Source organism: Haemophilus parainfluenzae T3T1 (assembly GCF_000210895.1).
Taxonomy (GTDB): Bacteria; Pseudomonadota; Gammaproteobacteria; order Enterobacterales; family Pasteurellaceae; genus Haemophilus_D; species Haemophilus_D parainfluenzae_A.
The window spans coordinates 885172-941650 of sequence record NC_015964.1; the positions used below are offsets into that span (position 1 = coordinate 885172).

The 56479-nt window shown below is 39.4% G+C and carries 60 protein-coding genes and 5 tRNA genes (2 of these 65 running past the window's edge); 39 read left to right on the forward strand and 26 right to left on the reverse strand.

The annotated features are described in order from the left end of the window. From menB to fis, 12 genes are all read left to right on the forward strand, one after another. Positions 1–57 carry the final stretch of a 1,4-dihydroxy-2-naphthoyl-CoA synthase gene (gene menB / locus PARA_RS04455; protein WP_014064726.1) on the forward strand. 801 nt of this gene lie to the left of the window's left edge, so the window shows 57 of its 858 coding nt (coding positions 802–858); its start codon lies beyond the left edge, outside the window; the stop codon is at positions 55–57. 69 nt (positions 58–126) lie between these two features. Continuing rightward, a complete protein-coding gene (menC, locus tag PARA_RS04460) occupies positions 127–1116 on the forward strand; it encodes an o-succinylbenzoate synthase (protein ID WP_014064727.1) in 990 nt (329 codons plus the stop codon). A 60-nt stretch (positions 1117–1176) separates the two neighbouring features. Next, positions 1177–1629: a type II 3-dehydroquinate dehydratase gene (gene aroQ, locus PARA_RS04465; RefSeq protein WP_014064728.1), complete on the forward strand. Its 453-nt coding sequence runs from the start codon at positions 1177–1179 to the stop codon at positions 1627–1629. 159 nt (positions 1630–1788) lie between these two features. After that, positions 1789–2247, forward strand: coding sequence for an acetyl-CoA carboxylase biotin carboxyl carrier protein (gene accB, locus PARA_RS04470; protein WP_014064729.1), 459 nt, complete (start codon positions 1789–1791; stop codon positions 2245–2247). A gap of 60 nt (positions 2248–2307) precedes the next feature. Then, positions 2308–3654, forward strand: a complete 1347-nt coding sequence (gene accC, locus PARA_RS04475; protein ID WP_014064730.1) for an acetyl-CoA carboxylase biotin carboxylase subunit — start codon at positions 2308–2310, stop codon at positions 3652–3654. 124 nt (positions 3655–3778) lie between these two features. Further along, a complete protein-coding gene (locus tag PARA_RS10490; protein WP_014064731.1) occupies positions 3779–4771 on the forward strand; it encodes a transferrin-binding protein-like solute binding protein in 993 nt (330 codons plus the stop codon). 116 nt (positions 4772–4887) lie between these two features. Beyond that, a complete protein-coding gene (locus PARA_RS04485) occupies positions 4888–5142 on the forward strand; it encodes a YhdT family protein (RefSeq protein ID WP_014064732.1) in 255 nt (84 codons plus the stop codon). Continuing rightward, positions 5142–6566, forward strand: a complete 1425-nt coding sequence (gene panF / locus PARA_RS04490; RefSeq protein WP_014064733.1) for a sodium/pantothenate symporter — start codon at positions 5142–5144, stop codon at positions 6564–6566. The genes PARA_RS04485 and panF overlap by 1 nt, the downstream gene beginning before the upstream one ends. Before the next feature lie 16 nt (positions 6567–6582). After that, a complete protein-coding gene (locus PARA_RS04495) occupies positions 6583–7458 on the forward strand; it encodes a DMT family transporter (RefSeq protein WP_014064734.1) in 876 nt (291 codons plus the stop codon). 12 nt (positions 7459–7470) lie between these two features. Beyond that, positions 7471–8358, forward strand: a complete 888-nt coding sequence (gene prmA / locus PARA_RS04500; protein WP_014064735.1) for a 50S ribosomal protein L11 methyltransferase — start codon at positions 7471–7473, stop codon at positions 8356–8358. 147 nt (positions 8359–8505) lie between these two features. Further along, entirely contained in the window at positions 8506–9486 is a 981-nt protein-coding gene (gene dusB / locus PARA_RS04505) for a tRNA dihydrouridine synthase DusB (protein WP_014064736.1), read from the forward strand. Beyond that, the gene (fis, locus tag PARA_RS04510; protein ID WP_005696908.1) at positions 9480–9779 is read left to right on the forward strand and encodes a DNA-binding transcriptional regulator Fis; all 300 of its coding nucleotides are present in this window, start codon (positions 9480–9482) and stop codon (positions 9777–9779) included. The genes dusB and fis overlap by 7 nt, the downstream gene beginning before the upstream one ends. Before the next feature lie 46 nt (positions 9780–9825). On the opposite strand, the gene PARA_RS04515 is transcribed toward fis, so the two are convergent. The 4 genes from PARA_RS04515 to bcp all read right to left on the reverse strand — a co-directional run bounded on the left by PARA_RS04515 (position 9826) and on the right by bcp (position 12197). Beyond that, positions 9826–10626 carry an energy transducer TonB family protein gene (locus PARA_RS04515; protein ID WP_014064737.1) on the reverse strand — a complete coding sequence of 267 codons (801 nt, stop codon included), beginning with the start codon at positions 10624–10626 and terminating at the stop codon, positions 9826–9828. Beyond that, positions 10623–11099, reverse strand: a complete 477-nt coding sequence (gene exbD / locus PARA_RS04520; RefSeq protein ID WP_014064738.1) for a TonB system transport protein ExbD — start codon at positions 11097–11099, stop codon at positions 10623–10625. The genes PARA_RS04515 and exbD overlap by 4 nt, the downstream gene beginning before the upstream one ends. A 2-nt stretch (positions 11100–11101) precedes the next feature. Next, a complete protein-coding gene (exbB, locus tag PARA_RS04525; RefSeq protein WP_014064739.1) occupies positions 11102–11554 on the reverse strand; it encodes a TonB-system energizer ExbB in 453 nt (150 codons plus the stop codon). 175 nt (positions 11555–11729) lie between these two features. Next, entirely contained in the window at positions 11730–12197 is a 468-nt protein-coding gene (gene bcp / locus PARA_RS04530) for a thioredoxin-dependent thiol peroxidase (protein WP_014064740.1), read from the reverse strand. A 117-nt stretch (positions 12198–12314) separates the two neighbouring features. On the opposite strand from bcp, the gene dapA reads away from it, so the two are divergent. Next, positions 12315–13211, forward strand: coding sequence for a 4-hydroxy-tetrahydrodipicolinate synthase (dapA, locus tag PARA_RS04535; protein ID WP_014064741.1), 897 nt, complete (start codon positions 12315–12317; stop codon positions 13209–13211). A gap of 100 nt (positions 13212–13311) precedes the next feature. Continuing rightward, positions 13312–14313 carry an outer membrane protein assembly factor BamC gene (bamC, locus tag PARA_RS04540; protein ID WP_014064742.1) on the forward strand — a complete coding sequence of 334 codons (1002 nt, stop codon included), beginning with the start codon at positions 13312–13314 and terminating at the stop codon, positions 14311–14313. Between the two features lie 65 nt (positions 14314–14378). Here bamC and PARA_RS04545 read toward each other — a convergent pair whose 3' ends face one another. The 3 genes from PARA_RS04545 to arsC all read right to left on the reverse strand — a co-directional run bounded on the left by PARA_RS04545 (position 14379) and on the right by arsC (position 15371). Further along, positions 14379–14675, reverse strand: coding sequence for a DUF5377 family protein (locus PARA_RS04545; RefSeq protein WP_014064743.1), 297 nt, complete (start codon positions 14673–14675; stop codon positions 14379–14381). A 25-nt stretch (positions 14676–14700) separates the two neighbouring features. Next, the gene (locus PARA_RS04550; protein ID WP_014064744.1) at positions 14701–14955 is read right to left on the reverse strand and encodes an alternative ribosome-rescue factor A; all 255 of its coding nucleotides are present in this window, start codon (positions 14953–14955) and stop codon (positions 14701–14703) included. Positions 14956–15020: 65 nt separating this feature from the next. After that, the gene (gene arsC, locus PARA_RS04555) at positions 15021–15371 is read right to left on the reverse strand and encodes an arsenate reductase (glutaredoxin) (protein ID WP_014064745.1); all 351 of its coding nucleotides are present in this window, start codon (positions 15369–15371) and stop codon (positions 15021–15023) included. A 94-nt stretch (positions 15372–15465) separates the two neighbouring features. Here arsC and PARA_RS04560 point away from each other — a divergent pair, with 94 nt between their 5' ends. Continuing rightward, positions 15466–16512 (forward strand): AI-2E family transporter, encoded by a 1047-nt coding sequence (locus tag PARA_RS04560; RefSeq protein WP_014064746.1) that lies wholly within the window; start codon positions 15466–15468, stop codon positions 16510–16512. Positions 16513–16548: 36 nt separating this feature from the next. Here PARA_RS04560 and tsaA read toward each other — a convergent pair whose 3' ends face one another. After that, entirely contained in the window at positions 16549–17286 is a 738-nt protein-coding gene (tsaA, locus tag PARA_RS04565) for a tRNA (N6-threonylcarbamoyladenosine(37)-N6)-methyltransferase TrmO (RefSeq protein WP_005696892.1), read from the reverse strand. 61 nt (positions 17287–17347) lie between these two features. On the opposite strand from tsaA, the gene PARA_RS04570 reads away from it, so the two are divergent. From PARA_RS04570 to PARA_RS04580, 3 genes are all read left to right on the forward strand, one after another. Next, complete coding sequence (locus tag PARA_RS04570; RefSeq protein WP_014064747.1) at positions 17348–18259, forward strand: 1,4-dihydroxy-2-naphthoate polyprenyltransferase; 912 nt, start codon at positions 17348–17350, stop codon at positions 18257–18259. A 45-nt stretch (positions 18260–18304) separates the two neighbouring features. Then, positions 18305–18805 carry a ribonuclease E activity regulator RraA gene (gene rraA, locus PARA_RS04575; RefSeq protein WP_014064748.1) on the forward strand — a complete coding sequence of 167 codons (501 nt, stop codon included), beginning with the start codon at positions 18305–18307 and terminating at the stop codon, positions 18803–18805. Positions 18806–18968: 163 nt separating this feature from the next. Next, a complete protein-coding gene (locus PARA_RS04580; RefSeq protein WP_014064749.1) occupies positions 18969–20354 on the forward strand; it encodes a DASS family sodium-coupled anion symporter in 1386 nt (461 codons plus the stop codon). 64 nt (positions 20355–20418) lie between these two features. Here the strand turns inward: PARA_RS04580 and PARA_RS04585 are convergent, their stop codons facing one another. Beyond that, positions 20419–21735 (reverse strand): MFS transporter, encoded by a 1317-nt coding sequence (locus PARA_RS04585; RefSeq protein WP_014064750.1) that lies wholly within the window; start codon positions 21733–21735, stop codon positions 20419–20421. 14 nt (positions 21736–21749) lie between these two features. Then, the gene (locus PARA_RS04590) at positions 21750–22457 is read right to left on the reverse strand and encodes a 7-cyano-7-deazaguanine/7-aminomethyl-7-deazaguanine transporter (RefSeq protein ID WP_014064751.1); all 708 of its coding nucleotides are present in this window, start codon (positions 22455–22457) and stop codon (positions 21750–21752) included. A 249-nt stretch (positions 22458–22706) separates the two neighbouring features. On the opposite strand from PARA_RS04590, the gene PARA_RS04595 reads away from it, so the two are divergent. Then, positions 22707–24962, forward strand: coding sequence for a FepA family TonB-dependent siderophore receptor (locus PARA_RS04595; RefSeq protein ID WP_014064752.1), 2256 nt, complete (start codon positions 22707–22709; stop codon positions 24960–24962). Positions 24963–25109: 147 nt separating this feature from the next. Continuing rightward, positions 25110–27068 carry a TonB-dependent receptor domain-containing protein gene (locus tag PARA_RS04600; RefSeq protein ID WP_014064753.1) on the forward strand — a complete coding sequence of 653 codons (1959 nt, stop codon included), beginning with the start codon at positions 25110–25112 and terminating at the stop codon, positions 27066–27068. Between the two features lie 139 nt (positions 27069–27207). On the opposite strand, the gene rpmE is transcribed toward PARA_RS04600, so the two are convergent. Continuing rightward, complete coding sequence (gene rpmE / locus PARA_RS04605; RefSeq protein ID WP_005696847.1) at positions 27208–27420, reverse strand: 50S ribosomal protein L31; 213 nt, start codon at positions 27418–27420, stop codon at positions 27208–27210. 193 nt (positions 27421–27613) lie between these two features. Here rpmE and mutY point away from each other — a divergent pair, with 193 nt between their 5' ends. The 6 genes from mutY to gorA all read left to right on the forward strand — a co-directional run bounded on the left by mutY (position 27614) and on the right by gorA (position 32007). Next, entirely contained in the window at positions 27614–28732 is a 1119-nt protein-coding gene (gene mutY / locus PARA_RS04610) for an A/G-specific adenine glycosylase (RefSeq protein ID WP_014064754.1), read from the forward strand. Next, positions 28725–28997, forward strand: coding sequence for an oxidative damage protection protein (locus PARA_RS04615; RefSeq protein ID WP_014064755.1), 273 nt, complete (start codon positions 28725–28727; stop codon positions 28995–28997). Before mutY ends, PARA_RS04615 begins: the two co-directional genes overlap by 8 nt. 9 nt (positions 28998–29006) lie before the next feature. Beyond that, positions 29007–30086, forward strand: coding sequence for a membrane-bound lytic murein transglycosylase MltC (gene mltC, locus PARA_RS04620; RefSeq protein ID WP_014064756.1), 1080 nt, complete (start codon positions 29007–29009; stop codon positions 30084–30086). 233 nt (positions 30087–30319) lie between these two features. Next, positions 30320–30395 (forward strand) — tRNA-Phe (locus tag PARA_RS04625). Between the two features lie 2 nt (positions 30396–30397). Further along, positions 30398–30473 (forward strand) — tRNA-Asn (locus PARA_RS04630). 163 nt (positions 30474–30636) lie between these two features. Continuing rightward, complete coding sequence (gene gorA / locus PARA_RS04635; protein ID WP_014064758.1) at positions 30637–32007, forward strand: glutathione-disulfide reductase; 1371 nt, start codon at positions 30637–30639, stop codon at positions 32005–32007. Positions 32008–32075: 68 nt separating this feature from the next. On the opposite strand, the gene PARA_RS04640 is transcribed toward gorA, so the two are convergent. After that, positions 32076–32903 (reverse strand): class II glutamine amidotransferase, encoded by an 828-nt coding sequence (locus PARA_RS04640; RefSeq protein WP_014064759.1) that lies wholly within the window; start codon positions 32901–32903, stop codon positions 32076–32078. Positions 32904–33118: 215 nt separating this feature from the next. Continuing rightward, the gene (gene plsB, locus PARA_RS04645) at positions 33119–35575 is read right to left on the reverse strand and encodes a glycerol-3-phosphate 1-O-acyltransferase PlsB (protein WP_014064760.1); all 2457 of its coding nucleotides are present in this window, start codon (positions 35573–35575) and stop codon (positions 33119–33121) included. 217 nt (positions 35576–35792) lie between these two features. Here plsB and lexA point away from each other — a divergent pair, with 217 nt between their 5' ends. Both lexA and dapF read left to right on the forward strand, forming a co-directional pair. Continuing rightward, positions 35793–36419 carry a transcriptional repressor LexA gene (gene lexA / locus PARA_RS04650; protein ID WP_005698192.1) on the forward strand — a complete coding sequence of 209 codons (627 nt, stop codon included), beginning with the start codon at positions 35793–35795 and terminating at the stop codon, positions 36417–36419. A gap of 121 nt (positions 36420–36540) precedes the next feature. Continuing rightward, the gene (dapF, locus tag PARA_RS04655) at positions 36541–37365 is read left to right on the forward strand and encodes a diaminopimelate epimerase (RefSeq protein ID WP_014064761.1); all 825 of its coding nucleotides are present in this window, start codon (positions 36541–36543) and stop codon (positions 37363–37365) included. A gap of 51 nt (positions 37366–37416) precedes the next feature. On the opposite strand, the gene PARA_RS04660 is transcribed toward dapF, so the two are convergent. From PARA_RS04660 to dauA, 6 genes are all read right to left on the reverse strand, one after another. Continuing rightward, positions 37417–38169: a carbonic anhydrase gene (locus PARA_RS04660; protein WP_014064762.1), complete on the reverse strand. Its 753-nt coding sequence runs from the start codon at positions 38167–38169 to the stop codon at positions 37417–37419. Between the two features lie 154 nt (positions 38170–38323). Then, entirely contained in the window at positions 38324–39256 is a 933-nt protein-coding gene (gene dusC / locus PARA_RS04665) for a tRNA dihydrouridine(16) synthase DusC (RefSeq protein WP_041918222.1), read from the reverse strand. After that, positions 39256–40122 carry a co-chaperone DjlA gene (djlA, locus tag PARA_RS04670; protein ID WP_014064764.1) on the reverse strand — a complete coding sequence of 289 codons (867 nt, stop codon included), beginning with the start codon at positions 40120–40122 and terminating at the stop codon, positions 39256–39258. The genes dusC and djlA overlap by 1 nt, the downstream gene beginning before the upstream one ends. 106 nt (positions 40123–40228) lie before the next feature. Next, the gene (gene pyrE, locus PARA_RS04675) at positions 40229–40870 is read right to left on the reverse strand and encodes an orotate phosphoribosyltransferase (RefSeq protein ID WP_014064765.1); all 642 of its coding nucleotides are present in this window, start codon (positions 40868–40870) and stop codon (positions 40229–40231) included. A gap of 9 nt (positions 40871–40879) precedes the next feature. Then, on the reverse strand, positions 40880–41596 hold the full coding sequence (rph, locus tag PARA_RS04680) for a ribonuclease PH (protein WP_014064766.1): 717 nt from the start codon (positions 41594–41596) through the stop codon (positions 40880–40882). A 60-nt stretch (positions 41597–41656) separates the two neighbouring features. Then, positions 41657–43399: a C4-dicarboxylic acid transporter DauA gene (gene dauA, locus PARA_RS04685; protein WP_014064767.1), complete on the reverse strand. Its 1743-nt coding sequence runs from the start codon at positions 43397–43399 to the stop codon at positions 41657–41659. A gap of 125 nt (positions 43400–43524) precedes the next feature. Between dauA and PARA_RS04690 the strand changes: the two genes are divergently transcribed. Continuing rightward, positions 43525–43614: transfer RNA gene (locus tag PARA_RS04690), tRNA-Ser, on the forward strand. Between the two features lie 157 nt (positions 43615–43771). Here the strand turns inward: PARA_RS04690 and PARA_RS04695 are convergent. After that, positions 43772–43848, reverse strand: a tRNA-Arg gene (locus tag PARA_RS04695). A gap of 52 nt (positions 43849–43900) precedes the next feature. Then, positions 43901–43977, reverse strand: a tRNA-Pro gene (locus tag PARA_RS04700). Positions 43978–44155: 178 nt separating this feature from the next. Between PARA_RS04700 and folD the strand changes: the two genes are divergently transcribed. Further along, on the forward strand, positions 44156–45013 hold the full coding sequence (gene folD / locus PARA_RS04705) for a bifunctional methylenetetrahydrofolate dehydrogenase/methenyltetrahydrofolate cyclohydrolase FolD (RefSeq protein ID WP_014064768.1): 858 nt from the start codon (positions 44156–44158) through the stop codon (positions 45011–45013). A 41-nt stretch (positions 45014–45054) separates the two neighbouring features. Here folD and PARA_RS04710 read toward each other — a convergent pair whose 3' ends face one another. The 4 genes from PARA_RS04710 to rsmA all read right to left on the reverse strand — a co-directional run bounded on the left by PARA_RS04710 (position 45055) and on the right by rsmA (position 48826). Then, positions 45055–46389 (reverse strand): NAD(P)/FAD-dependent oxidoreductase, encoded by a 1335-nt coding sequence (locus PARA_RS04710; RefSeq protein ID WP_005698634.1) that lies wholly within the window; start codon positions 46387–46389, stop codon positions 45055–45057. A 99-nt stretch (positions 46390–46488) separates the two neighbouring features. After that, positions 46489–47112 (reverse strand): glucose-6-phosphate 1-dehydrogenase family protein, encoded by a 624-nt coding sequence (locus tag PARA_RS04715; protein WP_014064769.1) that lies wholly within the window; start codon positions 47110–47112, stop codon positions 46489–46491. 9 nt (positions 47113–47121) lie between these two features. After that, a complete protein-coding gene (gene apaH / locus PARA_RS04720) occupies positions 47122–47949 on the reverse strand; it encodes a bis(5'-nucleosyl)-tetraphosphatase (symmetrical) ApaH (RefSeq protein ID WP_014064770.1) in 828 nt (275 codons plus the stop codon). A 13-nt stretch (positions 47950–47962) separates the two neighbouring features. Then, complete coding sequence (gene rsmA / locus PARA_RS04725) at positions 47963–48826, reverse strand: 16S rRNA (adenine(1518)-N(6)/adenine(1519)-N(6))-dimethyltransferase RsmA (RefSeq protein ID WP_014064771.1); 864 nt, start codon at positions 48824–48826, stop codon at positions 47963–47965. 226 nt (positions 48827–49052) lie between these two features. Here rsmA and infA point away from each other — a divergent pair, with 226 nt between their 5' ends. The 5 genes from infA (at position 49053) to rplI (ending at position 50857) form a co-directional block, all read left to right on the forward strand. Beyond that, the gene (gene infA / locus PARA_RS04730; protein WP_005627617.1) at positions 49053–49271 is read left to right on the forward strand and encodes a translation initiation factor IF-1; all 219 of its coding nucleotides are present in this window, start codon (positions 49053–49055) and stop codon (positions 49269–49271) included. A 189-nt stretch (positions 49272–49460) separates the two neighbouring features. Next, positions 49461–49838 (forward strand): 30S ribosomal protein S6, encoded by a 378-nt coding sequence (rpsF, locus tag PARA_RS04735; RefSeq protein WP_005627620.1) that lies wholly within the window; start codon positions 49461–49463, stop codon positions 49836–49838. Next, on the forward strand, positions 49825–50151 hold the full coding sequence (priB, locus tag PARA_RS04740; protein ID WP_041918223.1) for a primosomal replication protein N: 327 nt from the start codon (positions 49825–49827) through the stop codon (positions 50149–50151). The genes rpsF and priB overlap by 14 nt, the downstream gene beginning before the upstream one ends. 11 nt (positions 50152–50162) lie before the next feature. After that, positions 50163–50393, forward strand: coding sequence for a 30S ribosomal protein S18 (gene rpsR, locus PARA_RS04745; protein WP_005696867.1), 231 nt, complete (start codon positions 50163–50165; stop codon positions 50391–50393). Between the two features lie 14 nt (positions 50394–50407). Continuing rightward, a complete protein-coding gene (gene rplI, locus PARA_RS04750; RefSeq protein ID WP_014064775.1) occupies positions 50408–50857 on the forward strand; it encodes a 50S ribosomal protein L9 in 450 nt (149 codons plus the stop codon). A 104-nt stretch (positions 50858–50961) separates the two neighbouring features. Here the strand turns inward: rplI and iolB are convergent, their stop codons facing one another. Continuing rightward, entirely contained in the window at positions 50962–51792 is an 831-nt protein-coding gene (iolB, locus tag PARA_RS04755) for a 5-deoxy-glucuronate isomerase (protein ID WP_014064776.1), read from the reverse strand. Positions 51793–52046: 254 nt separating this feature from the next. On the opposite strand from iolB, the gene PARA_RS04760 reads away from it, so the two are divergent. From PARA_RS04760 to PARA_RS04775, 4 genes are all read left to right on the forward strand, one after another. Further along, positions 52047–53555, forward strand: coding sequence for a CoA-acylating methylmalonate-semialdehyde dehydrogenase (locus PARA_RS04760; protein WP_014064777.1), 1509 nt, complete (start codon positions 52047–52049; stop codon positions 53553–53555). 91 nt (positions 53556–53646) lie between these two features. Then, on the forward strand, positions 53647–54786 hold the full coding sequence (locus PARA_RS04765) for a Gfo/Idh/MocA family protein (protein WP_014064778.1): 1140 nt from the start codon (positions 53647–53649) through the stop codon (positions 54784–54786). Positions 54787–55056: 270 nt separating this feature from the next. Beyond that, entirely contained in the window at positions 55057–55995 is a 939-nt protein-coding gene (locus PARA_RS04770) for a substrate-binding domain-containing protein (RefSeq protein ID WP_014064779.1), read from the forward strand. 78 nt (positions 55996–56073) lie between these two features. Then, a protein-coding gene (locus tag PARA_RS04775; RefSeq protein WP_014064780.1) for a sugar ABC transporter substrate-binding protein crosses the window boundary here: on the forward strand, positions 56074–56479 show its beginning. It continues 527 nt past the right edge of the window; only the first 406 of its 933 coding nucleotides appear in the window; its start codon is at positions 56074–56076; its stop codon lies off the right edge, out of view.

The window sequence follows — 56479 nt, forward strand, 5'->3', positions numbered from 1 at the left end:
AACGCGTTCAACGAAAAACGCGCACCAGACTTTAGCAAATTCAGACGTAATCCTTAATTGGGCCATAAAAAGTGCGGTTAAAATCAGTGTGTTTTTAACCGCACTTTTGTTATCAAGGAGAATAAGATGGAAACCAAATCATTTAATCTTTATCGTTATTCTATTCCCGTCGACAGCCAATTGATTTTACGTGGACGTTTTTTAAAACGCCGTGAAGGCTTGATTGTGCGTGTAGCTTGCAGCCGTGATGGCTGGGGAGAAATTGCACCTTTACCTGGGTTTAGTGAAGAAATCATCGAACAAGCGCAAGAGCAAGCCATTGAATGGCTGACGAATTGGTGTCATGCAAGCTGTGAAGCGCCAAGAGTGCCCCTTGACGGTTGCTATCCTTCTGTTGCTTTCGGTATTAGCACAGCGATGGATGAGATGAAGCGTTATTTAAATGAGGAAGGCAACTATCATACTGCACCGTTGTGCTATGGCGATCCTGATGAGTTATATGCAGAACTGAATCAAATGTCAGGTGACAAAGTCGCTAAAATCAAAGTCGGTATGTATGAAGCGAATCGTGATGGTTTGATTACGGATATGTTTCTTGAAGCCATTCCTGATTTGCAATTACGTCTAGATGCGAATCGCCAATGGACCTTGGAAAAGGCGTTAAAATTTGCGGAGAAAGTGAAAACGCAACATCGTTCGCGTATTCAATTTCTGGAAGAACCTTGTAAAACCCGTGAAGAAAGTCGTCAGTTTGCAGCTCAAACGGGCATTAATATTGCTTGGGATGAAAGTTTGCGAGAGCCTGACTTTCTTTTAGAAAAAGAACCGCACTTAAGTGCCATTGTGATTAAACCAACATTGGTTGGTTCGCTACAAGATTGTCAAAAGCTGATTGCTCAAGCGCATAGTTTAGGCATAAAAGCAGTGATTAGCTCGAGTATTGAAAGTAGTCTTGGATTAACGCAACTCGCTCGTATCGCGGCACAATATACACCCAATGTGACGCCAGGATTAGATACGTTGAATTTAATGCGACATCAAGTATTACGTGCGTGGCCGGGCTCAGATTTACCGCTAATTGATTTAAATTCAGAATTTATTACCAAAATTGTCTAGAGATACGACCACCATTACATAAAAAATCGCTATAATTCGCACAAGTTAAAGGATGTGAAAATGTCAAAAAAATTCAATATTTTGCTGTTAAATGGCCCGAACTTAAATATGTTGGGCGCAAGAGAGCCAAAACATTATGGTTCGCTTTCGTTATCTGCCATTGAAGAAAATGTGGCAAAACTTGCGGCGCAGCATGATGTGAATTTGGAGTGCTTTCAAGCAAATAGCGAAGAAAAGTTAATCGATAAGATTCATCAAAGTTTTCAAAAAGTGGATTTTATTTTAATTAACCCGGCAGCTTATACGCATACCAGTGTTGCATTGCGTGATGCGTTGCTTGCGGTGTCAATTCCTTTTGTTGAAATCCATTTGTCTAATGTACATAAGCGCGAGCCATTCCGTCACCATTCTTACTTTAGTGATGTGGCTGAAGGGGTAATTTGTGGCTTAGGTGCGAAAGGTTATGAGTTTGCTCTCCAATTCGCGTTAGATTTTTTAAATAAAAAAGCATAAAATTTCACAAAATTTACAGATTTTCGCAGAAATTTATCGCAAAGTTCATGATTTTGCGGTAATCTTGCCGACACAAAAAACAGGTTTCAAAATGACCGCACTTTGGAGTGAATTTTGAAAGTGCGGTTGAAAATTCATTAATATTTTTAGGAAGAGCGTATGGACATTCGTAAAATCAAAAAACTGATTGAATTAGTAGAAGAATCGGGCATCACTGAATTAGAAGTGCAAGAAGAAGAAGGTACAGTACGTATTAGTCGTGCGGCACCAGCTGTTGCACCTGCTGCAATTCAATATGCAGCGGCGCCTGTAGCACCTGTTGCAGCACCAGCAGCTGCTCCTGTGGCAGCCGCGCCTGCTGAAGCGCCTGCGGCTGAAATTTCTGGCTACCAAGTGCGTTCACCAATGGTAGGTACATTCTACCGTAGCCCAAGCCCAGAAGCGAAAGCTTTCGTTGAAGTGGGACAAACAGTCAAAGTAGGCGATGCACTTTGTATCGTTGAAGCGATGAAAATGATGAACCGTATCGAAGCAGACAAAGCTGGTGTGGTAAAAGCAATCTTAGTCAATGATGGCGAAGCGGTTGAATTTGATCAACCATTGATCGTTATCGAATAATCCCTATCAATCTGAAATGGCGAGCTTTCTCGCCATTTTTTCACACAAGTGGAAATTGTTATGTTAGAAAAAGTTGTGATTGCTAACCGTGGTGAAATTGCACTGCGTATTTTACGTGCCTGTAAAGAATTAGGCATTAAAACTGTGGCGGTTCACTCTACCGCTGATCGTGATTTAAAACACGTATTACTTGCGGATGAAACGATTTGTATCGGGCCAGCACCATCTGTAAAAAGTTATTTGAATATTCCTGCTATTATTGCAGCGGCAGAAGTAACAGGTGCAGATGCTATCCATCCAGGTTATGGTTTCCTTTCTGAGAATGCGGACTTTGCGGAGCAAGTTGAGTGTTCAGGCTTTACTTTTATCGGTCCAACAGCAGATGTCATTCGTTTAATGGGTGATAAAGTTTCTGCGATTAAGGCAATGAAAAAAGCGGGCGTACCTTGTGTTCCAGGTTCTGATGGCCCTGTAGGTAGCGATATCGCGAAAAATAAAGAAATTGCAAAACGTATTGGTTATCCAATTATTATCAAAGCATCTGGCGGCGGTGGTGGTCGTGGTATGCGTGTCGTTCGTAGCGAAGATGCACTTGAAGAATCCATTGCGATGACAAAAGCTGAAGCAAAAGCAGCATTTAATAATGACATGGTTTATATGGAAAAATATTTAGAAAATCCACGCCATGTTGAAATTCAAGTTTTAGCGGATACACACGGTAACGCAATCTACCTTGCAGAGCGTGATTGTTCTATGCAACGTCGTCACCAAAAAGTCGTAGAAGAAGCACCCGCACCAGGTATTACAGAAGAAGTTCGTCGTGACATCGGCACTCGCTGTGCGAATGCTTGTATCGAAATTGGTTATCGCGGTGCAGGTACCTTTGAATTCTTGTATGAGAATGGTGAGTTCTATTTCATCGAAATGAATACCCGTATTCAAGTAGAACATCCAGTAACAGAAATGATTACCGGTGTAGATTTGGTGAAAGAACAATTGCGAATTGCAGCTGGTTTGCCACTTTCTTATAAACAAGAAGATATCAAAGTAAAAGGCCATGCGATGGAATGTCGTATCAATGCAGAAGATCCAAAAACATTCTTACCATCTCCAGGTAAAGTGGCACACTTACACTCACCAGGTGGCTTAGGTGTTCGTTGGGATTCTCATGTATATGCTGGTTATACCGTTCCACCACACTACGATTCTATGATCGCAAAATTAATCACATACGGTGATACTCGTGATGTCGCAATCCGTCGTATGCAAAATGCATTGTCTGAAACGATTATTGACGGTATCAAAACAAATATCCCACTTCATGAACTCATTCTTGAAGATGAAAACTTCCAAAAAGGTGGTGCAAATATCCACTATTTAGAGAAGAAATTAGGGATGTATGATTAAAATGAAACGGCTAACGTAAGTTAGCCATTTTTATATCTTTTTGATAATTAATATATTTTCTTTGAAAAGATATCTTAAATCTCTTTATAATGTGCACCTATTTATTTTTACCTAAGGAAAAACAATGAAATTTAATCTCTCTAAATTAAGTTTAACAATTCTTGCAACTGTAACGTTAGCCGCCTGTGGAAGTAGCGGTGGTAGCAATACTCAACCAGCTGATCAAGCAAAACTAACTGAGCAAGTAAAACCAGCTGAGCCAGTAAAACCAGCTGAGACAGTAAAACCAGCTGAGACAGTAAAACCGGCTGAGCCAGTAAAACCGGCTGAGCCAGTAAAACCGGCTGAGACAGTAAAACCGGCTGAGACAGTAAAACCGGCTGAGACAGTAAAACCAGCTGAACAACCAAAAAATGAAGAACAAATTGTGCTTAGTCGAGTAGGATTTGAGGTTAATAAAGAGACTAGAGTAGTTACTACAATTGAAAGACAAATACATGATGACAATAATGTGAATCTTGTTAATGTTGAAGGTCAAGCAATTGAAATTATTCCATCAGGGTATTACGAACGTCCAGTCATTGGAACTAATGAGAAAGAAGTACTACAGGCAGATTCTCCTGAATTGCGTTCTATTAGTGGCAAAAACTATAAAAATATTCGTTGGGGGAAATTTACGGAGCCTACTTTAGGTTCTGATTATTATGTTGCATTTGGTGTAAATCCAACAACAGAAATGCCACAATCAGGTACTGCAAATTATATTGGAAATGGTATGCATGTAGAGAAGCGTGCTGAACACTTAGACTCTAACTTATCATTCGTAAAACTAACAGCTAATTTCGCAGATAAAACATTAAATGGAACAATTTCTTTAGCAAACACAGGCTATAAGGATGTTCTTGTATCAAATAGGCTTGCTGGAGGCGCGCTTTCTCCAGAGATACACTTCGATGATGTTTCCTTATCTGCCCAAATTCAAGGCAATAAATTTAGTGGAACAAGCGAGAAAGGTGTTCATGCCGAAGGTGGGTTCTATGGAAAAGATGCTGAAGAAGTCGCTGGAACTTACAAAGGAAAAGATGCTATGGGTGTCTTTGGTGCTAGAAAAAATTAGAAATTTTCTGTCAATTTAAAAGCAAGCCTTGAGCTTGCTTTATTTTTATACTTGAGATAGAAATAAATATCTAATTTAGATTTATAATAGATAAAATTTTTTAACAGGAACTCAGAATGGAACTTTCACAACGTTATAAACAAGCAGCCAAGGAGGCTCGCTGGGCATTAGGTTTAGCTATTTTTTATGTAATTGGATGGTGTGTATGTGCTTATTTACCGAAAGACTCGCCTGGGCCGATAGGTTTTCCGTTGTGGTTTGAATTATCCTGTATTTATTTACCCATTTTGTTTGTAGTGATTGGGTATTGGATTGTCAAAATTGTCTTTTTAGATATCCCGCTAGATGTTGAATCAAAGGAGAATAAATAATGAATTTAGGTATTATTCTCCCTTTAGTAATCTACTTAGTCTTTATTTTTGGTGCGGCATTATTTGCTTATGTAAAACGAAGTAAAGGGGATTTCCTAACAGAATATTATGTGGGAAATCGCTCCATGACGGGCTTTGTGCTTGCGATGACAACAGCTTCCACTTATGCCAGTGCAAGTTCTTTTGTTGGTGGACCAGGGGCTGCCTATAAATATGGGCTAGGTTGGGTATTGCTCGCCATGATCCAAGTGCCGGCTGTGTGGTTAGCCTTAGGTGCATTGGGCAAAAAGTTTGCATTACTTTCTCGCGAAACTAATGCGCTTACTATCAATGATTTATTTCTCTATCGTTATAAAAATAAATATCTCGTTTGGATTTCCAGTCTAGCATTGTTGCTTGCCTTCTTTGCCGCTATGGTCGTGCAATTTATTGGTGGCGCAAGATTGCTTGAAACCACGATAGGGATTCCTTACACTCATGCCTTGCTTATTTTCGCCTTAACGGTTGGTATTTATACGTTTATTGGTGGTTTCCGAGCCGTCGTATTAACTGATACGATTCAAGGTACGGTAATGATTTTTGGTACAATCGTGCTATTAGTGGGCGTTATTTACCATCTCGGTGGCGTAGAAAGTGCGGTCAATAAATTAACTGAAATTGATCCGAGTTTAGTAAGTCCTTACGGCCCGAATGAGATGCTTGATTTTCAATTTATGGCATCGTTTTGGATCCTAGTCTGTTTCGGTGTGGTTGGTTTACCACATACAGCCGTCCGTTGTATGGCTTTCAAAGACAGTAAAGCCTTACATCGAGGTATGCTCATTGGGACGATTGTCCTTTCTGTGATTATGTTAGGGATGCATTTGGCGGGTGCTTTAGGACGTGCCGTTGTGCCTGATTTGACCGTATCAGATAAAGTCATTCCAACCTTAATGTTGGAAGTGCTCCCACCTATTGTTGCAGGGATTTTCTTAGCGGCGCCGATGTCTGCGATCATGTCCACAGTTGATGCACAACTCATTCAATCCTCCTCAATTTTTGTGAAAGACTTATATCTTGCAAGCAAACCTGAAGCAGCGAAGAATGAAAAACGAATTAGCCGTATTTCATCAGTCATCACACTGATTTTATCGGCGTTGCTAATTCTCGCGGCACTGAATCCACCAGATATGATTATTTGGTTGAATCTATTTGCTTTCGGGGGATTAGAAGCCGCATTCCTTTGGGTGATTGTATTAGGCATTTATTGGGATAAAGCAAATGCAGCAGGGGCAATAAGTTCAATGGTGGTGGGATTAAGCAGTTATGTGCTTCTGACTCAATTTGGTATCAAACTATTTGGTTTTAATGCGATTGTGCCTGCACTTGTATTTGGTTTGATAGCTTTCATCTTGGGTAACCAATTCGGTACAAAAAAACAGTAAAAACGGACCGCACTTTATGGTTTATCAAATCCTAGCATTGTTTATTTGGAGTAGTGCCTTTGTAGCCGCTAAATACACCTTTACAATGATGGACACCATTTTGATGATCCAAGTTCGTTTATTAATGGCGGCAATTATTGTGATGCCACTCTTTTTTCGTCGTTGGAAAGGAGTGTCTAAACCGATGCGAAAACAGCTTTGGTGGCTAGGTTTTTTTAATTATACCGCAACCTTTTTGCTACAATTTATTGGCTTAAAATATACGAGCGCGGCGAGCGCAACGACCATGATTGGATTAGAGCCATTATGTGTGATTTTTATTGGGCATTTTTTCTTTCAAGATCGTGCGAAATGGTATCACTGGTTGTGTGGCGCTTTTGCCTTTTTAGGCGTGGCCATTTTAATTCTAGGTGGGCAGGGCAATGAAGGCTCAAGTGAAATTAGCTTATTGGGCTGCTCATTAGTGGTTGCGGCAAGTATTGTATTTGCTTGTTGTTTACGTTGGACGAAAAAAGTGGTAGCAACGGTTTCTGCTCAAGCCTATACATCGATTTCTATCGTATTAGCGACCATCACCATGCTGCCATTTACTTTATTACTGACGGAAAGCTGGGATATCCATTTTAACTGGCTTGGTTTCTTCGGTTTGATTTATCTCGGCGTAGCATGCAGTTGGTTTGCCTTTTGGTTGTGGAATAAAGGCTTAAATTCAGTAGATGCAAAAATCTCTGGAATTTTGACCGCACTTGAGCCGATTTTCGGTGTCTTTTTGGCGGTATTATTGCTTAACGAAGAGGTTTCACTTGTTTCAGCACTTGGGATTATCATTATTGTGGCTTCAGCCCTAGGCGTAAGTTTATTACCGAAATGGTTACATAAAGAAATTAATTAAAAGGAAAAGAAGATGGCGTGGATTCAAATTCGCTTAAATAGTACAAATGAAAAAGCTGAGAAAATTAGCGATTTTTTAGAAGAAATTGGCTCAGTTTCGGTCACATTTATGGATAGCCAAGATACGCCGATTTTTGAACCACTTCCAGGCGAAACGCGTCTGTGGGGAAATACCGATGTGATTGCATTGTTTGATGCAGAAACCGATATGAATGAGATTGTGAGTTTGCTTAAACAAGCGCATCATTTAGATGAAAATACCGCTTACAAAATCGAGCAAATCGAGGATAAAGACTGGGAACGTGAATGGATGGATAACTTCCACCCAATGCAATTTGGCAAACGCTTATGGATTTGCCCAAGCTGGCGTGAAGTGCCAGATCAAAATGCGGTTAATGTAATGCTTGATCCAGGTTTAGCTTTCGGGACAGGTACCCACCCGACAACTGCACTTTGTTTAGAGTGGTTAGATGGTTTGGATTTAACAGGCAAAACCGTCATCGATTTTGGTTGTGGCTCAGGCATTCTTGCCATTGCTGCCCTTAAATTAGGTGCGAAAAATGCGATCGGTATTGATATCGATCCACAAGCGATTCTTGCCAGTCGTAATAATGCAGAACAGAATGAGGTGGCGGATCGTCTGCAACTTTTCTTATCAGATGATAAGCCTGCAGATTTAAAAGCAGATGTCGTTGTCGCGAATATTCTTGCGGGTCCATTAAAAGAACTTTACCCGATTATCTCCCAATTAGTAAAAGAGGGGGGCGATCTTGGATTATCGGGTATTTTAGAAACACAAGCACAATCGGTATGTGATGCTTATACACAATCCTTTGATTTAGATCCTGTTGCAGTGAAAGAGGAATGGTGCCGTATTACAGGTAAATTAAAATCGGCTTAATTTCTTTTTGTCAATTAAAAAAAGTGCATTTTTTGAACAAATTTCCCTTTGCAAAAAAAAGAAAAATGCGTAATATAGACCCTTTGTCGGTGACTGCTGTTGCCTGACTTACTAGAGATTAGGACTTGTAATTGGGGATAACATAAAATGCGAATTGGTTCTTATGAATTAAAAAATCGTATTTTATTGGCGCCCATGGCAGGTATTACGGATCAACCTTTTCGACGTTTATGTGCTCATTACGGCGCGGGATTAACGTTTTCAGAGATGATGTCCACTAATCCACAAGTTTGGCATACAGAGAAATCGAAACTTCGTTTAGCACACAGTGAAGAGCTAGGATTAAATGCGGTGCAAATCGCAGGTTCTGATCCTTTGGAAATGGCCCAAGCTGCAGCAATTAATGTAGCCTATGGTGCTGAAATTATCGACATCAATATGGGCTGTCCCGCAAAGAAAGTAAATCGAAAGCTGGCGGGCTCTGCACTGCTTCAATTTCCCGATTTAGTGGAAAAAATTTTAAAAGAAGTCGTGAATGCCGTTGATGTACCTGTGACGTTAAAAATTCGCACAGGTTGGGATAAAGCAAATCGAAACTGTGTGCAAATCGGCAAAATTGCAGAACAATCTGGTATTCAAGCTTTAACTATTCATGGGCGGACGAAAGAATGCTTATTTGAAGGGGAAGCGGAATACGACAATATTCGAGCAGTCAAACAATCCATTTCAATTCCTGTTATTGCGAATGGTGATATTGATTCTGCCTCGAAAGCGAAAAAGGTACTTGAGTACACAGGTGCCGATGCAATAATGATCGGTCGTGCCGCACTAGGCAATCCATGGCTTTTTCAAGCCGTCGAGGCTTTAGTTGAACATGATACGATAATTCAAACACCAAGTTTGCGTGAAAAGTGCGGTCATATTTTGCATCATATTCAGGAACTCCATCAGTTCTATGGTGAGCAAAAAGGCTATCGAATAGCCCGTAAACATGTAGCTTGGTATTTACAGGGAATTCAACCCGATTCCGTTTTTAGACAGACTTTTAACGCAATTAATGAACCGAAAGAGCAGTTAATTGTGCTGGAAGATTTTTTAAATTCAATTTTGGATAAAGAAAAATGTTAGAACAACAACGTAGTCCGTCTGAAGCGTTAACCGTTTCAGTTTTAAACTCTCAATCACAAGTAACAAACAAACCATTACGTGATTCAGTAAAACAAGCTTTACGCAATTACTTATCACAATTAGATGGTCAAGATGTGAATGATCTTTACGAATTAGTATTAGCGGAAGTTGAACACCCGATGTTAGATATGATTATGCAATACACCCGTGGTAACCAAACCCGCGCAGCTAATATGCTCGGTATCAACCGTGGTACATTGCGTAAGAAATTGAAAAAATACGGTATGGGCTAATTAAAATTAGCAAAAAGAAAGGCGAACATCATGTTCGCCTTTTTATTTATTGAATGGTGAAACTAATTGGTACGCTTACTGAAGATGCAAATCCAGCAGGTTTTGGGCCGACAGGTCTCGCACTTCTCACAGCTTCAAGTGCTGCATTATCTAAGCTTTCATCACCAGAAGATTTAGTAACACGCTCTCCAGACAGCGAGCCATCTGCTCCAACACTAAAACTGACATTAACAATACCTTGTTTACGCATCATTTTTGCGCGTGCTGGATAGCGTTTATGCCGTTCAATTTCACGTCGAATAGCCGCACGATAGGCATTATGTTCATCTGTATTGGCACCAGAACCACCTTGAATACCATTTGTGCCAGGTTGACCAGTAGTTGTCGCTTTAGAATTTGCCGTAGCCGTTGAATTAATATTCTTATCGCCAATCGGTAAATTCTTCGGCATTTCCACCGCTTTCTCTGCTTTTACCTCATTTTTAGGTTTTTCTTTTGGCTTCTCTTTCGGTTTTGGTTTCGGTTTTTCTATTGGTTTTTCTGGCTTTTTCTCAGGTTCTTTTTTCTTCTCAGGCTCTGGTTTCTTCGTTGGATCTGAGACAACTTCTTGTTTTTCAGGTTCCGGCTCTGCCTGTTGAGGTTCGGGTTCCGGCTCAGGAGCGGGTTCTTCCACTCTCATCCCTTGAATCATTTCCATTGAAATCGTCGTGGATATTTCACCCGGAGCATTACTCGCCGCTTCATGTGGCGTATGCCAGTTCCAAAATAACGCTCCAAGGATGCTACCATGAACCAATAAAGAAATAAGCAAACCTAATAATGATCGTTTGGTTTGTTGGCTGTTCATTGACTACGTCCTACTCCAACGCCTCCGCTTGCAACTCCACCTACTTCAGGCGTATTTTTTGATTCATTTCCTTGAGTCGTTTTGCTTGGGGCGCCTTTATCTTTCATGGAAACAATGGCGACATTTTTGATTTCATTTTTCGATAACATATCGGTAATGGTCACGAAATCTTGGAAAGAGGCGTCAGCATCAATTTTTAACGTTACTTTTTGGTCTTTATTCCAACTCATAATTTCTTTTTCAAGCGCTTCTTGTGAAATGGGCTTATCGTTAAAATAAAGTTGCTTGTCAGCCGTAACGGTTAATAATTTTGTTAATTCATCTGATTTGAATGCGACCGTTGAACTCGCTTTGGGAACATTTACCTTAATTTTCCCTTGGGAAATAAAGGATGCGGTGACCAACACTATCGCTAATAACACCAACATAATGTCGATGAAAGGAATAATGTTGATTTCATCAAATTTTTTCACGGTTATTCCTTATCTTTTTGAGCGTTTAATACTTTCCATTTCAAGCGATTTACTTCTACTTTACGACCTAAACCACTATAGAACATCATGGAAGGAATCGCGACTAAAATACCTATTGCAGTTGCTTTTAATGCAAGAGAGAGGTGCATCATAATGGCTCCTGCATCGACTTCGCCATCGCCATGACCAATTTGGTAGAAAGTTAATAAAATCCCAATTACTGTGCCGAGTAAGCCAACATAAGGCGCATTGGCACCAACAGTGGAGATTACGGTCATATTACGATTTAAATCAATTTCAAGTGCGTGAATATTGGAATATTTCGCTACGTTCACACGCTTTAAAAAGAGAAAACGCTCAATTACGGCGGTGAGCATAATCACACTCATCAGAAGTAGAATTCCGATAATCACGTAATCGCTATATTGTTCTAAAAACTCAAAAAGTTGTAGCATTTGATAGTCCTTGTATGGGTAATAAAAAAACACAAATTGAATTGAGAATGAATTTCAATTAGATGTGAATTCTATCAAATGGAAAATAGAGCGTAAATATAAATTAAAAAAATGAGTATTTTTTTACCGCACTTTGAGATAAATCAGAAAAGTGCGGTTGTTTTTGAGAGGTATTTTAACGGGATTGTAGGTAATCTAGGACAACTTGATGATGTTCGCCTGTTTTGAATTTATCAAAAACGTGCTGAATTTTGCCTTGTTCATCAATGAGAAAGGTAATGCGATGAATACCATCATAAACACGGCCCATGAATTTCTTTTCTCCCCATACGCCAAATTGTTCTGCAACCTGGTGATCTTCATCGGAAAGTAAGGTGAAATTGAGTGCTTTTTTCTCGACAAATTGAGCGAGTTTTTTGGGTGCATCTGTACTGATGCCTAAAATAACTACACCTAATTTTTCTAACTCACGTTTAGCATCACGCAAACCACAGGCTTGAGTTGTACAGCCTGGCGTTAAGGCTTTTGGATAAAAATACACGAGTACTTTTTTACCTTTGAAGTGAGTAAGTGAAACGGGTTGATTGTCTTGATTTAAAAGTGAGAATTGGGGTGCTAAGTCACCTGCTTGTAATGTTTTCATAAAAAATCCTTAAAAATGTAAAAAATGATTTGTAAATTCAAGCTATTTTAGCGATTATAACCAGATATTTTCAAATGTTATTGTTAAAACGCAAAATAGATGTAAATGGAGCGCCTTATGACTACGCAAAACCCCTTATTTTCAGGCAGTATTGTTGCTTTAGTAACCCCGATGGATAACCACGGAAACATTGATTTTGAAACATTAGAAAAACTTATCGAGTTTCATATCAATGCAGGTACAGATTCAATTGTATCTGTGGGTACAACGGGAGAATCTGCCACATTAAGCATTGAAGAAAATGTGAAGGTGGTTGAAAAGACAGTTGAGTTAGCAAAAGGACGTATTCCAATCATTGCTGGTACCGGTGCTAATGCAACGAGTGAAGCCATTGTGATGACAAAATTATTACGTGATAGCGGTGTTGCAGGTTGTTTATCTGTTGTTCCTTACTACAATAAACCAACTCAAGAAGGCATGTTCCAACATTTTAAAGCGATTGCAGAATGCACGGATTTACCACAGCTTCTTTATAACGTACCAGGTCGTACCGGTAGTGATATGAAACCTGAAACCGTCGCACGTTTGTCTCAAATTGAGAATATTGTAGGGATTAAAGAAGCAACAGGCGATTTAACTCGCATTACTGCGATTAAAGAATTAGCCGGTAAAGATTTTATTGTATTAAGTGGAGATGATGCCACAGGATTAGAAGCGATGAAATTAGGCGCAGAGGGTGTTATTTCTGTGACAAATAACCTTGCAGCAAAAGATATGGCCGCGATGTGTGGCTATGCTTTAGCGGGCGATTTTGCGAAAGCGGAAGAAATTAATGCACGTTTAATGCCTTTACACCAAGATTTATTTATTGAATCAAATCCAATTCCAGTTAAATGGGCTGCATATCGTTTAGGTTTAATTAAGACTCCACACTTACGTTTACCACTTACTGTGTTAAGCGAAAACGCGCAAGTAAAAGTAGAAGAAGCATTAAAAATTGCTGGCTTAATTTAATGAATTAAAGGGTTGTTTTTACAGCCCTTTAAACTTTCGACTTTTTTATTTGTCAAAGAGCGGTCATTATTTTAATTATTTTTATTGAAGGATTTAAGGAATGAAAAAAATCGTACTGAGTTTAGTCGCAGCAGCATTGTTATCGGCGTGTTCAAACAGCGTAGAAAAAATGCAGACGGCTAATGACACTTATCAAAATTCTGATCGTGAAATACCGAGCTTTTCTCCTTTAGCAAGCGGTGGTGTAACATTGCCGCAAGCCGATCCGACTTATGAACTTCCTCAGCTTAATGCGAAAAAAGAACGCGTGGATATTCGTCCGCCTTCAACCCCATTAGCGATTATCAAAAATTCTTTGACACAATTTGATGGTGAACGTGCATTGATTGTTTATACGGATGCACAAGCAGAGCTTTATAATCTCAAACAAATTGAGCGTTTATTGAAAGAAGAAGGCACGAATTCAACTTTAAATGGTGCGGTATTAATTAGCGATTGGGCGCCAACGGGTCGTGCAGATGATAAAGCCAACACAGAGATTCGTTATAAAATTGAACAAGTTATGGCACAAGATGCGAGTGCGTTAGCGGTTTCTGTGGAGCAAATGCGTCGTGATGGTGTGATTTACACACCAAATCAAGCAGATAAACAACGTTATGCGTCTGATCGTTTAAATCGTTTTGTTGCTGCGCTCACTAACGCTTATAACAAGCAACAACAAGATTTAAATAATGCCTCAGCAGGACCGTTCCAATCAGGTTTAATTACTGATACGAACGGTAGAATGGCATTAGGTATGGATGCAAGCTTTGGTCAAGCATGGCAACGTTTAGGTTCAGCCTTACCGAAATTAGGCTTTAAAGCTACATCTGAATCAGCTGGACGTGGTTATCGCGAATTGAAATATAAGCCATTAGATAAACAAGAGTGGCTACGTTTAGGTGTGAATCCGCCTAATCTCGAAAAAGGGGTTTACCAAATGCAAATCTCCGCAGTGGGTAAACAAAGTGCGGTTGTGATCACTGATGAAGATGGCAAGACACTACCAAATGAAGCGGCTCAATCCCTCTATTCAGCGCTAGGCGTGTTACTTGCGCAATAATTACAGTAAGTTGAGAAATAAAAAGTGCGGTTCAATTTGACCGCACTTTTTTATTGGTAGAGACGTTATTCAGCTTTTACGCCTAAGTTACCTATTTTTACCCCGAGGTTACCGAGTGAAACTGGATCCAGATAATCCCCTAAGAATTTGAATAACTCACCTAATTCCGTAAATGAGCGTTTGATTTTTACTTGATCTTCTACTTTACGCACAAATTCATAACGCACATTTTCGCCTTCAAAATAAGCCGTGAGCGTGAGATAAATGGTTTCAAAAAAGTGGCTTTGAGCACCTTCTTCACCTGGGTCACTGATACGGACATTCCAAGTATTGTTAAATAAAACTTCTGTTTTGATTGACATATAGACTTCCTCTGTTTGTTATTTTTTATACTGAAATTGAAACGAAAAACCCGATGATAAAATTTCTGAAATCAAAAACTTTATCATCGGGCTTTTCAAACCAATTGCTCGCATATTTTGCTTTTCGTTGGTAACTGCCTTTGCCTTTACGTTTTTTCTCAACGCGTTGGCGGAATAATTTGTCGTGTAATAGTGCCATCACGGCATTATCTTTCACGACACCTTTGGTGTGTTGATAAATGGGCTGATTTTCAACCGCACTTTTTGTTTTTTTCGTCATATTTACCTCTAAAAAATTGCCGTGAAGTCGTTCACGGCAAGTCATTATAGCGAAAATGAATAGAATTACAAAATGGTGAGTACGCTTTCAGGCGGTCGTCCAATTTTAGCTTTTTCACCTTTTACCACAATCGGGCGTTCTAATAGGGCTGAATTTTCACTGATGGCTTTTAATAAATCATCCTTAGTTAATGCAGGATTATCTAACTCTAATGATTGATAAAGCTCATCTTTGGTACGCATCATTTTTCTGACATCATCTAATCCTAATTTATTAGCCAGTTGCTGCAATGCTTCAACGGAGTAGTGTTGTTGTAAATAAAGTTCAATCGTCGGTTGAATGCCTTTTTCTTCTAATAAAGCTAAGGTTTCACGGCTTTTTGAACAACGCGGATTATGATAAATCGTCACAGACATAACGTTTCCTTCTATTTTATGTTGAATGAGTGGATATAGGATTGATTCAAATTTTAACTTATAATGACAAAAAATACTTGTTTAGGAAGACTTTATGTTAGAAATGCTAAAAAATTGGTATAGCCGTCGCTTAAGCGATCCGCAGGCGATGGGGCTACTTGCCATTTTGTTGTTTGGCTTTATTGCGATTTATTTCTTTAGTGATTTAATCGCCCCGTTGCTGATTGCCATTGTATTAGCATATTTATTGGAAATGCCGATTAATTTTCTAACGAAAAAATTAAAATTTCCTCGAATGCTCGCTACGTTAGTCATTTTTGGTGGCTTTCTAACCTTGGCGTTATTAGTTTTCTTCGGGTTAGTGCCAACATTATGGAATCAAACGATTTCCTTATTAAGCGATTTGCCAGCTATGTTCAATAAGTTACATGAATGGTTATTAGCCCTTCCTGAGCATTATCCTGAACTCATCGATTACACCATGATTGACACTTTTTTTAGTGCGGCTCGAGCGAAGATTTTGGGCTTTGGTGAATCGGCGGTGAAATTGTCGATTACCTCATTAATGAACCTTGTATCATTGGGTATTTATGCATTTTTAGTGCCATTAATGATGTTCTTTATGTTGAAAGACAAAACTGAACTTCTTGCTGGCGTGAGCCGATTTTTACCTAAAAATCGTCTTTTAGCCTCTAAAGTATGGAATGAAATGCAGCAACAAATTGCGAATTATATTCATGGTAAGCTGTTGGAAATTTTGATTGTCGGCGTGGTGACTTACATCATCTTTTTAAGCTTTGGTTTGAATTATCCGCTCTTACTTTCTGTTGCCGTTGGGTTGTCTGTATTAGTGCCTTATATCGGCGCGGTATTGGTGACGATTCCTGTTGCGTTAGTGGCCATGTTCCAGTTTGGCATTTCCCCAACGTTTTGGTATTTAATTGTGGCCTTTGCGGTGAGTCAACTTCTAGATGGAAACTTGTTAGTACCGTATTTATTCTCTGAAGTCGTTAATTTACACCCTTTAGTAATCATTATTTCCGTGCTGATTTTTGGCGGATTATGGGGATTCTGGGGAGTATTCTTCGCTATTCCATTGGCAACGCTCGTCAAAGCTGTGCTGAATGCATTGCCAGATTAGACATAATTAAAACGATAAAAAGAAAGCTGACGGAAGTCAGCTTTTTTGTTCTTTTAATTTCTGGATATCCAGAATTTCGACACAGTCTGTTGTCCCCGCTTTAATACGCCATTTAATATTAAATTCGTAGAGACTAATACCATAAATGCGATCGGTTTCTTTACCTTGTTGATAAGCGGGACGGGGATCTTGAGCGATCACTTCCGTAATAAATCTCGCTAAGTGCGGTCGATTTTTATGATATTTTTCCACCGCACTTTGGGCGATTTCTGTAAATTCTACGTTTAATTTTGCAGGTGGTTTTTCTTGTGCAAAACTTGATTTTGCCTCAGGTTCACTATCAGCATAGGCAATATAAGGCTTAATATCAAAAATAGGTGTGCCATCGACAAGATCCACGGAGCCCAAATGCAGAAAAACACGCCCATGAATACATTCCACTTGGCGTAATTCAACTTTGGATAAGCCTAGCGGATTTGGGCGATGTGTCGCGCGTGAAGCAAAGACACCGACACGTTGATTTCCGCCTAAACGAGGGGGGCGAACAGTAGATTGCCATTTCCCATGGGGTACTTTGTCAAATTGGAAAATAAGCCAAAGATGGCTAAATTGCTCTAATCCTCGTACAGCTTCTGGCGAATTATACGGAGGGAGCAGTTCCACAATACCAATGCCATCCTGTACTAAATCTGGCTGTCGTGGCACCGAGAATTTTTCTTTGTAAGGCGTGTGAATCACCGCAATTGGGTGAAGCGTCAGTGTTAAATCATTCATAAAAAGGCAATTTCCGTGTAGAATACGCCCTTTATTGTAATCAAAAGTGCGGTCAAAAAAAATGACAAATCATAAATTGAAAATGTGGTGGGAAACCGCTCGCCCAAAAACCTTGCCTTTGGCATTAGCTTCTATTTTTACCGGCTCAGCATTGGCATATTGGGCAGATAAAGAAAGTTTTAATCTTACCGTGATGTTACTTTGCTTGCTCACCACTATCTTATTGCAAGTACTTTCCAACTTTGCTAACGATTACGGTGATCATCAAAAAGGATCAGATACCGAAGAGCGCATTGGGCCTTTACGTGGTATTCAGCAAGGTGCAATTTCTGCGAATGAGCTTAAATGGGGCTTAATTTTAATGGCGGTAGGTTCATTTTTCTCCGGCGCATTCTTAATTGGTATCGCATATCAAAGTCTTACTGATTTATTGGCCTTTGCTGGCTTGGGTATTCTTGCCATTATAGCTGCCATTACTTATACCGTAGGCGCTAAACCTTATGGTTATTTAGGTTTAGGCGATCTGTCAGTGTTGCTCTTTTTTGGATTATTAGGTGTAGGTGGAACTTATTATCTCCAAACTCACAGCATTGATAGCTTAATTACTTTACCTGCGCTTGGCTCAGGTTTATTAGCAACAGCGGTTTTAAATATCAATAATTTACGAGATATTGAGCAAGATGCGAAAGTAGGGAAAAATACCTTGGTGGTACGTATTGGACCGAAGAAGGGACGTATTTATCATTGTATTTTATTAAGCGTTGCCGCTTTATGTTATGTGCTATTTTCGGCATCAACAGCATTTAGTCCTTGGCATTTCTTATTTTTATTGGCATTTCCACTGTTATTAAAACACGCATTATTTGTTTATCGCAGCAAAGAACCTGCAGTGTTGCGTCCGATGTTGGCTCAGATGTCTATGATTTCTTTATTTATCAATATCTTGTTTAGTTTAGGCTTGCTTATCGGCTAAATCGGCTTATACTAGAGAAAAAATTTTAACGACAAGGGGTACATTATGTATATCGATACTTCAGAACTTTGTGATATTTATGCTGATCAAGTGGATGTGGTTGAGCCAATTTTTTCTAGCTTTGGTGGTGTCAGCAATTTCTACGGCAAAGTGACGACAGTAAAATGTTTTGAAAATAATGGATTAATTGCCGAAATTCTCGAAGAAAATGGTAATGGCAGAGTACTTGTCGTAGATGGTGGCGGTGCGGTACGTCGTGCTTTAATTGATGCTGAGCTTGCACAACTTGCCGCAGATAATGACTGGGCGGGCATTATTGTTTACGGTGCAGTGCGTCAAATTCAACAACTTGAAAATATTGATATCGGTATTCATGCGCTTGCTCCAATTCCAGTTGGCGCAGATGAAAATAATTATGGTGAAAGTGATCTTCCAGTGAATTTTGGTGGTGTAACATTCTTCCCTGAAGATTATATTTATGCCGATTTAACAGGTATCATTCTTTCACAGGAAGCATTAGATTTAGAAGACGTCGAAGAAGAATAATTTTGAAATTATTGACCTCTTTAAAGTGCGGTTAGAAATAACCGCACTTTTTTTGTTAAAATTTTTTTGAACAAGATCACATTTTAAACATTTGTTGGTTGAAAGTTTGTAACATTCATTTAACATCGCAAATAGTTCATCTGTAATCAGTTTGGAGGGACTCATGAACGAAACAAACACAACAAAAAATTATAAAAGTGGGATTATCTTTCTGCTAGCGATAGCCTGTTTTTTTATTTTACTTAAAGCCTTACCTTTTGCACCTAAGGAAAATGCAGGTTTAGCATTATTAGCTTTGGTAGCAATCCTTTGGTTAACTGAAGCATTACATGTAACAGTTACCGCGCTATTGGTGCCATTGCTTGCGATTGCACTTGATTTGGTGACAACTAAACAAGCTTTGGTTGCCTTTGCCGATCCAACTATTTTCTTATTTTTTGGTGGGTTCGCTTTAGCGACTGCTTTGCATATGCAAAAGCTAGATAAAATGATAGCCAATAAAATTATGGCGATGGCCCGTGGTAATTTATTTGTCGCTGTGATGTATCTTTTTGCTATTACTGCTTTCCTTTCCATGTGGATGAGTAACACAGCAACAGCTGCCATGATGTTACCTTTAGCGATGGGGATCTTAAGCAAACTTGATAAAGAAAAAGAACATAATACTTATGTCTTCGTCTTATTAGGGATTGCGTATAGTGCAAGTATTGGTGGTATGGGAACATTAGTAGGTAGCCCACCAAATGCTATCGTTGCAAGTAACTTACATTTAACTTTCTCTGATTGGTTATGGTATGGCTTACCAATTATGCTCATTTTGATGCCGTTGATGATTGGTACACTTTTCATCGTCTTTAAACCAAAACTTAATTTACATTTTGAACAAAACTTTGAACGTATTGAAATGAATGGCCAACGCGTTTTAACGCTTGTGATTTTTGGTGTTATTGCACTTTGTTGGGTATTTAGTAGTTATATTAATCCAATCATTTCAGGTGTATTTGGTCTTGCTAAAAATATCGGTAGTTTTGATAGCGTCGTTGCATTACTTGCGGCTGTCATTATTTGTTCAACCGGTGTGGCAAATTGGAAACAAATCCAAGAAAGCACTGACTGGGGTGTATTGATGCTTTTCGGTGGCGGTTTAACCTTGAGTGCGGTGTTAAAAGATTCTGGTGCAAGTAAAGTGTTAGCTGACGGCATTGTATTTTTGGTTCAAGGACAACATTACTACCTCATCGGTTTATTGGTTGCAACCTTCATTATTTTCTTAACTGAATTTACTTCAAATACGGCAAGTGCAGCATTATTAGTACCAATCTTTATTTCTATCGCACAATCTCTCGGCATGCCGGAAATTGGTCTTGCGTTAATTATTGGTTTAGGTGCATCTTGTGCCTTTATGTTACCAGTGGCGACACCGCCAAATGCAATCGTATTTGGTACGGGACATGTTCGTCAGAGTGATATGGTGAAAGCTGGGTTTATCTTAAATATTGTGTGTATACTCGTTATCGCGACAATAGGATATTATTTCTGGTTGAATTAATCGTATAAAAGAAAAGGGCGTGTTGGATATATTCAACACGCCCTTTTATTATTTTTTACAAAGATTATGCTTTAATTTCCGCACGGCTTTTTAATAAGAAGATGGCAATCGTTGAGATTAGCATAACAAAGCCAACACCGATATATAAACTCTGTTTATCCCAACCCATATCTAATAATTGACCGGCAATCGTTGGGGCAAGAATTGCACCAATACGACCAATACCAATTGACCAGCCCACACCGGTGCTACGAATATCGGCATCATAAGTGAGAGGATTTAAGGTATAAAGCCCGCTGATACAACCATTCATGAGTGCGCCAACTAAAATACCGAATACCATCGCAATCCATAAAACGGACGAGGATAAGATAAAGATGATGGTTGCCGCAGAAGATAACACGGTGAATAAAATTAACACACTACGTGCAGTCCAGCGACTAGCTAGTAAGCCATAGATTAAGGCACCACAAGTGCCGCCTAATGAGATCATCATCCCTACGCTCACACTTTGTTCTGTTGTCATGCCCGCTTCTTTTAATAACGCAGGCGTCCATGAGCTAATAAGATAGAAGCTGAACATGATGGCGAAGAAAGCTGTCCAGATTAGCAAAGTGGAATGTACGTATTTTTCGCTAAATAATTGGCTAATAGGTAATTTAGTTTTAATTCTTTCTGTTTTTGCAGGAAGTTTCCAATCGTCGGCTAAACCAATTTTTTTTGCAATTAAATTTAATCGCACTTCAGCATTTTTAGGTTGTTTGGTTGTGAGGAAATCAATGGACTCTGGTAACCAAATAAATAAAATCACTAAAAATAGCCCCGTTAAGATCGCGCCTGCAAGAAACACTGAACGCCAGCCATACTCACCTTGTAGCATTACGGCGAACATCCCACCTAATACCGCACCGACACCGAAGCCTGCAGCATAGACACTGATCGTAAAACTACGCCATTTGCGAGAGGAATATTCACTGGTGATAACGTTGGTACCTACCAAAATACCACCTACACCAAGACCGGTGATAACTCGCCAGAAACCTAGCCATTGGTATTGTGAAATAAACGCTGAACCTAACATCCCGATAGTGGATAATAATACCGCCATCAATAACAGCGGGCGGCGACCGATTTTATCGGCGAGTGGGGCGAGGAAAAGCGAGCCAGCAGCCATACCAAATAAGCCGGCACTTAATAAATAACCTAACTCAATCCTTGTTAAACCAAATTCGTTTTGAATGGCTGTTGCAGTAAAGGCAAGGGCGAGTACATCAAAGCCATCAAGTAAATTCATGATGGCGGCCATTGCCACAATCATCCATTGATAGGCACCCATTGGGCTTTTTTCTATTTTGGCTCTAAGAGAAAGCGTGTCAGCCATTTTATTTCCTTAAGTTAAGCGAATTGTCGGGAATTCGCGAGTGATTGAAGTTTGCGCAAAATCATGCTGAGTACCACACCGTAAGCGGGTACAAATAAAACAATGCCAACAAATAATTTAAATAAGTAATCGACGAATCCAAGACTAAACCAATGTTCGGCCATGAAAGGGTCACTACTTTGATAGAACGCTACGGCAAAGAACATAAAGGTATCAGCAAGAGAGCCAAATGTCATTGAACTACTCGGTGCAATCCACCAGGTTTTTAATTGACGTAAGCGATTGAAAACTAAAACATCTAATAATTGTCCGAAAACATAAGCACAGAAACTCGCAAATGCAATACGGAAAACAAACATATTGAATTCACTGAGAGCTCCTAAGCCTTGATATTGTCCATTAGAGAAAACAACCGAAACAATATAACTCACGATAAGTGCTGGAATCATTACGATAAAGATGATCCAACGTGCCTCTTTCGCCCCAAATACACGTACTGTTAAATCAGTGGCTAAGAAAATGAATGGGAAAGTGAGTGTGCCCCATGTGCTGTGGAATGAGAAATCATCAGCAAAACCAAGTGCGGTCAATTTTAAATTGATTTCAAATGGAATTTGAACGAAATAGTTACTGGCTGTGATGATAAAGATGTGAAATAAGCTTAATAAAATTAAAGCAAAACGTTTTTGTTGATCATTGAAGATCGGAGTATTAATTTTCATTTTAAGACCTTTTTAGTTGGTTAATCGGGGGTAGGGAACCCGACATGAGAAATAAATCCGCCAAATTGGCGAGCCGTGAATAATACTAGAATTTATTGGGATTGCAAGAAAGTGCGGTCAAAAATTTAAGCATTTTATTTGTTTTAGTTTGATTTTAATAACAGTGATAAGAATTTTCATTTACACTAAAGTGATATTATACTAGAATTCTCAGGCATTTTTATTTCACATATGCCTGGGGAGCATTCAATGTATAAAACCAATCATTTAAAAACAACATCATTCTTCGCATTAAGCACGTTAACCATCGCACTTTTTTCAAGCTATTCTTATGGCGAAGAGAAACTTGAGGAAATTAAAGTTACAGCAGAAAATCAGGTAAAACAATCACTTGGTTCTTCTCTTGTGACGGCAAAAGATTTAGAGAAACGTCCTGCGACAAATGATATTTCTGAAGTATTACGTACTATGCCCGGTGTGAACTTAACGGGTAACTCATCTACAGGACAACGCGGAAATAAACGCCAAATTGATATTCGTGGTATGGGGCCAGAAAATACATTGATTTTAGTGGATGGTAAACCAGTCACCTCTCGTAACGCAGAACGTTATGGTGTGCGTGGTGAACGTAACTCTCGTGGCGACAGTAACTGGGTACCAGTTGAAGCCATTGAAAAAATCGAAGTATTACGTGGCCCTTCAGCAGCACGCTATGGTTCAGGTGCAATGGGTGGGGTGGTTAATATTATCACTAAGCCTGTTACCAATGATTTACACGGTAGCTTAAGTTATTACACTAATCAACCAGAAGACAGCGATGAAGGCGCAACGAACCGTGTCGGTTTTAATCTAAGCGGTGCGTTAATTAAAGATGTATTGCAATTCCGTTTATATGGTAACTGGAACAAAACGCAAGCGGATGAAGTTGGTATTAATGGCGATCCTGCGATTGCCGGTCGTGAAGGCGTACGTAATAAAGATATTAATGGCCGTTTAGTGTGGAATATCAATGAGAAAAATAAATTAACCTTGGATTCTGGTTTCAGTCGTCAAGGCAATATTTATAACGGTGATACGCAAAATAGCTCAGCAGGGCTTTACAATAATAAAAACTATCCTGAAACCAAAACGTTGGCAGGAAGTAAAGCTGAAACTGCTCGTTTATATCGTCAGAACTATGCTTTAACCTATGAAGGTAAATTCGATCATTTTGACAATAAAACTTATATTACTTTTGATAAAACTAAAAACAGCCGTTTACCAGAATATTTAGCGGGTGGTCCAGAAGGTAGTTATTCTAGCACGTCAGCTTTTAGCGATTCTATTCTTAAAAATACGCGTTTTAGTTCAGAATTCTATATCCCATTTACCTTGGGTGTAGATCATATGCTGACAGTTGGTTTTGAAGGTGCACACAGCAGTTTAGATGATGACGCTTCTATGACACAGTTACTTGGTGGACGACGAGATAAAAAGACAGGGAAAGTACTTTATGATTTGAAAGAACATTTACCAACTAGCATTTCAAATGTACGAGGAGGTCATAGTAGTCAAACTGAATGGGCAGTATTTGTTGAAGATAATATTTCAGCAACCCAATCTACCATCCTAACGCCATCTTTGCGTTATGATTACAACAGTTATTCTGGTTCTAACGTAAGTGGTGGATTAAACTTCTTACAGAGTCTCAACGATGATTGGAGAATTAAAGGTGGGATTGCAAGAGCTTATAAAGCACCGAATCTTTATCAAACTAACCCAAATTACCTACTATTTACGTTAGGTCAAGGTTGTCCAACGAATGTACCAAATAATAAAACTTGTTATTTCCAAGGTAATAGTGACATTAAACCAGAAACCAGCTGGAATAAAGAAATCGGAATTGAGTATGATAAAGACGGACTTCTTGCATCTGTGGCTTACTTCCGTAATGATTATCGTAATAAAATCGTGTCTTATGGTGAATTTATCGGTTTAAGCAACTTAGGTAACTATGTGTATAAATGGGGTAATGCGAACCGCGCAGTGATTGAAGGTTTTGAAGGTAATCTGACATTACCATTAATCCAAGATAAATTAAACTGGGTGAATAACTTCACTTATATGCATAAAACCAAAAATAAAGATACGGGTAACCCGCTTTCTATCGTGCCGAAATATACGTTGAATTCAAGTTTAAGTTATCAAATCACTGATAGTTTGGATGCAATGTTAACTTATACGCAATACGGTAAACAAAAATCCCGTAAAAATCCAGAGAACCGTATGGAAAATGGTAACGATAAAAATATTAATCAGCTTGCTGGCTCAGAAGATATTGGTGGTTATGCAGTTTGGGGATTAAGCGCAGGTTACAATTGGAAAGATACAATCAGCATTCGTGTTGGCGTAAGTAACTTATTTGATAAACGCATTTATCGTTCATCAAGCAGTACAAATTACAATGCTCATACTTATAACGAACCTGGTCGTGCCTATTACGCAACGGTAAAATATACTTTCTAAGTAAGAATAGATGATTCAAGCCCTGTTTATACAGGGCTTTTTTTTATGAGTGGCTAACTTTTAGACAATAAAAAAGCCAAGATATCTTGACTTAATATAATAAAATAAATAATAATCATTATCATTTAATTTTGTGAGGTGTACATGATGAAGAAAGCAAATTTTGCCTTATTGCCACTTGCTGTGTTTATTGCAGCGAATGTTCAAGCTGAAGAACAATTAGATGTGATTAATGTTGTGTCTGAGAATAGCGGGGCAAAAAGTAAAACCAATGTGATTACGACAAAAACAATGGAGCGTAGCACTGAGACTGAATTAAAAGGTTTATTAAAAGATGAGCCAGCAATTAATTTTGGTGGTGGTCGTGGTACATCACAATGGTTTACGATCCGAGGTATGGGACAAGATCAAGTTGATGTGAAAATTGATGGTGCTTATACCGATGCACAATTATTCCATCACCAAGGTCGTTTCATGTTTGATCCGTCTTTATTGAAACGTGTTGATGTGCAAAAAGGAACAGGTTCAGCAAGTGCAGGGATCGGGGCAACAAGTGGTGCGATTGTTGCAGAAACAGTGAGCGCAAAAGATTTGCTCAAAGAAGGGCAAGATATTGGCTTCAAAGTTCACGCAGGTGTAAGTTCAAATAGTGGTTGGTCTAAAGGTGCGACCGTTTATTCTAAAGCAGGCCCATTAGATGCATTAATTTCTGCTAATTTTGTGACTGAACGTGATTATAAAGCCGGTAATGGATATAAAGTAAAAAATAGTGCATTAGGACAGCGTGGTTTATTGGCTAAGCTTGGTTTTGATTTGAATGAAAATCACCGAATTGAAATCAGTCACCGTCAAGAACGTCATTATGGTGTCCGTGCACTTCGTGAAGAGTTTGATTTTGCACAAGACAATAATGAGGCGAATAATGCTCCTCGCTATCGTATCACACAAAATGATACGACAAGCGTAGAATGGAATGGTAAGGACATGGGCTTTGTGACGCACGCTAAAGCTAATGTATATCATTCTGTGATTAATCGTAAAGAGCCTAGTGAGAATTCGAAAACGCGCTTAATTGCGAATGGGGCAAATTTAAATTTAGAAAGCGCAGTGGGTCAGTCTCATCTTATTAAATACGGTGTTAATTATCATGATCAAGAGGGTAAACCTAATTCGCTAACCGTACAAAACGGTGTTCAAATGAAAACTCAAAAGAAACGTGATGTAGGTGTTTATGCTGAAGGTATTTGGGGCTTAGGTGCTTTTACCTTAACAACTGGATTACGTTATGATCACTTTGATTTCCGAGCAATGAATGGCAAAAAATCGCATAAGGGAAGTGTAAACCCAAGCGTTGGTTTAATTTATGAAGTGAATAATGATCTAAGCTTTAATGCGAGCTTAAACTATGCAACACGTAGTCCTCGTTTCCATGAAGTGATGTTATCTTCAGGTGAAACTCGAGGTCGATCATCCGTTTATTCAATTGCATCGAATATCAAACCAGAGAAATCACGCAATGCAGAGGTGGGTTTCAATTACAAACTTGCTGATAATTTCTCTTTAAACGGAAGCTATTTCTGGCAAACGGTAAAAGATACACATGCATTTACGCAAGTAAGCCCTGGTTTTTATGAAATCCAAAATGCAGGTAAGCTAAGAAACCACGGGTATGAAGTCGGTGCTGCTTATAAATATGAAGGTTTAACATTACGTGCAGGCGTGGCTTATAGTAAACCTGAATTAGATGGCAGAACAGTGGATAGTACTGTGACAGCTATTCCGATTGGACGTACTTGGACGACAGGTGTGTCTTATCGCTTTACTCAACCTGATATTGAAATTGGCTGGAAAGGTCGCTTTGTACAACATACCAGTTATGACGCAACAACAAATAACCGTGGAGGTGGTGCAACAACCACTAAACGTCCAGGCTATGGGGTAAGTGATTTCTATATTACATGGAAACCGGCCGAAAATATCAATGTGAACCTTGCGCTAGATAATGCGTTTAACAAATATTATAGAAGCCACAGCCAACGTGCAGGTGTATCAACATTACCTGAACCAGGTCGAGACATTCGTTTAAATGTTAATTATACCTTTTAAATAAATCTCTAATTGCTTAACAGGGAATTAAAAGTGCGGTCGATTTTGACCGCACTTTTTTATTGATTGAATTTGAAAAATGGTGAATGTCAGATAATAAAAAACCCTGCATCGGCAGGGTTCTTCACACAGATTCAAATTATTTTGTACCTGGGATTTTGAAACGGCTGTTAAAGCGTTCAACACGACCACCAGTATCAACAACACGTTGTTTACCAGTGTAGAATGGGTGGCAGCTACCGCACACATCAAGGTTGATGTCTTTGCCTAAAGTTGAACGAGTTTTGATCACGTTACCGCAAGAACAAGTTGCAGTGATCTCTTTATATTCTGGGTGAATACCTTGTTTCATAGAAAACCTCAAATTGAAGCCACGCCGCTATAAATGCTTTCCACTTACACCGCGTGAGTTAATAATCGCCGACAATCCGGCACCAAATAGACTGCGAATTATACTGAAAAAATCAAATTGATCAAGAGGTGTGCTTTAGTGATAGAATCATCGCAAAATTTTTGCTTATTTTTGACCGCACTTTAGGAAAGTTATGTTAGCCCAATCCTCTGTTGATGCCCCTTTTGCCCATTCTGTTTTACAATGGTATGAAAAGTTTGGGCGTAAAAATTTGCCTTGGCAACAAAATAAAACTCTTTATGGTGTTTGGCTTTCCGAAGTGATGTTACAACAAACTCAAGTTTCCACAGTCATCCCTTATTTTGAGCGATTTATTAAAACCTTTCCTAATGTGACCGAACTTGCTAATGCATCGCAAGACGAAGTATTGCATTTGTGGACAGGGCTAGGCTATTACGCACGTGCGAGAAATTTGCATAAAGCCGCTCAAACCATCAGAGATGAATATCAAGGCGAATTTCCTACACAATTTGAGCAAGTTTGGGCATTAACAGGCGTGGGGCGATCGACGGCTGGTGCAATCTTATCTTCCGTACAAAATCAACCTTATCCGATTTTAGACGGCAATGTAAAACGTGTCCTTTCTCGTTATTTTGCTGTTGAAGGTTGGCCTGGCGAGAAGAAAGTCGAAAATCAATTATGGCAGTTGAGTGAGCAGGTTACACCAACAACGAGAGTCGCTGAATTTAATCAAGCCATGATGGACATCGGTTCGGCTATTTGTACTCGAACAAAACCTAAATGCGATTTGTGTCCTCTAAGTAACGATTGTTTAGCCAATAAACACGAAAAGTGGACGGAATTTCCAGGAAAGAAACCCAAAAAATCATTGCCAGAAAAGCAGAGCTATTTTTTGATTTTATCTTATCAAGGAAAAGTCTGGTTGGAACAGCGTGAAAGCAAAGGCTTATGGGGTGGATTATATTGTTTCCCTCAGTTTGATGATAAACAAACATTGCTGAATTTTCTGAAAGAACAAGGGATTACCGAGTATCAAGAATGGGTGACTTTCCGTCATACGTTTAGTCATTTTCATTTAGATATCCATCCTATTTATGTTGAAGTCGATCGAAAATCTGAAGATGGCGATCGTTCAGATTGGAAAAAATTGTCAGAAAAAGGAAAAGAATCTCAATCTGGTCTATTAAGTGCGGTCAAATATTGGTATGATCCAACGTCACCTGAACAGATCGGGTTAGCTCAGCCTGTGAAAAATTTATTAACGCAATTTGTGAGGAATTATTATGGCTAGAACCGTTTTTTGCGAATATTTGAAACAAGATGCGGAAGGGTTGGATTTTCAACTGTATCCCGGTGAATTAGGCAAACGTATTTTTAATTCAATTAGTAAGCAAGCATGGGGCGAATGGATCAAAAAGCAAACCATGTTAGTGAACGAGAAAAAACTCAATATGATGAATGCTGAACATCGAAAATTATTAGAAGAAGAAATGGTGAATTTCTTATTTGAAGGCAAAGAAGTGCATATTGAAGGTTACGTTCCCCCATCTAAATAACAAAAGATTATGAAAAAGTATTTATTATTGGCGCTACTTCCGCTTTTGTATGCATGTAGCGATTCGCCAACCCATCGACGTGGTGTTAATTATGACGAAGTGTTTGCAAAAGACACACAAGGTTTAGATATTTTAACAGGTCAATTCTCTCATAATATCGATCGTATTTGGGGGGTGAATGAGCTCTTAGTTGCGAGCCGTAAAGACTACGTAAAATACACAGACTCTTTCTATACGCGTAGCCACGTAAGCTTTGATGAAGGTTCAATCATCATTGAAACACAAAAAGATCTTAATCGCTTACATAATGCGATTGTGCATACCTTATTGATGGGTTCCGATGCAAAAGGGATCGACTTATTTGCTTCTGGTGATGTGCCGATCAGTACACGTCCTTTCTTATTAGGACAGGTTGTAGATAATAATGGCCAACAAATTGCTAACCAAGTTATCGCAAGCAACTTCGCCACCTATTTAATCCAAAATAAATTGCAAACTCGCCGTTTACAAAATGGTAATACCGTGCAATTTGTCGTGATTTCGATGATTGCGAACCACGTTGAAGTGCGTGCACAAAAATATCTTCCATTGGTACGTAAAGCCGCAGAGCGTTATGGTATCGATGAAAGCTTGATCTTAGGTATTATGCAAACAGAATCTAGCTTCAACCCATACGCGATCAGTTATGCAAATGCAATCGGCTTAATGCAAGTAGTACCAAGCACGGCTGGTCGAGATGTGTTTGCGATGAAAGGTAAAGGTGGACAACCATCTGCGCGTTACCTTTATGATCCTGCAAATAACATTGATGCGGGGGTTTCTTACTTATGGATTCTGCAAAATCAATATTTAGATGGTATTACAAACCCTACCTCTAAACGCTTTGCGATGATTTCTGCTTATAACAGTGGAGCAGGTGCGGTATTGCGAGTGTTTGATAGTGATAAAGATGAGGCGATTTATAAAATCAACCAGATGTATCCTGAACAGGTATATCGCATCTTAACCACAGCACATCCATCGTCACAAGCTAGAAACTACTTGTTGAAAGTGGATGCTGCTCAGAAGAAATTCCGTGTAAGACGATAATTTCAGCGATTAAATACCATGCCCGAAAGACTTTTCTCTCGGGCATTATTTTTTCTATAAAGTGCGGTTATTTTTGATTGAGTTTTACAAAATACGTTCTTTTTATAGTCGTTTTGGTTATTAACCACTCAAACACACCAACTTTTTTACTTTTTTTGAATTTAATTGTTGACCGATACCCGAAAAAATAGTTTAATACGCTCCGTTGTCAGGCAGTAGCCAATAACGATAACGCCTCGATAGCTCAGTCGGTAGAGCAGGGGATTGAAAATCCCCGTGTCGGTGGTTCGATTCCGCCTCGAGGCACCATTTCCTCCTTAGTTCAGTCGGTAGAACGGTGGACTGTTAATCCATATGTCGCAGGTTCGAGTCCCGCAGGAGGAGCCAAATTCTAAGAAGCCGCTAAAGTAATTTAGCGGCTTTTTTCTTTCCAGTTTCAATATTTCCTAATCTTCATATAGACAATTCCAATCACATCAATTTATAGCTTTCTCGTTCAGTTTTAGGCACAATAGAGCAAAATTCCAATGAGTAAAAAAGGATAATGAAAATGACTAAACATTACGATTATATTGCAATTGGTGGCGGTTCCGGCGGGATTGCTTCCATTAACCGTGCGGCAAGCTATGGCAAAAAATGTGCGATTATCGAAGCAAAACATCTCGGTGGCACGTGTGTGAACGTAGGTTGTGTACCGAAAAAAGTGATGTTCTATGGCGCACAAATTGCAGAAGCCATTAATAGCTATGCACCAGCTTATGGTTTTGATGTAGAAGTGAAAAAGTTTGATTACGCGAAATTAGTTGAGAGTCGTCAAGCTTATATCGGTCGTATTCATACGTCTTACAATAATGTGTTAGCAAAAAATAATGTAGATGTTCTAAATGGTTTTGCACGTTTTAAAGATGCGAAAACGATTGAAGTGAGCTATGCAGATGGTTCAACAGAATTAGTGACCGCAGATCATATCTTAATTGCGACAGGTGGCCGCCCAAGTATTCCTGCAGTAAAAGGTGCAGAATACGGAATTGATTCAAATGGTGTATTTGCTTTAAATGAATTACCAAAACGTGTTGCAGTGGTAGGCGCGGGTTATATTGCAGTTGAATTAGCAGGCGTTTTAAATAGCTTAGGTAGCGAAACCCATTTATTTGTGCGCCAACATGCTCCATTGCGTAATCAAGATCCATTGATTGTAGAAACCTTAGTTGAAGTGTTAGCACAAGATGGTATCCAATTACATACCAAAGCATTGCCAGAAGAAGTGGTTAAAAATGCGGATGGTTCGCTTACCTTGAAATTACAAGATGGCCGTGAAACCACAGTGGATACGTTAATTTGGGCGATTGGTCGCGAACCAGCAACGGATGTGATTAATCTTGAAGTAACCGGTGTGAAAACTAATTCACGCGGACAAATTATTGTCGATAAATATCAAAATACAAACGTACCTGGCATTTATGCGGTAGGTGATATTATCGAAGGTGGTATTGAATTAACACCAGTTGCCGTGGCGGCAGGTCGTCGTTTGTCTGAGCGTTTATTTAATAACAAACCGAATGAACATTTGGATTACAATCTTGTACCAACCGTTGTATTCAGCCATCCGCCAATCGGTACAGTCGGTTTAACTGAGCCACAAGCGATTGAGCAATATGGCGAAGAAAATGTGAAAGTGTATAAATCCTCTTTCACAGCAATGTATACAGCGGTGACTGAACATCGTCAACCTTGTCGCATGAAATTAGTGTGTGTCGGCAAAGAAGAGAAAATCGTAGGCTTACACGGTATTGGTTTTGGAGTGGATGAAATGATCCAAGGTTTTGCGGTGGCGATCAAAATGGGTGCAACTAAAGCAGACTTTGATAATACAGTGGCGATTCACCCAACCGGTTCAGAAGAATTTGTCACAATGCGTTAATTGCAGATAAAGAAAGTGCGGTCAAAACTTCTGATGTTTTTGACCGCACTTTTTATTGTGATTTGTTATTAGGCTGCTGCGCGATTGCCTAATGTACCATCATCTTCCATTTCTTTCGCCACACCGACAACTTCAGCAATTTTGTCTCCTTCTTTGAAGAATACAAAACCACCATGTTCCATTTTGACCCAAGGTTCATCTTTGGTGAGTGGAAAAGTTGTAATGATTGTGACTTTGTCACCATCTTTTGCGTAATCATTAAAATCAATGACGCCATCATCATCAATGCGGTGTGCTTTACCAAAAGGGGCTTTACGCGTTAAATAATGCAAATTGGTTGAGCAGTGGGCAATCATCCATTCTCCGTTTGAAAGAATGAAGTTAAAAGTGCCTTTTTGTGAGAGCTCTTTGGTAATGTCTTGAATAGCTTCAAAGATTTCCATTTCAGACGGTTTACGACGGAAGCGATTTTTCAAATATTCCGCCATATAACAAAATGCGGCTTCTGAATCGGTCGAGCCAATAGGCTGACAGAAACTCTCAGACATATCTGGTAATTCTTTTAAATTACCGTTGTGAGCAAATACCCAATTTTGTCCCCAAATTTCACGAATAAAGGGATGGGTGTTTTCAATGGTAACACCGCCTTGTGTTGCCTTACGAATGTGGGCAATCACGTTCAGTGATTTAATGTTGTATTGTTTTACACAATCCGCAATCGGGGATTGAGACGCAGCATGGTTATCGCGAAAAATACGCACACCACGACCTTCAAAAAAAGCGATACCGAAGCCATCTGAATGGCAGTCAGTAAGACCAGCACGACGACGGAAACCTTCAAAAGAAAAGACAATATCCGTCGGCGTATTGCAGTTCATTCCGAGTAATTGGCACATAAATTCCTACAGCTTATTTTTATATTTTTTATAACCTTATAATGTGTGCAGATTTAACACCATAATGCGTTGAAATTCAAGATGGATCACAAAGGATTTTTAGAAGAAAATGTTACATAAAATAACATCAGAAGTTTTTTGATAAGACGACAAATCATGATGTAAATAAAAAGGCGTGTTTAACACGCCTTTTTTATCCTTCAAGGAGATAAAGATTATTCATCTTTATTTGATTTATCCTCTTCCTCTACTTCAATCTCAACTTCATCTGCTTTATCTGCAGCACCGTTGATCGTTAAGCAAATCTCACTAGAAATCAAATGCTCTAAAATTGTGGCAAGTTCGTGTAATTTCTCTTTGTCATCATCGAAATAACCTTCTTCTTTCAAGTGAGCAATGAAGGCAGAGAATACTGCTTTATCAAAGAATTCTGGCGCATTAATACCATGTAATACAGAAAGACGTTGTGCCACCAATTGGCTTTCTTTTTCTAGTAAACCACGGGCAATTCCAGGGTCTCTACGTAAAATGCTTACTGTAATGTAGTAGCGTTGTAAGATTTCACGCATACCCGCAGACCAAAGTTGTAAAATGCGAACTTTAGAGCGGTGGATAGATAAGAAATTATCATTGGATTGGATAACTTCTTGACGCGCAAATTCATCAATAATGGCTTTAATTTGTGTATCTAATTCTTCTTCAGTGAAATGAAGGAAGAGTTCGCCTTTTAAGAATGGATAAATTTTACGTACTGCATCCAATAATAAATCTTTTTGGATTGCTTCATAATGTAAAACGATACTCGCAACAAGTGAAGGCAACACAAATAAGTGTTGAATGTTGTTGCGGTAATACGTCATGAGAACAGCGGAATTACGTTCTAAACGAATAATTTCCCCAAAGTTATCTTTTTCAACTAACACGCCAACACGATCTAAGCTTAATACGTGGTCAAGCATCGCTTTTGGTGTATCAGTTGGCAGTACCACATCAGTAGAATATGGTACATTCTTTAACATTTCTTGATAACTAGAGAGTTGTTCTAATAGTTGCTCATGAGAAAGTGCACGCTGACGAGAAGAGAGGAGGGCAGTTCCCACTAAATTCATCGCATTAACAGCAGCGGCTTTATTAATATTTACCATCACTTGATTAGAAACAGATCCAACTGCATGGTTAAACCAGTGTGGCTTATCTTCATGATGTTGTTCTTTCCATTCTGGATAATGGTGATTGAGGTAATTGGAAAGCGTGATTGGTTCACCGAAATTCACAAACCCCTGACCTAAATTACGCAATTTTTTAATCACACGTAAAACTAAGCCAGCATTTTCTTTTTCTTTCGCTGCACCACGTAATTCTTTCGCGTAAGTATCCACTTCTAGTACGTGTTCATAACCGATATACACGGGCACCACAGAAATTGGACGTGTTTGGTTATGTTGAAGTGCTTGTAGCGTCATCGACATCATACCGGTTTTCGGTGCAAGCAAGCGACCTGTACGAGAACGACCACCTTCAATAAAGTATTCGACGGAATAACCACGGTGGAATAATTCCCCTAAATATTCACGAAAAATCGCAGAGTAAAGGCGATTACCTTTAAAGGTACGTCGAATAAAGAATGCCCCCCAGCTACGGAATAAAGGTCCCGCTGGCCAGAAGTTTAAGTTAATCCCCGCAGCAATGTGTGGTGGCACAAGACCTTGGTGGTAGAGCACATAAGAAAGTAATAAATAGTCAATATGACTACGGTGACAAGGCACATAAACAATCTCATGTCCTTCTAATGCTAATTTACGCACGCGGTCAGCATTTTGTACATCAATACCTGAATACAGTTTGTTCCATAACCAACGCAAGAAACGATCTGCCGCACGAAGGCTTGAATGGCTTACATTTGCTGCAATTTCATGAAGAATTTTTTCGGCTTCAGCGTAAGCTTTATCGCGGCTGATATTTTTTGATTTTGCCTCATCTTCAATCGCATTTTGAATTGCTTGAGAATTTAATAGCTTATTAAACATCGCTTCGCGGTTTGGCAAACGAGGTCCAGTCGCGGAAATGCGTTGTTTAGCAAAGTGCATTTTAGCCACGCGAGCCAGTTTTTGTGCAATTTTTTCATCTGAACCGTGCTCATTTACCATGTAACGCAAAGAAAGTGCCTGAGAAAAACGCACAAAAGTATCACGTCCAAACCAAATTGCCGCAAAGGTTTTTTGAAGACCATTTAATAAGCGAAGATTAGGTAAGCTTGCTTTATCTTCTTTACCTGGTGAACGCCCCCAAAGCACAGAAACAGGGATCAGTTGTACATCTAAATCAGCAACATCACGGTGCAACTCTAAATATTTATTGAAGACTTTGGCAGTTTCATCTTTTGCGCCTTTTGATTTAAAAAAGCGGCGACCTTCGTCTAAATAGACATAACGTGGTAATGCTATGCCATCAATCACATTCTTTTCAGCTGGATCGGGCAGACCGACGCTCAAACAGTTACGACGGAAAATCACGAAGTCAGTTTGAGAGGTATAAGGCAAAACATAAAGAATAGGTTGATTGATGTTGAGTTGAAGCTCTTCGATTGGTTGAGCGGGAATAGGATTATTTTTTACTAAAACCGAAAGCGGTAATTCTAATAATTTACGATAAGTACTTACGATGCCAGACATAATTAATATTCTCTTTTTGTTAGACATTTCTAGGTATTGTCAGGCATTTTAACACATTCGACCAGTCAAATTCTAAAAATTTACATTTGAGATTTATGATGAACACTCAAAAGATGAAAAAAATTGACCGCACTTTTATCTCTAAAAAATAGTTGTTGCAATCGCCATCTTTCTGTATATACTAACAGTTATTCTGTATAAAGTAACAGGAGTGTATATGAGGCCATTAACTGCCAGACAACAAGAAGTGCTGGAACTCTTAAAACGCCATTTAGAAACCACGGGTATGCCGCCAACTCGTGCAGAAATTTCTCGTGAATTAGGCTTTAAATCCCCTAATGCGGCGGAAGAACACTTAAAAGCACTTGCTCGTAAAGGTGCAATTGAAATTGTCGCGGGGGCTTCTCGCGGTATTCGCATTATTGATGACAGTGCAAATGATGAGGAAGAAGAGGGATTACCGCTCATTGGTCGTGTAGCCGCAGGGGAACCAATTTTGGCTGAGCAACATATTGAAGGCACTTATCGTGTTGATGCTAATATGTTCAAACCACAAGCTGACTTTTTATTAAAAGTATATGGTCAATCTATGAAAGATATCGGCATTTTAGATGGCGATCTTCTTGCTGTTCATAGCACAAAAGATGTGAGAAATGGACAGATTGTTGTCGCACGAATTGAAGATGAAGTGACAGTAAAACGCTTAGAGCGTAAAGGTTCCGTTATTTATCTGCATGCAGAAAACGAAGAGTTTCAGCCGATTGTCGTTAATCTTGAAGAACAACCTCATTTTGAAATTGAAGGGATTGCAGTAGGGATCATTCGTAATAACGCCTGGATGTAATGATGAAAGTGCGGTGAGAAAATAAAGTGTTTTTTGACCGCACTTTGTCTATTCTGGCTATTTGCCATTCGGCTTATTGCTCTCTATAATGCCAAAAAATTTTCAAATCAAGGAAGGAAACATGCAGTTTTCCAAAATGCATGGCCTTGGCAATGACTTTGTCGTTGTTGATGCTGTGACGCAAAATGCCTATTTTACCCCTGAAACCATTAAACGCTTAGCCGATCGTCATCGTGGTATTGGTTTTGATCAGCTTTTAATTGTTGAGCCACCTTATGATCCAGATTTAGATTTCCATTATCGTATTTTCAATGCAGATGGTAGTGAAGTGTCGCAATGTGGAAATGGGGCAAGATGTTTTGCGCGTTTTGTCACCTTAAAAGGGTTGACCAATAAAAAGGATATTGCAGTAAGCACGCAAAAAGGAAAAATGGTTTTAACGGTAAAAGAAGATGGGCAAATTCGCGTCAATATGGGCGAGCCGATTTGGGAACCCAATAAAATTCCTTTTACTGCCAATAAATTTGAAAAAAATTATATTCTACGTACCGATGTTCAAACGGTGCTTTGTGGTGCAGTATCAATGGGTAATCCGCATTGTGTTGTTCAAGTGGACGATATTGAAACGGCCAATGTAGCAGAATTAGGTCCATTATTAGAGAATCACGAACGTTTTCCGGAAAGGGTAAATGCTGGATTTATGCAAGTCGTCAATCGTAACCACATTAAGTTGCGTGTATATGAACGTGGTGCAGGTGAAACGCAAGCTTGTGGCAGTGGTGCTTGTGCTGCAGCAGCTGTAGGGATTATGCAAGGTTTACTTGATAACAAAGTGCAAGTCGATCTACCTGGTGGTAGCTTACTTATTGAATGGGAAGGCGTAGGCTCACCGCTTTATATGACTGGCGATGCGACTCATATCTATGATGGCAATATTCACCTTTAATCTTTCTAATCTGAATAAAAAATGCGTGGAGATTATCCACGCATTTTTTATTTATTGTTCAACTTCTACATCACGCTGATTTAATGGTTGCGTTGGGCGGTTGTTTTTCCCTTCCATTTCTTCTATCGCAGCAATTTGTGCTTTGCTTGCTTGAATTGGTGCTTTAAAAATGGTCCAAGCCACGTTTTCACTACAAGGTGGAGTTGTGAGTGATCCATTTAAGCGGAAGCGTGCCATCTCTTTTGGCATTAGCGCTTTAATATCAATCGGTTGAGCCAATTTTTCTTTTTGTCCAACGGTGAGTTTTTTCTCAACTACTGGTGCTAATGCTGGATTCGCTTCACCTTCATTGACCATTACGGCAACAACCGATAATGCTTTATCTTCACTTTGATGAACAAAATGAATTTCTAAAGGATAATGTTGGCGTTTAAAAGTATGTTCACTTGGTGTGTGAAAGTGAAATTGTTTTAAATAGAATGGTTTATTGTTGAGCGTAATAAATGGCGCATTTTCTTGTGCAACGCTGACTTGCACGGTATGCCCATTATTCTCTACTTGATAAGCCGCAGGGAAATAATTCATCTTAAGTGGTTTATTTGCCACTTTCATGCCGTTATCTGCTTCCAGATTAACAGGCGACTGAACCTTCCCTAGCTTACAGGTTTGATATTCGGTGAGCAAATCACCCCAATGTTCAGGGCTTTCTTTCCCATTATAAGACCAATGCGCTTTATGCGTTTGGGCAAATGATGTTGCGCTTAATGCGATAATTAAGCTAGAAAGCAATAGACGAGTCTTCATAAGGCACCTCTCCTTTTTTGTGGTATATGCCTCATCGATTCTACTGATTCTGTATGATAGCTTTTTGATTTTGGTCAAGTTTTGTTTGAGTGTAAGCACTCATCGTACGAGTGGGGGTAATGCTAAAAAAGCCGTCTATTTTGACCGCACTTTTTTAGCGCTGACAGAGTCTTTCTCTCAGATCTTCTGCAGTTTTGCTGGTTTTAATTCGTTCAAAAACGATATCTGCTTCAGGATATTCTTTATTAAGATAGCGTAGCCATTGTTTGATCCGGGCAACATGATAAAAACCGGAATCATGGAAATTTTCCATTTCCGCATATTTTTGCAAGATTTTTTGAATATCCACCCAAGGCATTTTTTCGCAATTTTGTTTGAGTACAAGGCTTAAGTTTGGGATATTTAATGCACCACGCCCGACCATTAGATCTTCGCAACCTGTCGCTTTCAAACATGCTTGACCATCTTCCCAACGCCAAATTTCACCATTAGCAATCACTGGGATCGTCAAGCGAGATCTCACTTCACCGATTTTTTCCCAATTGATGCGATCGGCACGATAGCCATCGGCTTTAGTTCGACCGTGAATAGTGATTTCAGTGGCGCCACCTTGTTGTACGGCATCAGCAATTTCAAACGCTTGTGAAGTACAATCCCAACCTAATCTTACTTTCACACTGACAGGTAAATGACTAGGTACGGTTTGTCGCAAGGCTAGAGTCGCTTGATAAATTAATTCAGGTTGTTTGAGAAGTGCTGCTCCTCCGTTGCTCCCATTAACGGTTTTGGATGGACAGCCACAATTTAAATCAATACCATGTGAGCCAAGCTCAATGGCGCGATTAGCATTTTCAGCAAGACAGTTTGGATGTTGACCTAAAAGTTGGACACGAACAGGTGTTTTAGAAGGGGTAAAGCCCTGATTTTTGAGTTCAGGGCAAAGACGATAAAAGACTTTTTCGGGTAAGAGTTGATCCACCACGCGAACAAACTCGGTGATGCAGAGATCGTATTCATTCACTTCGGTTAAAAGCTGGCGAACAAAAGGATCAAGCACTCCTTGCATAGGGGCGAGGATAACGCGCACTATTTCCAGCCTTTTGCTTTACAAATTAAATCATAAGCGGCTTGGATTTGTTGCGCTTTTTCTTTAGCCATTTCCATCATTTCTGGCGGTAAGCCTTTCGCGACTAATTTATCCGGGTGATGTTCATTCATTAAACGGCGATATGCACGTTTTACCGCATTGCGATCATCACTTTCACTCACGCCCAATACTTTATAAGCATCGCTTAATGTAGGGCCTGAAGATTGTTGGTATCCGCCTTGTTGTTGGTATTGGTAACCACCTTGCTGTTGATAGCTGCCTTGTTGGTATTGGCGATAGAATCTACCTTGGGTAAATTGACGAGCGGCAATTTCCATGGCCAGCATTTGCTCAAACTGCATACGGGAAAGACCAAGTTCTTCGGCTACCACATAAAGCACTTCTTTTTCTGAGTCATGTAATTGAGAATCAGCAAAGGCAGCCTGCACTTGCACATGTAAGAACATTCTCAGTAAGTCAGCACGTTGTCCACATCCAATGCGGAACTCACGAATCACCTGACGCAATGGAAAATCCGCTTCTTTACCACGACGGAAGGCTTCTTGAGCAAGTTTGCGATGGCTCTCATCTAATTGCATCTGGTTCATCAACTGATTCGCCAGTTGAATATCTTCTTCTGTCACACGACCTTTGGATTTACTTAAATGTCCAAGTACCGCAAAAGTAGTTTGCATAAAGAGCGCTTGTCGAGTTGTTTTTTTCTTAAAAAAGCTAGAGTTAACTGAACCAAGCTCATAAAGTTTTTTATCTGCGATAGAGCCTAAAATCAGTCCAGCGATGGCGCCGAAAAAGCCCCCCCATTTAAAACCGAGAAAAACGCCGATAATCTTTCCAAAAAAATACATTCTCTTCCCCTAAAGTGCGGTCAAAAGGTCTTTTGACAATAATGGGCAGACGCAAATGTCTGCCCCTACATTAATATGGCTTTATTCTTATTTTTCAAGTGATGAATTACACACCATAACTTTCACGATAAGCCCGCATCGCAGGTAAATATTGCTGATAATCGGGTTCTTTTTCAATGAATTGCATTAAATCATCCAAATCAATAATGGAAAGCACTTGGCACTGATAGTCGCGTTCTACTTCTTGGATGGCAGAAAGTTCCCCTTTGCCTTTTTCCTGACGATTTAATGCAATAAAGACAGCGGCTAATTTCGCGTGATTGGCTTCAAGAAGTGCCATGGATTCACGAATAGCCGTGCCAGCAGTGATGACATCATCAACTAATAACACATTGCCGGTTAATAGGCTGCCGATCAAATTACCGCCTTCACCGTGATCTTTGGCTTCTTTGCGGTTAAAGCAAACAGGCGTATCACGGTTAAATTGATTGAATAGTGCAATGGAAACGCTCGTCGCAATTGGAATGCCTTTGTAGGCAGGTCCAAAAATAACATCAAAATCGACCGCACTTGACTGAATTGCCTTCGCATAGAATTCACCTAAGCGAGCAAGATCTGCGCCAGTGCTGAATAATCCTGCATTAAAAAAGTAAGGACTTTTTCGACCTGATTTTAGTGCAAACTCACCAAATTTAAGCACGTTTCGGCTCAAGGCGAATTTAATAAATTCGATTTTGTAGCTTTCCATTTTTTGTTCCTATAAACCTAATGCTTCACGTTGTGCAGCGAAGATTTGTTCGCAGCCTTGTTTGGCTAAGCCTAATAAGGTAAGTAATTCTTCGTGGCTGAACGGTTCACCTTCTGCAGTACCTTGCACTTCGATCATACGACCATCTTCCATCATCACAACGTTCATATCTGTTTCGGCGGCTGAATCTTCCACATATTCCAAATCACACACAGCTTCACCTTCAACAATCCCAACCGAAATTGCAGCAATCAGACCTTTGATTGGATTGGTTTTTAATGTGCCATTTGCAATCAAACCATTGATAGCATCACATAATGCCACTGCTGCGCCGGTGATAGACGCTGTTCTTGTACCGCCATCCGCTTGAATTACGTCGCAGTCTAAGGTAATAGAGCGTTCGCCAAGAGCCTCTAAGTCAACCATCGCACGTAATGAGCGAGCGATTAAGCGTTGAATTTCCATGGTGCGTCCACCTTGTTTGCCTTTTGCCGCTTCACGTTGCATACGGCTGTGTGTAGAGCGAGGTAACATGCCATATTCTGCTGTCACCCAACCTTGATTCTGTCCTTTTAAGAAACGCGGTACGCTTTCATCAACACTCGCCGTACATAAAACTTTAGTATCACCAAATTCCACTAATACTGAGCCTTCAGCATGTTTCGTGTAATTGCGGGTGATTTTAATTGGACGAGGCTGATGATTTTCACGATTATTTGGACGCATTCTGAATTCCTTTATTTTATTGATAAAAAGCGTGCTTATTTTAGCACGCTTTTTAGTGTTTTATTGATTTGCTTGTTCAAACTCACGAATTTTATTAAACACATCTTGTAAATCTGTACCATAGTTAATTTTTTGCAATTCAGGCACAGAGTTAGATTTTACTAACATTCTGAGTGGTTGGAATTGCATATTGCACAAGTAGATTTGTTGATGTGGCAACATATGTTGTACAAAGTGGGTGAGTGCATGAATGCCCCCTGTATCCAGAACAGTCACGGCATCGCATTGCAACACGATATGTTTGATCTCGTGATCCGTATGGACAGTTTTATCATGCAAATCCGCAAAGAGTTTATCCGCCGCAGCAAAGAATAGTGGACCGCTGATACGATAAGCTAATACATCATTTAAATCTTCTGGTGCAGGTTGTTCAATCGCTTTTGTCATTTCTGCAATGGTGCGGATAAATAAGAGACTCGCTAATAATACGCCGACAGAGATGGCAATTACCATATCAAATAACACAGTGAGAATTAAGCAAGTGAACAACACAGCAATTTCGTTTTTTGTGGAGCGACGCGCCAAACGAATAATTTCAGGTACATTTGCCATATGCCAAGCTACCATTAATAGCAATGCCGCCATAGAAGAGAGTGGCAAATAAGACAGGGCATTCGCAAAGAATAATAGCGAGAATAAAACCAAGAGTGCATGAATTACACTGGCTATTGGTGATACCGCACCCGATTTTACATTGGCTGCGGAACGTGCGATGGCTGCAGTTGCCGTAATGCCGCCTAAGAATGGTGAAATAATATTACCCAAACCTTGGGCGAGTAATTCATTATTGGAATGATGTTTAGTATCCGTCATGTTATCTAAAATGACCGCGCAAAGTAGCGATTCAATCGCACCTAATACAGCCATTGAAAAGGCGGCAGGCAAGATATCTTGTATGCGATCAAAATTCCAATTGATGACTTCACCTTGTGCATTAGGAATATTCCAAGGTAAGGCAAATTCAGGCAAGACATTAGGGATACCATGTCCTGTTGTAACGTCAGATAAGGTATATTGGAATGCTGTACCAATAGTTTCAACGGAGAAACCAAATTGTCCTAAGGCTAATGCCATGAGTGTCCCAATAATGACCGCAGGTAAATGGCCCGGCACGGGTAAACGAAGTTTATGCCATTGGGTGAGGACAAATAAGGTGATCACGCCAACCGCAGTGTCTGCCCAGTTAATCGTCGGAAGTGCGGTCAAAATAGCTTGCACTTTTTCAATATAGTGAGGTGGCATCTGGGCAATGTCTAAACCTAAGAAATCTTTGATTTGCAAGGTTCCGATAGTGATCCCAATTCCGCAGGTAAAGCCAAGTGTAACGGGGAGAGGAATGTACTCAATTAATCGCCCTAATCGAGACAAGGCCATGATGACTAAAATAATCCCCGAAAGTAGTGTCGCCATAAGTAACCCGCTGAGCCCAAATTGTTGGGTGACGGGATATAAAATCACAACAAATGCGGCGGTTGGCCCTGAAATATTAAAACGAGATCCACCAGTTAACGCAATCACGATCCCCGCTACGATAGCGGTATAAAGACCATGTTGTGGTGGAACACCGCTGGCAATGGCTAAGGCCATGGAGAGCGGAATCGCAATAACTCCCACAGTCAGACCCGCGATAATATCTTTAATCAATTTTTGTTTTCCGTAACCTTCACGGAAGGATTCTTTCAATGCGCTAAATGGTTTTACAGCCAGAAACACATTTTTAGAAAAGAGTAATTTGATTTGCATAAAAATACGACGATAGAAAAGAGATAAGTTTATATTTTAGCTAAAAGGAAAAGGATTTTTTATGTTCTAGCTCAAAAAACTTGACTAATCTTGGATAAATCTTTATATTTCACGCACTTCAAAACGGTGAGATGTCCGAGTGGTTGAAGGAGCACGCCTGGAAAGCGTGTATGTGCGAAAGTGCATCGGGGGTTCGAATCCCCCTCTCACCGCCATTCAAATATTTTCTTTTCTGAATTTAAAATCATCTTTTAAATCAATCATTTTTGAAATCTAGAATTGACGTTATTTTTCTTTGTATAAAATATGCATAGAGCTATTACTTTCGCTGAAAAAGTAAATAGAAAAACAATAATAGATTGAGATGAGTTATGGCACGCCCTAAAGGATTCGAACCTTTGACCCACGCCTTAGAAGGGCGTTGCTCTATCCAGCTGAGCTAAGGGCGCATTTCAAGGGTTACATCTTTTGTATGGAATTTCGAGGGAAATATAAAAGAAGTGGTCGGCGAGATAGGATTTGAACCTACGACCCACTGGTCCCAAACCAGTTGCGCTACCAAGCTGCGCTACTCGCCGACGATTGAGCACAATTATAGTGAGCTTTTCTTTTCAGTCAATTAATTTTTTAGATTCCTCTTTCAACTGCTCAAAATTATTCCAGTTTTTTCAACCGCACTTTTGTTGTCTTTGTAAAATAAGGCGTTGTCAGTTAAAATAGCAAACGTTTACTTAATTCCACCTTGAGGAAAAATGCATGACTGCCCAAATTATTTCAGGTACTGAACTATCAAAAAAAATCAAATCTGATGTTGCCAGTAAAATTGAACATTATCGTGCTCAAGGTAAACGTGCACCAGGGCTGGCAGTAATTTTGGTGGGGGCGGACCCCGCGTCTCAAGTCTATGTGGGCAGTAAGCGAAAAAGTTGTGAGGAAATCGGGATGGTTTCAAAATCCTATGATTTACCTGAAACAACTTCAGAAGCAGAACTACTACAACTGATAGATCAATTAAATGCCGATGAAAGCATTGATGGTATTCTCGTCCAGCTTCCATTGCCTGAACAAATTAATAGCACATCAGTGATTGAGCGTATTAGCCCTGAAAAAGATGTGGATGGTTTCCACCCTTATAATGTTGGGCGTTTATGCCAACGTATCCCAACTTTACGCGCTTGCACCCCTTATGGTGTGATGAAATTATTAGAAACTACAGGTATTGATTTACACGGTAAGCATGCCGTGATCGTTGGTGCATCAAATATTGTAGGGCGTCCAATGTCGCTTGAATTATTATTGGCAGGCGCTACTGTCACGGTAACGCACCGTTTTACCAAAGATTTAGAACATCATATTCGTCAGGCGGATGTTTTAGTGGTAGCTGTGGGTAAACCTCGTTTTATTCCGGGCGATTGGATTAAAGAAGGGGCAACAGTCATTGATGTGGGGATTAACCGTATCAATGGCAAATTAGTGGGCGATGTGGAATATGATGTGGCGATACAAAAAGCGGCTTATATTACGCCAGTACCGGGTGGAGTAGGGCCAATGACAGTTGCCATGCTGATGTTTAATACACTTTATGCTTATGAGCATAACAATCAACTGGTTTAAGAAATAAAAAAGTGCGGTTAAATTTGACCGCACTTTTTGTCTTAATGTAATTTCAATCTTGGTTTTAAATAGTGGTTAAGTTTATCCACTAAAATAATCAAGCCGATCTTAATACATCCATGCAAAGCATGTTGATGCATACGATATAAAGACACATACGCAAATTGTGCAAATTTACCTTGAACAGTCAGAGGGTTTTTCCCAAATTTATTTGAGATGCTACCCAATGCGGTAAAGCTTGAAAGAGAAACCAAGGTGCCTTTATCGTTGTATTTGAATGCTTTTAATGGTTTTTGCTCAAAAAGTGCAAAGATATTTTTTGCACAAGCTTTTGCCATTTGGTGTGCCGCTTGCGCTCTTGGCGGAACTAATTTACCGTTTGGTTGCATTAATGCTGCACAGTCGCCAATGGCAAAAATACTATCATCTACCGTAGTTTGAAGGGTATCTTTTACCACCAATTGATTGATACGATTAAGCTCTAATCCATCGAATTGCTGTGTCACCGTTGAGGTACGAACACCCGCTGCCCACACAATCAGATCAGCTTTAATTTCTTCGCCATCTTTGGTAATAAGAGTGTTTGGTTGGGCTTCCGTGATCATCGTATTTAATTTCACATTTGCACCCATTTCTTGTAATTCATCTAATACTGCTGCAGATAAATTTTCGGGTAGAGCAGGCAGTAATCGAGGACCCGCTTCAACTAAAGTGACTTGCAAGCAAGAATTATCAATTTTACCGTAACCGTAAGAAGACAAGTCTTCAGTCGCATGATAAAGCTCAGCGGTTAATTCCACACCAGTTGCGCCACCGCCAACAATTGCAATATTGACTTTGTTTTCATCCACTAGTTTTTGTTTAAACTCTTCTTCACCGATATCATCTAATGCACGGTTCTCAGAGAATTTAAGGAATAATTCCAACATTCTTTGTTGAAAACGAAGTGCTTGGTCCGAACTGTCTAAGAAAATACAGTTATCGGCGACGCCTTTTGTATTGAAATCATTCGATTTACTGCCGATTGCAATCACTAAGTAGTCATAAGGAATGCGACGCGCAACTACAAGCATATCGCCTTCTTGTCCATAAACAGGGGCAAGCTCAACATATTTTTGTTCACGATTAATGCGTGTGATTGAGCCTTGCTCGAAGCTAAAATGATGGTTTTTACCGTGAGCGCGATAGCTCAGAGAATCCATACCATCATCCATCACACCTGTTGCAATTTCATGTAATAGAGGTTTCCACAAGTGGGTCGCATTGCGGTCAACAAGCGTTACTTTAGCTTGTTTTTTACGACCTAATTTATCGCCTAAAAATGTCGCTAACTCTATGCCGCCGGCGCCACCGCCAACGATCACGACGTTTTTCATAAAGTACTCCTAAAAGCAAAATTGTTAAAAATGTTAAACTAATGTAATGATAGCATAACAAATAAAAAGACGAAAAAATTTAATGGAAATGACCGCACTTTATTGATGGCAACGATCGTAAATCGGTTGTAACTGTTGAATGGTTTGGGTGATAAATGAAACAGGGTCGATTTGATGAAGTTCAGCTTTTTCAATGCTTTTTCCAATGCACCAAAAATCTTCATCTGAACGTAAGAGGAGATCTTTTTCAGAAATGTCCTTCACTTGGCGAAAATCATCATATTCGCTTTCATCTTCTCGCCAAATATCAAAATCAGCAAATTGTTTGAAATCAAATTGATCAAGCCACTGATTATATTGTTGAACATTAATTTGTGAGCGATCCGCACGATAGCAATGCCAATCTAAACACACTCTTAGTCGGCGACGATTTAATAGCACAGAAAAGATTGCTGCAGAATTTTGGTTAAACTCGTATTTAAAATAAGCGAAGAAATGCGCGCGTACCTGCCAACCATTGGTCCAACTTTCGATATGTGGTTTCGCAAAAGGTGTGCCAAGTTGCTTTGCGACTTCTTGAATAATCGCTTTCCAGTTATCCCAATGTAATTTGTAATCCGCTTTAATCGCTGGAATGTCTTCCGGACAGAATTTTTTCATTTGGGCGAATTGGTAGAAAGGAATATTGAACAGTTCACAAGATTCAGCCGTAAGCGAGAGCATAGCGTTTCCTTAAAAATCACTGTAATTTTTGACCGCACTTTGAGTGAAGAACTGTTTGTCTTCCCAACGCAATAGGGTCATTCGATTATTCCACACACATCCTGTATCCAAGGCATAAATACCTTTTGGAGTTGGCTCATCGACTAAACTTGCCCAATGCCCAAAGACAATGGGAATTTGTTTATAAAGTGGGTTATCTAAATTAAACCAAGGCGTGAGCTCAGCTGGCGCATCTTTTAAAGGGGATTTACAGGCAAAATCAAAGCGATGATCCAAATAGCAAAAACGCATTCGAGTGAAAGCATTAATAATGTAACGATGGCGTTCTAAGCCCTGCAAATCCGGCGACCAGCGATCAGGCTGTTCAGAATACATATTTTCAATAAGATAATGAAAATCCCCGTTTTGTAAAATCTGTTCAACTTCAGCTGCACAAGATTTTGCGGTTTCCAAATTCCAATCAGGCGAAATGCCTGCATGCGCCATCAGGAAGTTTAATTCTTCATTATGAACAAGTAAGGGCTGATGGCGTAACCAATGAATCAGCTCATCAAAATCGGGTGCATTAAAAATGGCATCGACACGATCACGCGGTTTTACTTTTTTTATACCCAGTGCGGTCGCAATTAAGTGTAAATCGTGATTTCCTAGCACGGTTTGCGCTGCATTACCAAGTGATTTTACGAAACGAAGACATTCAAGTGATTTATCTCCTCGCGCGACAAGATCCCCCACAAGATAAAGTTTATCTTGCGTAGGATTGAAATCTACACGCTCTAATAAAAGCTGTAATTCATCATAACAGCCTTGCAAGTCACCGACGAAATAGGTTGCCATTTTTGACCGCTCTTTACTCTTCTGAATCTAAGATTTCATCTTTATTAATATCAGCTGGAGGATTATCCGTCAACCAGTTTGCTAAGCGCGCATAATCTGCGATAGCCAAATTTTCTGCACGTGCATTTAAACCAATACCAAGTGCGGTCAGATTTTCAGGTGAAAATAGTGTTGAAAGTGCATTGCGTAATGTTTTTCGACGTTGATTGAACGCTTGGGAGCAAACACGGTTCAACCAATATAAATCTTTTACAGGGTGCGGCAATTCTTTATGCGGAATTAAACGCACAACCGCTGAATCCACTTTAGGTGCAGGTTTGAATGCGGAAGGTGGCACTTCAAGTACAGGCATCACTTGGCAGAAGTATTGCGCCATAATGGTTAATCGGCCGTAAGCTTTGCTATTTGGTCCTGCGCATAAGCGTTTCACCACTTCTTTTTGCAGCATGAAGTGCATATCTTGAATCACATCATGATACTTAAACAAGTGGAACATCAATGGGGTAGAAATGTTATAAGGCAAGTTACCAAATACACGTAATTTCTGCCCTTTTTCTGCTAAATTTTCTTTTGTATAAAGCTCACCAAAATCAAATTGCATTGCATCCGTTTCAATAACGGTGAGCTTTTGATGTAAGAATGGATGATGACGTAAACGTTCTGCAAGGTCTCGGTCAAGCTCTACCACAGTCAGATGATCGACAAGTTCACCAACCGGCTCTGTTAATGCACCAAGTCCCGGACCAATTTCCACTAAGAATTGATTGGGTTGTGGGTAAATCGCGGCCACGATACCTTGAATCACAGAAGTATCATGTAAAAAGTTTTGACCAAAGCGTTTACGCGCTGTATGGCCTAAGTGTTTTTTTGAATTCATAAGTGCTATTTAATAAGAAAAGTGCGGTTATTATAGAGCCTGTATTTCTTTTGTAAATCATTCCTAAGTCTTGATACAACGTACAAATTGGTAAAAAAAGTGATTTTTTTCTGTTCAATTTTATTTTAATCTTTCGTCTAACGCCAAAAACCGCTATAATCCGCCCGTTTTTCATTTATAACCCGCAAAAAGTGCGGTCAAAAAAATCATAATTTTAGAGGATAAAATGGCAAAAGAAGATTGCATTGAAATGCAAGGCACAATTTTGGAAACCTTACCAAATACCATGTTCCGCGTTGAGTTAGAAAATGGTCACGTGGTGACTGCACATATTTCTGGCAAAATGCGTAAAAACTATATTCGTATCTTAACGGGCGATAAAGTAACAGTAGAAATGACACCTTATGACTTGAGCAAAGGTCGTATCATTTTCCGTAGCCGTTAATTTAGAAATAAAAGAAAAGCCGATATGTTGATATCGGCTTTTTTTGTTTGAAAAGCATACAAATTATTTGAAGTCTAGAAAAAAATCTGTATAATCAGCGCCCTTAGCCACGTTCATTTTTTCGTTCCTTGCCTTTGCAGATTGGTGGCTAATCTACGTCAAAGGCTGATTAACCCGTAAGGAGCAGTAATGCGTCACTACGAAATCGTGTTTATGGTTCATCCGGACCAAAGCGAGCAAGTACCAGGTATGATCGAACGTTACACAGGTTCTGTTAAAGAAGCTGGTGGTCAAGTTCATCGCCTAGAAGATTGGGGTCGTCGTCAATTAGCGTACCCAATTAACAAATTACACAAAGCACACTATGTGCTTATGAATGTAGAAGCGCCTCAACAAGTCATCGACGAGCTAGAAACGACTTTCCGTTATAACGATGCTGTATTACGCAGTCTTGTTATCCATACTAAGCACGCCGTAACCGAAGCGTCCCCAATGAAAGCGGCTAAAGAAGAACGTAAACCTTTAGCTGAAGTTGAAAACAACGATTTTGAGGATGCTGAAGAGTAATTCAAAACTTGATAATCGCTTCTCGTTAATCGGCACAGTGTGTCAATTACCCAAGCGAAGCAAAAGCCCTAACGGGATTGCGCATTGCCAATTTTGGTTGGAACATCGTTCTGAACAAGTCGAAAGTGGTTTATCACGCCAAGCGTGGTTAAAGATGCCAGTTCACGTCAGTGGCAATCAGTTAATAGAAAAAACTCAAAGCATTACGGTCGGCAGTAAACTTCTTGTGGTGGGGTTTATTACTTCACATAAAACCTCAAATGGTTTAACACAGTTAGTATTGCATGCCGAGCAAATCGAATTTATAGATTAGGAGACAGCCAAATGGCACGTTATTTCCGTCGTCGTAAGTTCTGCCGTTTCACAGCGGAAAATGTTGTTGAAATCGATTACAAAGATATCGCTACATTAAAGAACTACATTTCTGAAAGCGGCAAAATTGTACCAAGCCGCATTACCGGTACTCGTGCGAAGTACCAACGCCAATTAGCACGCGCAATCAAACGCGCTCGTTATTTAGCGTTATTACCTTACTCTGATTCTCATCACAATTAAGAAGGAGTTAGGAAATGCAAGTAATTCTTTTAGATAAAATCGTTCACCTAGGTAACGTAGGTGATCAAGTTAATGTTAAATCTGGTTTCGCTCGTAACTTCTTAATCCCACAAGGTAAAGCAGTTATGGCAACTAAAGCTAACATTGAACACTTTGAAGCACGTCGTGCAGAGTTAGAAGCAGCGGCAGCAGCAAGTTTAGCAGCAGCTCAAGCTCGTGCAGCACAAGTGACTGCGTTAGGTTCTGTAACTATCGCATCTAAAGCAGGTGATGAAGGTCGTTTATTCGGCGCAATCACTACTCGTGATGTAGCAGAAGCAGTAACTGCAGCAGGCGTTGAAATTGCGAAAAGCGAAGTTCGTTTACCAAACGGTCCAATCCGTACTCTTGGTGATCACGATGTTCGTTTCCAACTTCACGGCGAAGTATTTGCAACATTAGATGTTATCGTTGTTGCAGAATAATTATCAAAGTTTTTGATAAAAAAAAGAAAACCCGACGTAATGTCGGGTTTTTTGTTTATACAGATTTAGAAAAATATTTTTTTACTCAAAGATAATATCTCAAGCTATTTAAATTTATCTGCATATTTTTCACTATTAATCCAAGAATGATCTTGTTCCCAAGTAAACCGCCATTTTCTTACAGGACCAGCCATAACATTTAAATAATAATTGTCATAACCTGCAATAGTTGCGACTGGATGGTATCCTTTTGGTACTTGAACAACATCCCCATCATACACCGCCATACATTCATCTAGTGAACGATCATCGGTATAAACTCGTTGTAATGCAAAACCCTGTGATGGTGAGAAACGATGATAGTAGGTTTCTTCCAAATAGGTTTCAGTCGGAGAGTTTTTATCGTCGTGTTTATGGCTAGGGAAAGAACTCGTATTACCTTCATCTGTAAATACTTCAACAACCAATAAGGCATCAGCGGTTTCAGTTTCAGGGAGAATATTATGTACTAAGCGCTTATTATTTCCATATCCGCGTTTTTCTACACCAACATCCTCAGGTTTAATTAAGCGAATTGGTAAATTACCTTGACTTGGTGCTCTACAGACAGCTAATTCTAGATAACTTTCAGCTTTGATTTGTACTTTTTGTTGGTGTGGAACATAGACAGAATAAGGCGGAATGCGCTCAAATGGGGAGGCTCGATTACCAATATGCTCGAAAGTGGCTTGGGATGTAACAATAGTAGCCTTACCAGCAACGAGAACAAAACAAGTTTCAGTATTTTCAGTATCAAAAGTTAGTTCTTGCTCTTCTTGTAGATGGTACATTTCAAAACCAACGTACTCCCAATTTGCTGTTTTTGGGGTGATTTTTTGTACTTCACCATTCTTTTCAGGATGATCTTTTCGTGATTTGGATAGTAAATAACTCATTTCATGCTCCTAAAATAGCCGAATAACTTCTTAAGATAATACTCTGTTCACTAAATTAATCTAGCGAGATTTCTAAAAAATCAGACATAGATCACATAAATGAAATAAAATATCCAATACCCCATAAAGTGGATTGAAAAGTTCAAATTATTTGCCTACTCTATACTAGATTTAAAGAATGAGTATTGTTTTTTATGCAAGTTGTTATTCATTTGTCGCATCTTAATTTCTGAAACTGTATGAAGGAGTTCAAAATGGAAACTGTTTATAACTTTATTAATGGTAAACAAGTGCCAAGCAGAGGGACAAAAGCGCATCCAATTTATAATCCTGCAACAGGTGAGCAAATTCGCCAAGTGATTATGAGTACTCCGGATGATGTAAATGAAGCTATCGAAGTAGCACATAAAGCTTTTGCTGATTGGTCAGCAACCTCTCCGCTACGTCGTGCCCGGATTATGTTTAAGTTTAAAGAACTGTTGGAAAGAGATTGGGATTCATTAGCTCGTTTAATCGTAGAGGAGCATGGTAAAGTTTATTCTGATGCTTGTGGTGAATTGACTCGTGGTTTGGAAGTTGTTGAATTCTCATGCGGTATTCCTCATTTATTAAAAGGTGAATTTTCAGAGCAAGCAGGACGTGGCATCGATATTCATTCATCTTTGCAACCACTAGGGGTAACAGTTGGTATTACGCCATTTAACTTCCCTGCAATGGTGCCAATGTGGATGTTCCCAATTGCATTAGCTTGCGGCAATACCTTCATTTTAAAACCAGCTAAAGCAGATCCTTCCTTATCTATTCGTTTAGCTGAACTGTTAAAAGAAGCAGGTTTACCAGATGGCGTATTTAATGTGGTGCATGGTGATCGTCACGATAATGAAATTTTATTGCGAGATCCGCGTGTTCATGCGGTGAGTTTTGTGGGTTCTACACCAGCGGCAGCGCATGTATATAAAGTTGGTTCAGAATTTGGCAAGCGTGTACAAACTTTTGGTGCAGCGAAAAACCATGCATTAATTATGCCAGACGCAGATATTGAATCTACTGCAAATGCTTTATTAGGTGCCGCATTTGGTGCGGCGGGAGAACGTTGTATGGCATTGGCATTGGCGGTTACGATTGATGATGAAACTGCAGATAAATTAGTGGCAGCTTTAAAACCAAAAGTAGAAGCACTTCGTTATGGTCCAGGTATTCCAAAAGATGGTGAAAAAGAAATGGATTTTGGTCCATTAATTACTCAGCAACATCTCAACAATGTGACAAATTATATTACAACTGGTGTGGAAGAAGGTGCAACACTTCTTGTTGATGGTCGAGGTAAAAAGCCAGTTGGTCATGAGAATGGTTTCTTTATCGGGGGTTCCTTGTTCGATAATGTCACTTCCGATATGGTGATTTATAAAGAAGAGATCTTTGGACCTGTATTAGGTATTGTCAGAGCAAAAAGCTTTGAAGAAGCAATGAAGTTAATTAATGAACACCCTTATGGAAATGGTACCGCTATCTTTACCTCTGATGGTGGTGCTGCTCGTGAGTTTGCATATCATGTTCAGGCGGGAATGGTGGGCATTAATGTGCCGATTCCTGTACCGATGTCATTCCATTGTTTCGGTGGTTGGAAGCATTCATCTTACAGTACCTTGAACGTTTATGGTCCGGATGGTGTTCGTTTTTATACGAAGATGAAAACAACGACAACACGTTGGCCAAATAAATATGTAATTGAAAACGCTGCATTTAGTATGCCGACACTGTAATTAACATAATTTTTTAAATCATAAAGAGGAGATAATTGCGTTGAGGATGTTATCTCCTCTTGTTCTATGCAATAAATAGTAAGGATATCATATGAAACAAGTTCGTATTGGTTTGATAGGTACTGGATATATCGGTCGTTGCCATGCCATTGCTTATGCTCAGGCGCCAACAGTATTTCCACTTGATGCTGAATTGGTTCTGGAATATTTAGCCGAGATTACGCCAGAATTAGCCGAGGAAAAGGCAAAAGAATTCGGTTTTAAACGTTTTACAGGGGATTGGAAGGATATTGTGCAAGATCCAAATGTGGATGTAGTAGATATTTGCACTCCAAACTTTCTCCATAAAGAAATTGCATTAGCGGCTATTGCTAATGGTAAACATGTTTACTCTGAAAAGCCGCTAGCGCTCACAGCAGAAGATGCAAAATTAATGTATGAAGCGGCAAAGAAAGCAAATGTTAAGACCTTGGTTGGGTTTAATTATATAAAAAATCCAACTACTCAATTAGCCAGAGAAATTATTGCTAATGGTGAAATTGGAGAAGTAGTACATTTTTATGGTACTCATAATGAAGATTACCTTGCTAACGAAAATACACCATTGGATTGGCACTGCGTGAAAGAAAAAGCAGGATTAGGTGCATTAGGAGATTTAGCCGCTCATATTGTACAGATGTCTCAGTATTTATTAGGGCAGGATATTCGGGCGGTTATAGGAGATATGCAAACAGTAATTAAAAATCGCCCAAACCCTCATAATTTACAAGAGCGTTTAGATGTTGAGAATGAAGATCAGGCGACAGCATTGGTTCGATTTGATAATGGATGCATGGGCACGATTGAAACATCTCGAATTGCTTGTGGACGAAAAATGGGACTGAGTTATGTCATTACGGGGACAAAAGGTAGTATTTCTTATACTCAAGAAAGAATGGCTGAATTAAAGCTTTATTTACATGATGAAGATCCGGCAAGACAAGGATTTAAAACAATCCTTACTGGACCATTGCATCCGGATTACAGGAATTTTTGTGTGAGCGCAGGTCATGGTATTGGTTTTAACGATCAGAAAACGGTGGAGATCAGAGATTTAGTAAATGGTTTAGCTTCACCTGAAGGTGTTTTATATCCTGATTTTGAAGAAGGATATAAGGTGTCTCGCGTGTTAGATGCAATAGCATTATCGTATCACCAAAAACGTTGGGTTAATGTGGAAGAAATAGCGTAATTCGATGAGGGGCATTCAATTATAGTGCCCCTTATTTTTTTATTATTAATCGGAAGATTTTGCGAATAGTAAATATTTTCGACTAAAAAGTAAGATCTACTTCACACTTTCAAAAAATGACAGTTGCAGAAAATCTTCTTTTAATGATATAGATAGTGTTGGATGATTTATTCCAATTTGTACCTCGATGAAATTTATATTCGCATGCTGTGAGAGTATAGCTGTATTTCAATCTTTGTTATTCGTTTAACTAATAAAGGGAGTAGCATTATGAAAAAAACATTGCTTGCGTTACTTTGCGGTGGAGTTTTATTAACGTCTCAAGCTGTTATCGCTAAAAATGTTGTGATTGGTGCACCAATGGTTGCCTTTTCTGATAAATGGCAAACCTATCTTCAAGATGCCATTCGTGAGTTTGATAAAGCTCATGATGATGTGGAAATTAAACTCGCAGATGCGAATGGTGATCCCGCTCGTTTATTAAATGATGCAGAAACATTTATCGATCAAAAAGTTGATGCATTACTTGTTGTTCCAACAGATCCAAATATTGTTAAGGTTATTGGCAAAAAAGCTAAACGAGCCGGTATCCCTCTCATTATTATCAATCGTAAACCATTAGATGAAGATATGCAGTACGTTACCAGTTATGTAGGATCGGATGAAATCGAAGGTGGACGTATTCAAGCTAACTTTATTGTTGATACCTTAAAAGGTAACCCTGCTGAAGCTGCAATCTTGATGGGACCTTTAGGTCAAGATGCTCAAATTAAGCGTACACAAGGCAATAAGGAAATTTTTGGTCAGCATAAAAATATTAAAATTTTTACTGAACAAGAAGGTAAATGGGATAGAGCTAAAGGCCTAGAAATTGCAGAAAACTTACTTGCGGCAAATAAAAACTTAAATGTTGTTGTTAGTAATAATGATGAAATGGCGATTGGGGCGGTATTAGCTGGCAGAAAATTAGGTCTTAAAGATGAAGATTTAATTATTGTTGGTCTTGATGCAACACCTGATGCATTAGATTATTTAGGTAAAGGATTAGATGCAACAGTGTTCCAATCAGCTGTAGGACAAGGTTCTGCGGGGGCTGAAATGGCCTATCTTGCTGCAAAAGGTGAAAAAGTTCCAGCTGTGAAATGGGTACCTTTTGAACTCGTTACACCAGATAAAAAAGAGGAATATCAAGCGAGATATAAAAAATAGATTTTCTCATCTAAATAACGGAAGGGTGACAACCCTTCCGGTTAAAGCTAAAGAGATTTATTAATGGAGGGATGAACAATGTTAAAAAAGGTATGCATTTTAGTTATTAGTCTCTTTTTTGCCCCAGTTATTTTAGCCAAGTCGATAGTAGTTGGCGTTTCAATGTATAGCCTTGCAGATAAATATCCCACTTATTTGCAGGATTCCATGGATAAGTTTGTCGCCTCCCAATCTAATCTTAAATTTAAATATGCCGATGCGAATGGCGATCCCGCCAAGATGTTAAATGATGTGGAAAATTTTATTGATTCAAAGGTCGATGCTTTGATCATTATGCCAACAGATCAAAAGATCGTAAAAGCCATTGGATTAAAAGCAAGAAAAGCGAAGATTCCTTTAATTGTGGTGACAGTGAAACCGAATGAAGAAGACATGCAATATGTAGCGAGCTACGTTGGTTCTGAAGAAATTAAAAGTGGTGAAA

What these genes read in the sequence shown, in the direction of transcription:
- menC (WP_014064727.1), top strand. Translation starts at nt 127, where the DNA reads ATGGAAACCAAATCATTTAATCTTTATCGTTATTCTATTCCCGTCGAC.
- aroQ (WP_014064728.1), top strand. Translation starts at nt 1,177, where the DNA reads ATGTCAAAAAAATTCAATATTTTGCTGTTAAATGGCCCGAACTTAAAT.
- accB (WP_014064729.1), top strand. Translation starts at nt 1,789, where the DNA reads ATGGACATTCGTAAAATCAAAAAACTGATTGAATTAGTAGAAGAATCG.
- accC (WP_014064730.1), top strand. Translation starts at nt 2,308, where the DNA reads ATGTTAGAAAAAGTTGTGATTGCTAACCGTGGTGAAATTGCACTGCGT.
- PARA_RS10490 (WP_014064731.1), top strand. Translation starts at nt 3,779, where the DNA reads ATGAAATTTAATCTCTCTAAATTAAGTTTAACAATTCTTGCAACTGTA.
- PARA_RS04485 (WP_014064732.1), top strand. Translation starts at nt 4,888, where the DNA reads ATGGAACTTTCACAACGTTATAAACAAGCAGCCAAGGAGGCTCGCTGG.
- panF (WP_014064733.1), top strand. Translation starts at nt 5,142, where the DNA reads ATGAATTTAGGTATTATTCTCCCTTTAGTAATCTACTTAGTCTTTATT.
- PARA_RS04495 (WP_014064734.1), top strand. Translation starts at nt 6,583, where the DNA reads ATGGTTTATCAAATCCTAGCATTGTTTATTTGGAGTAGTGCCTTTGTA.
- prmA (WP_014064735.1), top strand. Translation starts at nt 7,471, where the DNA reads ATGGCGTGGATTCAAATTCGCTTAAATAGTACAAATGAAAAAGCTGAG.
- dusB (WP_014064736.1), top strand. Translation starts at nt 8,506, where the DNA reads ATGCGAATTGGTTCTTATGAATTAAAAAATCGTATTTTATTGGCGCCC.
- fis (WP_005696908.1), top strand. Translation starts at nt 9,480, where the DNA reads ATGTTAGAACAACAACGTAGTCCGTCTGAAGCGTTAACCGTTTCAGTT.
- PARA_RS04515 (WP_014064737.1), bottom strand. Translation starts at nt 10,626, where the DNA reads ATGAACAGCCAACAAACCAAACGATCATTATTAGGTTTGCTTATTTCT.
- exbB (WP_014064739.1), bottom strand. Translation starts at nt 11,554, where the DNA reads ATGCTACAACTTTTTGAGTTTTTAGAACAATATAGCGATTACGTGATT.
- bcp (WP_014064740.1), bottom strand. Translation starts at nt 12,197, where the DNA reads ATGAAAACATTACAAGCAGGTGACTTAGCACCCCAATTCTCACTTTTA.
- dapA (WP_014064741.1), top strand. Translation starts at nt 12,315, where the DNA reads ATGACTACGCAAAACCCCTTATTTTCAGGCAGTATTGTTGCTTTAGTA.
- bamC (WP_014064742.1), top strand. Translation starts at nt 13,312, where the DNA reads ATGAAAAAAATCGTACTGAGTTTAGTCGCAGCAGCATTGTTATCGGCG.
- PARA_RS04545 (WP_014064743.1), bottom strand. Translation starts at nt 14,675, where the DNA reads ATGTCAATCAAAACAGAAGTTTTATTTAACAATACTTGGAATGTCCGT.
- PARA_RS04550 (WP_014064744.1), bottom strand. Translation starts at nt 14,955, where the DNA reads ATGACGAAAAAAACAAAAAGTGCGGTTGAAAATCAGCCCATTTATCAA.
- arsC (WP_014064745.1), bottom strand. Translation starts at nt 15,371, where the DNA reads ATGTCTGTGACGATTTATCATAATCCGCGTTGTTCAAAAAGCCGTGAA.
- PARA_RS04560 (WP_014064746.1), top strand. Translation starts at nt 15,466, where the DNA reads ATGTTAGAAATGCTAAAAAATTGGTATAGCCGTCGCTTAAGCGATCCG.
- tsaA (WP_005696892.1), bottom strand. Translation starts at nt 17,286, where the DNA reads ATGAATGATTTAACACTGACGCTTCACCCAATTGCGGTGATTCACACG.
- PARA_RS04570 (WP_014064747.1), top strand. Translation starts at nt 17,348, where the DNA reads ATGACAAATCATAAATTGAAAATGTGGTGGGAAACCGCTCGCCCAAAA.
- rraA (WP_014064748.1), top strand. Translation starts at nt 18,305, where the DNA reads ATGTATATCGATACTTCAGAACTTTGTGATATTTATGCTGATCAAGTG.
- PARA_RS04580 (WP_014064749.1), top strand. Translation starts at nt 18,969, where the DNA reads ATGAACGAAACAAACACAACAAAAAATTATAAAAGTGGGATTATCTTT.
- PARA_RS04585 (WP_014064750.1), bottom strand. Translation starts at nt 21,735, where the DNA reads ATGGCTGACACGCTTTCTCTTAGAGCCAAAATAGAAAAAAGCCCAATG.
- PARA_RS04590 (WP_014064751.1), bottom strand. Translation starts at nt 22,457, where the DNA reads ATGAAAATTAATACTCCGATCTTCAATGATCAACAAAAACGTTTTGCT.
- PARA_RS04595 (WP_014064752.1), top strand. Translation starts at nt 22,707, where the DNA reads ATGTATAAAACCAATCATTTAAAAACAACATCATTCTTCGCATTAAGC.
- PARA_RS04600 (WP_014064753.1), top strand. Translation starts at nt 25,110, where the DNA reads ATGAAGAAAGCAAATTTTGCCTTATTGCCACTTGCTGTGTTTATTGCA.
- rpmE (WP_005696847.1), bottom strand. Translation starts at nt 27,420, where the DNA reads ATGAAACAAGGTATTCACCCAGAATATAAAGAGATCACTGCAACTTGT.
- mutY (WP_014064754.1), top strand. Translation starts at nt 27,614, where the DNA reads ATGTTAGCCCAATCCTCTGTTGATGCCCCTTTTGCCCATTCTGTTTTA.
- PARA_RS04615 (WP_014064755.1), top strand. Translation starts at nt 28,725, where the DNA reads ATGGCTAGAACCGTTTTTTGCGAATATTTGAAACAAGATGCGGAAGGG.
- mltC (WP_014064756.1), top strand. Translation starts at nt 29,007, where the DNA reads ATGAAAAAGTATTTATTATTGGCGCTACTTCCGCTTTTGTATGCATGT.
- gorA (WP_014064758.1), top strand. Translation starts at nt 30,637, where the DNA reads ATGACTAAACATTACGATTATATTGCAATTGGTGGCGGTTCCGGCGGG.
- PARA_RS04640 (WP_014064759.1), bottom strand. Translation starts at nt 32,903, where the DNA reads ATGTGCCAATTACTCGGAATGAACTGCAATACGCCGACGGATATTGTC.
- plsB (WP_014064760.1), bottom strand. Translation starts at nt 35,575, where the DNA reads ATGTCTGGCATCGTAAGTACTTATCGTAAATTATTAGAATTACCGCTT.
- lexA (WP_005698192.1), top strand. Translation starts at nt 35,793, where the DNA reads ATGAGGCCATTAACTGCCAGACAACAAGAAGTGCTGGAACTCTTAAAA.
- dapF (WP_014064761.1), top strand. Translation starts at nt 36,541, where the DNA reads ATGCAGTTTTCCAAAATGCATGGCCTTGGCAATGACTTTGTCGTTGTT.
- PARA_RS04660 (WP_014064762.1), bottom strand. Translation starts at nt 38,169, where the DNA reads ATGAAGACTCGTCTATTGCTTTCTAGCTTAATTATCGCATTAAGCGCA.
- djlA (WP_014064764.1), bottom strand. Translation starts at nt 40,122, where the DNA reads ATGTATTTTTTTGGAAAGATTATCGGCGTTTTTCTCGGTTTTAAATGG.
- pyrE (WP_014064765.1), bottom strand. Translation starts at nt 40,870, where the DNA reads ATGGAAAGCTACAAAATCGAATTTATTAAATTCGCCTTGAGCCGAAAC.
- rph (WP_014064766.1), bottom strand. Translation starts at nt 41,596, where the DNA reads ATGCGTCCAAATAATCGTGAAAATCATCAGCCTCGTCCAATTAAAATC.
- dauA (WP_014064767.1), bottom strand. Translation starts at nt 43,399, where the DNA reads ATGCAAATCAAATTACTCTTTTCTAAAAATGTGTTTCTGGCTGTAAAA.
- folD (WP_014064768.1), top strand. Translation starts at nt 44,156, where the DNA reads ATGACTGCCCAAATTATTTCAGGTACTGAACTATCAAAAAAAATCAAA.
- PARA_RS04710 (WP_005698634.1), bottom strand. Translation starts at nt 46,389, where the DNA reads ATGAAAAACGTCGTGATCGTTGGCGGTGGCGCCGGCGGCATAGAGTTA.
- PARA_RS04715 (WP_014064769.1), bottom strand. Translation starts at nt 47,112, where the DNA reads ATGCTCTCGCTTACGGCTGAATCTTGTGAACTGTTCAATATTCCTTTC.
- apaH (WP_014064770.1), bottom strand. Translation starts at nt 47,949, where the DNA reads ATGGCAACCTATTTCGTCGGTGACTTGCAAGGCTGTTATGATGAATTA.
- rsmA (WP_014064771.1), bottom strand. Translation starts at nt 48,826, where the DNA reads ATGAATTCAAAAAAACACTTAGGCCATACAGCGCGTAAACGCTTTGGT.
- infA (WP_005627617.1), top strand. Translation starts at nt 49,053, where the DNA reads ATGGCAAAAGAAGATTGCATTGAAATGCAAGGCACAATTTTGGAAACC.
- rpsF (WP_005627620.1), top strand. Translation starts at nt 49,461, where the DNA reads ATGCGTCACTACGAAATCGTGTTTATGGTTCATCCGGACCAAAGCGAG.
- priB (WP_041918223.1), top strand. Translation starts at nt 49,825, where the DNA reads ATGCTGAAGAGTAATTCAAAACTTGATAATCGCTTCTCGTTAATCGGC.
- rpsR (WP_005696867.1), top strand. Translation starts at nt 50,163, where the DNA reads ATGGCACGTTATTTCCGTCGTCGTAAGTTCTGCCGTTTCACAGCGGAA.
- rplI (WP_014064775.1), top strand. Translation starts at nt 50,408, where the DNA reads ATGCAAGTAATTCTTTTAGATAAAATCGTTCACCTAGGTAACGTAGGT.
- iolB (WP_014064776.1), bottom strand. Translation starts at nt 51,792, where the DNA reads ATGAGTTATTTACTATCCAAATCACGAAAAGATCATCCTGAAAAGAAT.
- PARA_RS04760 (WP_014064777.1), top strand. Translation starts at nt 52,047, where the DNA reads ATGGAAACTGTTTATAACTTTATTAATGGTAAACAAGTGCCAAGCAGA.
- PARA_RS04765 (WP_014064778.1), top strand. Translation starts at nt 53,647, where the DNA reads ATGAAACAAGTTCGTATTGGTTTGATAGGTACTGGATATATCGGTCGT.
- PARA_RS04770 (WP_014064779.1), top strand. Translation starts at nt 55,057, where the DNA reads ATGAAAAAAACATTGCTTGCGTTACTTTGCGGTGGAGTTTTATTAACG.